The sequence below is a fragment of the Campylobacter sp. RM12642 genome, assembly GCF_020137635.1.
In the GTDB taxonomy this organism is placed as follows: Bacteria; Campylobacterota; Campylobacteria; order Campylobacterales; family Campylobacteraceae; genus Campylobacter_E.
Window position 1 is genome coordinate 1 of record NZ_JACGAT010000001.1, and the last position, 57,671, is coordinate 57,671.

At 28.1% G+C, this 57,671-nt stretch carries 57 protein-coding genes (1 of these 57 running past the window's edge); 9 read left to right on the plus strand and 48 right to left on the minus strand.

The window, feature by feature from the left end; genetic code table 11:
* Positions 1–162 precede the first annotated feature (162 nt).
* The 33 genes from AVBRAN12642_RS00005 to AVBRAN12642_RS00165 all read right to left on the minus strand — a co-directional run bounded on the left by AVBRAN12642_RS00005 (position 163) and on the right by AVBRAN12642_RS00165 (position 31,103).
* Positions 163–1,101, minus strand: a complete 939-nt coding sequence (locus tag AVBRAN12642_RS00005) for a carbon-nitrogen hydrolase (protein WP_214142768.1) — start codon at positions 1,099–1,101, stop codon at positions 163–165.
* 42 nt (positions 1,102–1,143) lie between these two features.
* Positions 1,144–1,665: a serine O-acetyltransferase EpsC gene (gene epsC / locus AVBRAN12642_RS00010; RefSeq protein ID WP_214115729.1), complete on the minus strand. Its 522-nt coding sequence runs from the start codon at positions 1,663–1,665 to the stop codon at positions 1,144–1,146.
* Positions 1,658–2,566, minus strand: coding sequence for a cysteine synthase A (gene cysK / locus AVBRAN12642_RS00015; protein ID WP_336607797.1), 909 nt, complete (start codon positions 2,564–2,566; stop codon positions 1,658–1,660). The genes epsC and cysK overlap by 8 nt, the downstream gene beginning before the upstream one ends.
* A 78-nt stretch (positions 2,567–2,644) precedes the next feature.
* Positions 2,645–3,580 (minus strand): agmatine deiminase family protein, encoded by a 936-nt coding sequence (locus AVBRAN12642_RS00020; protein WP_336607558.1) that lies wholly within the window; start codon positions 3,578–3,580, stop codon positions 2,645–2,647.
* Positions 3,580–4,641, minus strand: coding sequence for a YeiH family protein (locus tag AVBRAN12642_RS00025; RefSeq protein WP_239803498.1), 1,062 nt, complete (start codon positions 4,639–4,641; stop codon positions 3,580–3,582). Before AVBRAN12642_RS00025 ends, AVBRAN12642_RS00020 begins: the two co-directional genes overlap by 1 nt.
* Complete coding sequence (argS, locus tag AVBRAN12642_RS00030) at positions 4,638–6,230, minus strand: arginine--tRNA ligase (RefSeq protein WP_267524420.1); 1,593 nt, start codon at positions 6,228–6,230, stop codon at positions 4,638–4,640. The genes AVBRAN12642_RS00025 and argS overlap by 4 nt, the downstream gene beginning before the upstream one ends.
* Positions 6,230–6,460 (minus strand): twin-arginine translocase TatA/TatE family subunit, encoded by a 231-nt coding sequence (tatA, locus tag AVBRAN12642_RS00035; RefSeq protein WP_214115733.1) that lies wholly within the window; start codon positions 6,458–6,460, stop codon positions 6,230–6,232. Before tatA ends, argS begins: the two co-directional genes overlap by 1 nt.
* 1 nt (position 6,461) lies before the next feature.
* Complete coding sequence (gmk, locus tag AVBRAN12642_RS00040; RefSeq protein WP_336607798.1) at positions 6,462–7,073, minus strand: guanylate kinase; 612 nt, start codon at positions 7,071–7,073, stop codon at positions 6,462–6,464.
* Positions 7,074–7,075: 2 nt separating this feature from the next.
* On the minus strand, positions 7,076–8,896 hold the full coding sequence (locus AVBRAN12642_RS00045) for a hypothetical protein (protein WP_336607559.1): 1,821 nt from the start codon (positions 8,894–8,896) through the stop codon (positions 7,076–7,078).
* Positions 8,897–8,905: 9 nt separating this feature from the next.
* A complete protein-coding gene (fliR, locus tag AVBRAN12642_RS00050; protein WP_336607560.1) occupies positions 8,906–9,664 on the minus strand; it encodes a flagellar biosynthetic protein FliR in 759 nt (252 codons plus the stop codon).
* Positions 9,652–10,359, minus strand: a complete 708-nt coding sequence (locus AVBRAN12642_RS00055; protein ID WP_336607561.1) for an SIR2 family NAD-dependent protein deacylase — start codon at positions 10,357–10,359, stop codon at positions 9,652–9,654. Before AVBRAN12642_RS00055 ends, fliR begins: the two co-directional genes overlap by 13 nt.
* Positions 10,352–10,972: an ABC transporter ATP-binding protein gene (locus tag AVBRAN12642_RS00060; RefSeq protein WP_336607562.1), complete on the minus strand. Its 621-nt coding sequence runs from the start codon at positions 10,970–10,972 to the stop codon at positions 10,352–10,354. The genes AVBRAN12642_RS00055 and AVBRAN12642_RS00060 overlap by 8 nt, the downstream gene beginning before the upstream one ends.
* Positions 10,972–12,036, minus strand: a complete 1,065-nt coding sequence (tsf, locus tag AVBRAN12642_RS00065; RefSeq protein ID WP_214120153.1) for a translation elongation factor Ts — start codon at positions 12,034–12,036, stop codon at positions 10,972–10,974. The genes AVBRAN12642_RS00060 and tsf overlap by 1 nt, the downstream gene beginning before the upstream one ends.
* Positions 12,036–12,806: a 30S ribosomal protein S2 gene (gene rpsB, locus AVBRAN12642_RS00070; protein ID WP_214115740.1), complete on the minus strand. Its 771-nt coding sequence runs from the start codon at positions 12,804–12,806 to the stop codon at positions 12,036–12,038. Before rpsB ends, tsf begins: the two co-directional genes overlap by 1 nt.
* Positions 12,807–12,926: 120 nt before the next feature.
* Positions 12,927–14,180: an ArsS family sensor histidine kinase gene (locus AVBRAN12642_RS00075; RefSeq protein WP_214120154.1), complete on the minus strand. Its 1,254-nt coding sequence runs from the start codon at positions 14,178–14,180 to the stop codon at positions 12,927–12,929.
* Positions 14,177–14,854, minus strand: coding sequence for a response regulator transcription factor (locus AVBRAN12642_RS00080; protein WP_214115742.1), 678 nt, complete (start codon positions 14,852–14,854; stop codon positions 14,177–14,179). Before AVBRAN12642_RS00080 ends, AVBRAN12642_RS00075 begins: the two co-directional genes overlap by 4 nt.
* Positions 14,855–15,087: 233 nt before the next feature.
* Positions 15,088–16,323, minus strand: coding sequence for a type II secretion system F family protein (locus AVBRAN12642_RS00085; protein ID WP_214115743.1), 1,236 nt, complete (start codon positions 16,321–16,323; stop codon positions 15,088–15,090).
* A gap of 3 nt (positions 16,324–16,326) precedes the next feature.
* Complete coding sequence (locus AVBRAN12642_RS00090) at positions 16,327–18,018, minus strand: GspE/PulE family protein (protein WP_442862230.1); 1,692 nt, start codon at positions 18,016–18,018, stop codon at positions 16,327–16,329.
* Between the two features lie 44 nt (positions 18,019–18,062).
* Complete coding sequence (locus AVBRAN12642_RS00095; protein WP_214120155.1) at positions 18,063–18,599, minus strand: hypothetical protein; 537 nt, start codon at positions 18,597–18,599, stop codon at positions 18,063–18,065.
* Positions 18,596–19,465, minus strand: a complete 870-nt coding sequence (locus tag AVBRAN12642_RS00100) for a CDC27 family protein (protein WP_336607799.1) — start codon at positions 19,463–19,465, stop codon at positions 18,596–18,598. The genes AVBRAN12642_RS00095 and AVBRAN12642_RS00100 overlap by 4 nt, the downstream gene beginning before the upstream one ends.
* Positions 19,458–20,285 (minus strand): ATP-binding protein, encoded by an 828-nt coding sequence (locus AVBRAN12642_RS00105; RefSeq protein ID WP_214115747.1) that lies wholly within the window; start codon positions 20,283–20,285, stop codon positions 19,458–19,460. The genes AVBRAN12642_RS00100 and AVBRAN12642_RS00105 overlap by 8 nt, the downstream gene beginning before the upstream one ends.
* Before the next feature lie 9 nt (positions 20,286–20,294).
* Positions 20,295–21,917, minus strand: coding sequence for a pilus (MSHA type) biogenesis protein MshL (gene mshL / locus AVBRAN12642_RS00110; protein ID WP_214115748.1), 1,623 nt, complete (start codon positions 21,915–21,917; stop codon positions 20,295–20,297).
* Entirely contained in the window at positions 21,895–22,263 is a 369-nt protein-coding gene (locus AVBRAN12642_RS00115) for a hypothetical protein (RefSeq protein WP_214115749.1), read from the minus strand. The genes mshL and AVBRAN12642_RS00115 overlap by 23 nt, the downstream gene beginning before the upstream one ends.
* Positions 22,263–22,958: a hypothetical protein gene (locus AVBRAN12642_RS00120; protein ID WP_214115750.1), complete on the minus strand. Its 696-nt coding sequence runs from the start codon at positions 22,956–22,958 to the stop codon at positions 22,263–22,265. Before AVBRAN12642_RS00120 ends, AVBRAN12642_RS00115 begins: the two co-directional genes overlap by 1 nt.
* Entirely contained in the window at positions 22,955–24,643 is a 1,689-nt protein-coding gene (locus tag AVBRAN12642_RS00125) for a hypothetical protein (protein WP_239803489.1), read from the minus strand. Before AVBRAN12642_RS00125 ends, AVBRAN12642_RS00120 begins: the two co-directional genes overlap by 4 nt.
* A gap of 18 nt (positions 24,644–24,661) precedes the next feature.
* Positions 24,662–25,531, minus strand: coding sequence for a GTPase Era (gene era, locus AVBRAN12642_RS00130; RefSeq protein WP_214115752.1), 870 nt, complete (start codon positions 25,529–25,531; stop codon positions 24,662–24,664).
* Entirely contained in the window at positions 25,528–26,847 is a 1,320-nt protein-coding gene (hslU, locus tag AVBRAN12642_RS00135) for an HslU--HslV peptidase ATPase subunit (RefSeq protein ID WP_214150108.1), read from the minus strand. Before hslU ends, era begins: the two co-directional genes overlap by 4 nt.
* Positions 26,848–26,849: 2 nt before the next feature.
* The gene (gene hslV, locus AVBRAN12642_RS00140) at positions 26,850–27,386 is read right to left on the minus strand and encodes an ATP-dependent protease subunit HslV (protein ID WP_214115754.1); all 537 of its coding nucleotides are present in this window, start codon (positions 27,384–27,386) and stop codon (positions 26,850–26,852) included.
* Entirely contained in the window at positions 27,386–27,829 is a 444-nt protein-coding gene (rplI, locus tag AVBRAN12642_RS00145; RefSeq protein WP_336607800.1) for a 50S ribosomal protein L9, read from the minus strand. The genes hslV and rplI overlap by 1 nt, the downstream gene beginning before the upstream one ends.
* A gap of 99 nt (positions 27,830–27,928) precedes the next feature.
* Positions 27,929–28,645, minus strand: coding sequence for a tetratricopeptide repeat protein (locus tag AVBRAN12642_RS00150; protein ID WP_336606776.1), 717 nt, complete (start codon positions 28,643–28,645; stop codon positions 27,929–27,931).
* Positions 28,646–28,647: 2 nt separating this feature from the next.
* Positions 28,648–29,130, minus strand: a complete 483-nt coding sequence (locus AVBRAN12642_RS00155; protein ID WP_214115757.1) for a DUF3972 domain-containing protein — start codon at positions 29,128–29,130, stop codon at positions 28,648–28,650.
* A gap of 9 nt (positions 29,131–29,139) precedes the next feature.
* A complete protein-coding gene (locus AVBRAN12642_RS00160; protein ID WP_336607801.1) occupies positions 29,140–30,387 on the minus strand; it encodes a peptidase U32 family protein in 1,248 nt (415 codons plus the stop codon).
* Entirely contained in the window at positions 30,387–31,103 is a 717-nt protein-coding gene (locus AVBRAN12642_RS00165) for a chemotaxis protein (RefSeq protein ID WP_214115759.1), read from the minus strand. The genes AVBRAN12642_RS00160 and AVBRAN12642_RS00165 overlap by 1 nt, the downstream gene beginning before the upstream one ends.
* An 83-nt stretch (positions 31,104–31,186) precedes the next feature.
* On the opposite strand from AVBRAN12642_RS00165, the gene glnA reads away from it, so the two are divergent.
* Positions 31,187–32,617 (plus strand): type I glutamate--ammonia ligase, encoded by a 1,431-nt coding sequence (glnA, locus tag AVBRAN12642_RS00170; protein ID WP_336606778.1) that lies wholly within the window; start codon positions 31,187–31,189, stop codon positions 32,615–32,617.
* Between the two features lie 30 nt (positions 32,618–32,647).
* Here the strand turns inward: glnA and AVBRAN12642_RS00175 are convergent, their stop codons facing one another.
* From AVBRAN12642_RS00175 to AVBRAN12642_RS00210, 8 genes are all read right to left on the minus strand, one after another.
* A complete protein-coding gene (locus AVBRAN12642_RS00175) occupies positions 32,648–32,995 on the minus strand; it encodes a cupin domain-containing protein (protein WP_336606779.1) in 348 nt (115 codons plus the stop codon).
* Positions 32,996–33,056: 61 nt separating this feature from the next.
* The gene (locus AVBRAN12642_RS00180; RefSeq protein ID WP_336606780.1) at positions 33,057–33,938 is read right to left on the minus strand and encodes a glycosyltransferase family 9 protein; all 882 of its coding nucleotides are present in this window, start codon (positions 33,936–33,938) and stop codon (positions 33,057–33,059) included.
* Positions 33,935–34,810, minus strand: coding sequence for a lipid A biosynthesis lauroyl acyltransferase (locus tag AVBRAN12642_RS00185; RefSeq protein ID WP_336606781.1), 876 nt, complete (start codon positions 34,808–34,810; stop codon positions 33,935–33,937). Before AVBRAN12642_RS00185 ends, AVBRAN12642_RS00180 begins: the two co-directional genes overlap by 4 nt.
* Positions 34,807–35,754 (minus strand): glycosyltransferase family 9 protein, encoded by a 948-nt coding sequence (locus tag AVBRAN12642_RS00190; protein WP_336606782.1) that lies wholly within the window; start codon positions 35,752–35,754, stop codon positions 34,807–34,809. Before AVBRAN12642_RS00190 ends, AVBRAN12642_RS00185 begins: the two co-directional genes overlap by 4 nt.
* Entirely contained in the window at positions 35,735–36,724 is a 990-nt protein-coding gene (locus tag AVBRAN12642_RS00195) for an OmpA family protein (RefSeq protein WP_214115765.1), read from the minus strand. The genes AVBRAN12642_RS00190 and AVBRAN12642_RS00195 overlap by 20 nt, the downstream gene beginning before the upstream one ends.
* The gene (locus AVBRAN12642_RS00200) at positions 36,717–37,796 is read right to left on the minus strand and encodes a MotA/TolQ/ExbB proton channel family protein (RefSeq protein WP_336606783.1); all 1,080 of its coding nucleotides are present in this window, start codon (positions 37,794–37,796) and stop codon (positions 36,717–36,719) included. Before AVBRAN12642_RS00200 ends, AVBRAN12642_RS00195 begins: the two co-directional genes overlap by 8 nt.
* A 2-nt stretch (positions 37,797–37,798) precedes the next feature.
* Positions 37,799–38,848, minus strand: a complete 1,050-nt coding sequence (gene fbaA, locus AVBRAN12642_RS00205) for a class II fructose-bisphosphate aldolase (protein WP_214115767.1) — start codon at positions 38,846–38,848, stop codon at positions 37,799–37,801.
* Between the two features lie 9 nt (positions 38,849–38,857).
* The gene (locus AVBRAN12642_RS00210) at positions 38,858–39,667 is read right to left on the minus strand and encodes a peptidylprolyl isomerase (RefSeq protein WP_214120118.1); all 810 of its coding nucleotides are present in this window, start codon (positions 39,665–39,667) and stop codon (positions 38,858–38,860) included.
* Between the two features lie 74 nt (positions 39,668–39,741).
* Between AVBRAN12642_RS00210 and nth the strand changes: the two genes are divergently transcribed.
* From nth to gltS, 5 genes are all read left to right on the plus strand, one after another.
* Entirely contained in the window at positions 39,742–40,383 is a 642-nt protein-coding gene (gene nth / locus AVBRAN12642_RS00215) for an endonuclease III (protein ID WP_214115769.1), read from the plus strand.
* Complete coding sequence (locus AVBRAN12642_RS00220; RefSeq protein ID WP_336606784.1) at positions 40,346–41,590, plus strand: ComEC/Rec2 family competence protein; 1,245 nt, start codon at positions 40,346–40,348, stop codon at positions 41,588–41,590. The genes nth and AVBRAN12642_RS00220 overlap by 38 nt, the downstream gene beginning before the upstream one ends.
* On the plus strand, positions 41,587–42,387 hold the full coding sequence (locus AVBRAN12642_RS00225; protein WP_214115771.1) for a YihY family inner membrane protein: 801 nt from the start codon (positions 41,587–41,589) through the stop codon (positions 42,385–42,387). The genes AVBRAN12642_RS00220 and AVBRAN12642_RS00225 overlap by 4 nt, the downstream gene beginning before the upstream one ends.
* Positions 42,388–42,599: 212 nt before the next feature.
* On the plus strand, positions 42,600–42,788 hold the full coding sequence (locus tag AVBRAN12642_RS00230) for a hypothetical protein (protein ID WP_214115772.1): 189 nt from the start codon (positions 42,600–42,602) through the stop codon (positions 42,786–42,788).
* A gap of 178 nt (positions 42,789–42,966) precedes the next feature.
* Positions 42,967–44,268 (plus strand): sodium/glutamate symporter, encoded by a 1,302-nt coding sequence (gltS, locus tag AVBRAN12642_RS00235; RefSeq protein ID WP_336606785.1) that lies wholly within the window; start codon positions 42,967–42,969, stop codon positions 44,266–44,268.
* Between the two features lie 12 nt (positions 44,269–44,280).
* Here gltS and AVBRAN12642_RS00240 read toward each other — a convergent pair whose 3' ends face one another.
* From AVBRAN12642_RS00240 to AVBRAN12642_RS00260, 5 genes are all read right to left on the minus strand, one after another.
* On the minus strand, positions 44,281–44,586 hold the full coding sequence (locus tag AVBRAN12642_RS00240) for an ArsR/SmtB family transcription factor (RefSeq protein ID WP_336606786.1): 306 nt from the start codon (positions 44,584–44,586) through the stop codon (positions 44,281–44,283).
* Positions 44,587–44,594: 8 nt separating this feature from the next.
* Entirely contained in the window at positions 44,595–45,470 is an 876-nt protein-coding gene (locus tag AVBRAN12642_RS00245) for a permease (protein ID WP_336606787.1), read from the minus strand.
* 156 nt (positions 45,471–45,626) lie between these two features.
* Complete coding sequence (locus AVBRAN12642_RS00250) at positions 45,627–45,893, minus strand: competence protein TfoX (RefSeq protein ID WP_336607802.1); 267 nt, start codon at positions 45,891–45,893, stop codon at positions 45,627–45,629.
* Positions 45,894–46,368: 475 nt separating this feature from the next.
* The gene (locus AVBRAN12642_RS00255; protein ID WP_214115776.1) at positions 46,369–47,916 is read right to left on the minus strand and encodes a flagellar hook-basal body complex protein; all 1,548 of its coding nucleotides are present in this window, start codon (positions 47,914–47,916) and stop codon (positions 46,369–46,371) included.
* Positions 47,913–48,728: a flagellar hook capping FlgD N-terminal domain-containing protein gene (locus AVBRAN12642_RS00260; RefSeq protein WP_214115777.1), complete on the minus strand. Its 816-nt coding sequence runs from the start codon at positions 48,726–48,728 to the stop codon at positions 47,913–47,915. Before AVBRAN12642_RS00260 ends, AVBRAN12642_RS00255 begins: the two co-directional genes overlap by 4 nt.
* A gap of 93 nt (positions 48,729–48,821) precedes the next feature.
* On the opposite strand from AVBRAN12642_RS00260, the gene ciaB reads away from it, so the two are divergent.
* A complete protein-coding gene (gene ciaB / locus AVBRAN12642_RS00265; RefSeq protein ID WP_336607803.1) occupies positions 48,822–50,564 on the plus strand; it encodes an invasion protein CiaB in 1,743 nt (580 codons plus the stop codon).
* Entirely contained in the window at positions 50,561–52,648 is a 2,088-nt protein-coding gene (gene topA, locus AVBRAN12642_RS00270) for a type I DNA topoisomerase (protein WP_214115779.1), read from the plus strand. The genes ciaB and topA overlap by 4 nt, the downstream gene beginning before the upstream one ends.
* Positions 52,649–52,692: 44 nt before the next feature.
* On the opposite strand, the gene AVBRAN12642_RS00275 is transcribed toward topA, so the two are convergent.
* Positions 52,693–53,274 carry a hypothetical protein gene (locus tag AVBRAN12642_RS00275; protein WP_267524991.1) on the minus strand — a complete coding sequence of 194 codons (582 nt, stop codon included), beginning with the start codon at positions 53,272–53,274 and terminating at the stop codon, positions 52,693–52,695.
* A gap of 1 nt (position 53,275) precedes the next feature.
* Complete coding sequence (locus tag AVBRAN12642_RS00280; protein WP_239803474.1) at positions 53,276–55,669, minus strand: molybdopterin-dependent oxidoreductase; 2,394 nt, start codon at positions 55,667–55,669, stop codon at positions 53,276–53,278.
* A 437-nt stretch (positions 55,670–56,106) separates the two neighbouring features.
* Between AVBRAN12642_RS00280 and AVBRAN12642_RS00285 the strand changes: the two genes are divergently transcribed.
* On the plus strand, positions 56,107–57,671 hold the 5' portion of the coding sequence (locus tag AVBRAN12642_RS00285; RefSeq protein ID WP_336607804.1) for a hypothetical protein. The gene runs 6,625 nt beyond the window's last position; 1,565 of the gene's 8,190 nt are visible here — the first part of the coding sequence; the start codon lies at positions 56,107–56,109; its stop codon lies beyond the right edge, outside the window.

Genomic DNA, 57,671 nt, shown 5'->3' on the forward strand with positions numbered 1-57,671 from the left:
CATTGTCTGCCATACCAACTATTAGTATGTTCTCCGTAGATATAAGAAAGTGAGTATTTTTTATCTAATCTATCATCACTAATTGCATTTTTAAAAGCCATAAAATATCCTAGCAATTAGAAACTAGCTTAATGCTAATTCCTAATTAAATTCCAAAATGATTTATTCTTTTATAGCTCTTTTTGTTAGATTAGAATAATGTTCTATTCTTCTATCTCTTAAAAACGGCCACCAGCGTCTTATTTGTTCGCATTTTTTCATATCTATAGCAACTACTACTTCAAGCTCTTCGCTTTCATTGCTTCTAAATAACTCTTTACCTTGTGCATCATATACAAAACTATTACCCCAAAAATCAATACCATTTTTAGTAGTTTCATTGCTATTTATAAAATGTTTTTTCTCATTTTGAGTAATGCTGCTTTCGCCACTAAGACTTACATCTTCAAAACCAACACGATTTACCCCCACAACAGGCAAACAATTAGCTATTGCGTGTCCTCTTTGAACACCTAGCCACGCATTTAATTGGTCTTGCATAGTTTCACTATCATCACTAACGCCGTTTTCATAAAGCCAACCAATAGCTGTAGGATATATTAAAATCTGCGCTCCATCTAAAGCCATAAGTCTTGCAGCTTCAGGATACCACTGATCCCAACATACTAAAACTCCTAATTTTCCTACGCTTGTATCAATCGCACGAAAACCTAAATCACCTGGAGTAAAATAAAATTTCTCATAAAAATGTGGATCATCAGGTATGTGCATTTTACGATATTTTCCTGCAATACTTCCATCACTCTCATAAACTATAGCAGTATTGTGATATAAACCTTCTAGGCGTTTTTCATATAAAGATGTAACTAATACGATATTATTATCTTTTGCTACTTCGCTCCAAAAAATCAAATCATTTTCATAATCACTAGCTAGGTCAAAATTATTAGTATTTTGCACTTGGCAAAAATAAGCACTTTGGTGTAATTCTTGTAAAATTACTAATTTTGCACCTTTTTTAGCAACATTTTTAATCTTTGCTTTTGTGATTTCTCTCATATTTTCGCTATATTTTTGTGATACTAAACCAATTTTTAACATATTTTTATCCTTATAAGTTTTCAAGATATTATCAAATTCTAGTTATTTTATATTCTTGATTATTTCCTTTCCTATAGTTCCTACCATTGTTGTATTTGGTGATACATTTTTTAAAATAGTAGCATTCGCACCGATTTTTGCATTTTTACCAATTGTGATATTGCCTAAGATAGTAGCGCCTGCTCCAATTATTACTCCATCTTCAATGGTAGGATGTCTTTTACCACTAACTTTACCTGTGCCGCCTAAAGTAACCCCGTGATAAATAGTAACATTATCTCCTATAATAGTCGTTTCTCCAATCACAACTCCCATTCCGTGGTCAATAAATAAGCCTTTGCCAATTATTGCTCCTGGATGTATTTCTATACCTGTTAAAAATCTTGAAAATTGAGATATAAATCTAGCTATAAAAAATAATTTTTTCTTATACATAAAATGCGCTAAACGATGAAACAACACAGAATGTACACCAGGATATAATAAAAAAACTTCTAATTTATTTCTTGCTGCTGGGTCGTTTTTTAAAATATTTTCTAAATCATATTTTAAATTATCAAACATCAAAAATCCCCATAGAAATATATTTTTCTCCGCCATCAGGAGCTATTGCTAAAATCTTTTTATTATTTGGTAAAGTTTTTGCCAATTCTAAAGCTGCAAATATACTAGCACCAGATGAAATTCCTAATAATAATCCTTCTTTACTAGCTAATAATCTTACCATATTAATTGCATCAGCTTCATCTACACAAACAATATCATCAACCACACTAGCATCATAAATAGCAGGAACAAATCCAGCCCCTATTCCTTGAATTTTATGCGCTCCTGCTGTATTTTTACTAAGCATTGGAGATTGCTCTGGCTCTATTGCTATTACTTTAATATCTTTAAAATGCTCTTTTAATCTCTTACCAGCACCACTAATAGTCCCGCCTGTGCCTACTCCTGCTACAAAATAATCAAGAGTTTTAAATTCTTTTATGATTTCTTCTGCTGTTTTCGTATAATGCGCTTTTGTATTCGCTGGATTTTCAAATTGTTGTAAGATTATATATCTATTATCACTCTTTGCTAATTCTAAAGCTTTATTAATAGCACCTTTCATACCATCTTTTCCACTCGTAAGAATTAAATCAGCTCCGAAAGTTTTTATTAAATCTCGCCTTTCTTTACTCATAGTATCAGGCATTACTATGCAAGCTTTATAGCCCATTAATCTAGCAATCAACGCTAAAGAAATACCTGTATTTCCACTAGTTGGCTCTAAAATGATTGAATTAGAATTTAATTTTCCTTGTAATTTAGCTTCTTCTATCATAGCTAAAGCAGCTCTATCTTTTACACTACCGCTTAAATTAAATTTCTCAAGTTTTACATAAACTTGAGCCATCTTATCATTTGTTAAAGCATTGAGTTTAACTACTGGTGTATTGCCTACTAAATCTAAAATATTTTTCATAATTACCCCTTGTTTTTAAAATAAAAATTTTATTATAAATTAAAAAATTAATTAAAAAGAGTAATTATGAAAATAAAATTATTCTTCAAATATATTCATACAAGAACAATGTAATGAACCATTTTGCCTTACGAAGACTAAGGCATTTACTAAAATAATTTTATGATTAGGTAAGGCTTTTTGTAATTTTTGTCTTACTAATTCATCGTTTTTATCATCATAACAAGGCATTATTAAAGCGTCATTTACAAACACAAAATTAGCATAAGTGCAGCCTAATCTTTTGCCATTATAATGTTTTGGGCTAGGAATTGGTAGTGAGATTAGATTGTATTTAGTTTTTTTAAGCTCATCTTCTAAGGCTTTTAAACTAGCGTAATTTTCATCATTTTCATCTTCGCAAGAACTATAAGCGATAGTATTTTCATCAATAAATCTAGCTAAAGTATCCACATGAGAATCCGTATCATCACCTATAATTACACCATTTTCAAGCCATAAAACTTCTTGAACTTTTAAATATTTTTTAAGTGTATTTTCTATTTCTTCTTTGCTTTGTTGATTTCTATTATCGTTTAATAAACATTCAGTAGTTGTCAATAATACCTTGCCATTAGTATCAATGCTACCACCTTCTAAAATAAAATCAATTTTATTTAGGTCTTTTTTAAGATAATTTTTAAACAAATTTTCATTAAAAGCATTGTCTAAATTAGAACTAAATTTATTCCCCCAAGCATTAAAAACAAAATCCAAATTATTATCAATTGGACCAAAATCTCTAATCCAAGTATCATTAGTATTAAAACAATAAAACTCTATATTATTTAACTTTTTAAACTCATCAAGATTTGCACTTTCGTGATGAACTAAAAGCACCTTACAATGATTTGTAATCGCTTTTGCAAATTCTAAATAAGAATTTAAAATCTCATTTAAATAAGGCGACCAATCACTATCTTTATGAGGTAATGCTAATAATATATATTCACATTTTTGCCATTCTGCTCTCATTAACAAAACACCTTTATATAAGCATAAGCTGCAACCACTAACCATACGCATAAAATTGCTGCCATAATAAATGGCTTAAGACCAGCTTTGCTTAACATATCCTTTCTAATATTTACTCCAAGTGCCACCATTGCTAAGCTTAATAAAAATGTATCAAAAATAGCAATATTAGGCTTTATAACATTTAAAGCATATTCTGTATTTAAAATAGGCAAACTTGATATGCCACAAGCTAGTAAAAATCCTAAAGCAAACCAAGGAATTTGATTTAAGAAATTGCCTTTTTTTTCTTCTTTTTTAAATCCAAAACTAAGCATTAATAAAAACGGAACAAGCATTAAAACTCTTACCATTTTTATAACTATACTTGAATTTGCCCCATCAACTCCTATACTTGAACCCGCTCCTACAACATGCGCAACTTCGTGTAAAGTCCCACCTACTAAAAAGCCAAATAATCTACCATCTAAATCAAATAGATTTTGAACCAATGGATAAACAAACATTCCAATACAACCATACACAACTACGGTGCAAACTGCTATACCAACTCTTGCCGAACCACCTTTTAGCACACTCTCACTAGCTAAAACAGCAGCAGCTCCACAAATACTAGAACCACTAGCAATTAATGCTGATTGTAAAAAGTCTATTTTTAATAATTTTCCTATTAATAAGCCAATAAAAAATGTAGAAAAAACTATAAAAAAAGCAAGTCCAACTCCACTTAAACCAATGCTTTCAATATCACTTAAAGAAATTCTAAAACCATAAAGAATAATCCCTAGTCTTAAAATCTGCTTAGTGCATACTCCTAAAGCACCTGTTTTTTTTAATAAGCTTACATTATGATGTGCGAAATTTCCAATAACAGCTCCCAAAATTACGGCAATTATTAAAGCTGATATTCCAAAGTTCTTAAAAAAGCTTAATTCACCAATAGCATAAGAACAAAATGCTAAAACTACTAATACTACATAACTTTCTATTTTTTTACTTTTATAAATTTTATTTACCCCCAAAGCTACTTGCTCTGGGGATTTATTGTGTTTTTTACTCACTCTTTTTCCATTCTACTTACTGCATTTATACCAATTAAGCTAAAACCTGTTTTTATACATAAAGCAACTTGAGCAAATATTTTTAAATATTGCTCTTCGTTTTCATGTCCAATAACTCTAGTTTCATTATAAATTTTATGAAATGAACTTGCGATTTGTTTTAAATAATCGCATAATTTAGAAAGAGTTCTGCTATTAAAAGCATCTTCTAAAACATCATTTAAAGCTAAAGCATCAAATAATAAATTAAGTGCATTTTCATCTTTAAAATTACTTAAACTAACATTAATTACATCATTAAAGTTTTTATTAGCTTTTGCAAATATTTGATGAATTCTTGCGTGTGCGTAGTTTATATAAAAAATAGGATTTGAATTATCTTGCTTTTTAAACTCATCTACATCAAACTCAAGCGGGCTATCACAACGCTTACTTATAAAAATATATCTTAAAGCATCTACGCCAATATCATCTAAAACATCGCTAAATAAAATGACATTACCTTTTCTTTTACTCATTTTATAAGGTTGTCCGTTTTTTAGCAAATTAACCATCTGAGCTAGGATTACTTCAAGATTATTAGCATCATGCCCTAAAGCACTCATAGCAGCTTTTACACGAGCAATGTAGCCGTGATGATCAGCTCCCCATATATTAATAACTTTATCATATCCCCTACTTAATTTATCATCGTGATAAACAATATCAGCTGCTAAGTAAGTCCCCCTACCATCTTCACGCACAATAACTCTATCTAAGTCATCTCCATATTTTGTAGATGCTAAATATAATTTATCATCTTTTAAATATGTTGCTTCGGCTTTTTTTAATTTTTCTAAAGTTTCTTCAAGCTTTGGATAATAAGCAGTTTCGCTTACATAATTATCAATCTTAATTCTAGCATTTGCTAAAGTTTGCTTGATTTCTTTTAAGACTTCATCTTTAGCTAAACTTGCTATTTTGGTTTTATTATTTATAAAATCATCTTTAAATTTATCATAAAAAATCCTAGCAAGTTCTTGCATATACTCGCCACCATAAAAACTTTCAGGATATTCAACATTTTCTTTTAAAACAAAATCTCTTATAGCTAAAATAACGCTTTCGCCTAATAAATCTATTTGATTACCTGCATCATTTACATAATATTCTGTATCAAATGTATAGCCTAAATGTTTTGCAATTTTATTTAAACTATCTCCATAAATAGCACCCCTTGCGTGCCCTATGTGAAGTGGTCCTGTAGGATTTGCACTTACATATTCAAGCAAGATTTTATAATTTTTTTTAGGACTTTTTGCAAAATCTTCTGGGTTATTTAAAGCATTTTTACATAATTTATCTAAAAAATCATTTGATAATTTGAAATTGACATAAGCATTCACTGCTTCAACACTGCTAAAAATCTCACAATTTTTCAATTTTTCTGCAAAATCTGCTGCAATTTTATTTGGGGCTAATTTAAGCTCTTTTGCAAAGCTAAAGCAAGGCATTGCAAAATGAGCTAAATTTCTATCTTTTGGACTTTCTAAACTAAATTCGCATTCTAATACTTTTGATAAATACTCTTTAATACTTTCCTTTAGCATTAGGCTTTTTGCTCGCTTTTTACTTCATTAGCTTCAGTTTTTTTAGTATTATCAGCTAATTCATCAATTTCATTCACAGGCTTTGCAGTAGTATCATCTGCCATTTCTTTTTTAAATGTTTTAATACCTTTTCCTAAGCCTTTTGCAAGTTCTGGTAATTTTTTACCACCAAATAATAAAATGATTACTAATAAAACAATAATCCAGTGCCATCCACTACCTATTCCCATATTATTCTCCTTTTTTCCATTCTGAAATAAATTTTTTAATGTCTTTATTTAACACTTTTAAGTTTGCTGCTTGGTAAAGTAATTTAAGCTCTTTATAAGCTTTTTCCAAATCATCATTTATAATAAAAAAATCATATCTTCCAATAGCTTGAACTTCAGCAGTTGCATTATGAAGTCTTTTAGCAATTACATCAGGATTTTCTGTGCCACGAGAAACAAGGCGTTCTTTTAATACTTTTTCATTCTCAGGACTTATAAAAACTGATAAAAAATCTTTACCTAATTTATCTTTTACTATTCTAAAGCCTTGAACATCTATATCTAAAATAACATTTTTACCATTTTCTAAAGCGTCATAAATTGGTTTTAATGGCGTTCCATAATAATTCCCATGAACATTAGCATACTCTAAAAATTCATCATTTTTAATTCCTAATTCAAATTCTTCGTGGGTCAAATAATAATAATTTACACCCTCTTTTTCTCCTACTCTAGGAGCTCTAGTGGTTGCTGATATTGAAAAATAAAAATCATTATAATCTTGTGCTAAACGCTCTAATAGTGTGCTTTTGCCCGCACCACTTGGGCCTGATATTAATAAAATTCCTGCCATAATTAATCTTTAAAACTTATATTAATTGATATATTTATATCTTTTATACGATTTTTCGTGCCTTTTGTGCTATTGATAATAGCTTGATTTACTGCTTTTGTAACATTTTCGCTAACTTCACTAATGTCATCATCAACATTTGCTTCTATGCTATTAGTAAAATCATTATTTTTTTCTTTTATATCTTCATTATTGTCTAATAATTCTACAACTTCCTCCCCTAACGCTTTTTTAATTTCAATTTCATTTAAATCATCAAAATCACTCACTTTTTCATCTCCTACAATTTCTTGAATATCTTCAATATCATCTTTAATATCATCAAAAGCAGCTAAAGAACCTAATTCATTATCTTGAATATCTTCTAAATGATTATTAATATTCAAATCTTCTTTCACATCTTCAAATTCTTCTTCTAAACCACTATCATTAAAATCATCTTTCATATCTTCAGCTACATCTAAATCACCCGTAACAACATCAAAATCATTTGTTATTTCTGTATTTAAATCATCTTCTAAATCTTTAAAATTATCATCTTCATAACTATTGTTTATATCTTCTTCTAAATCATTTGAACTTGTAAAATCAATATCATCTTGCAATAAATCTTGATAATCTCTACTTAATTCTTCAAAACTTTCAGGTAATGAAAATTCATCAATATTATTCAAATCATCTAAATTTAAATCATTATTTAAATTCTCTTCTAAATCATCTATGTCTTTCGTAGTTTTTAAATCTTCTTCTAAAACAATAGCATTACTTAATTCATCTAAATTCTCAATATCACTTAAAGTATCCAAATCTTGCGATAGTTCATCATTATTTAAATTCTCATCTTCGTTAAAATCAGATAATTTCGTATCTAATTCATCATCTAAAGAATTTAAATCATCAAGAGCACTTAAATTCTCATCTAATTCATCATTAGTATCATCTAAATCTTGTGGTAACTCATCATCTAAAGAAGTTAAATCATTAGAACTATCTAAATCTTGTGATAGTTCATCATTATTTAAATTCTCATCTTCATTAAAATCAGATAATTTCGTATCTAATTCATCATCTAAAGAATTTAAATCATCAAGAGCGCTTAAATTCTCATCTAATTCATTATTAATATCATCTAAACCTTGAGATGCTTCATCATTATTTAAATTATCAAGTTCTTCAATATTATCCAATTCTTCACTAAATTTATTATCAACATCATCTAAATTCTCTAAATCTTGCAGTAATTCATCATCTAAAGAAGTTAAATCATTAGAACTATCTAAATCTTGCAATAATTCATCATTATTTAAATTATCAAGTTCTTCAATACTATCTATGTTAAAATCATCTATAGAATTTAATTCATCAGTATTATCTAAATCAAGCTTAGTTTCTAAACCTAAACTATTACCAAAATCATTCAAGTCTAAACTATCTAAATCAGTGATATTATCTATTTTAAATTCTTCCAAATCAATATCATCACTTAATAAATCAATATTATCTAAATCGCTAGTATTAAAATCTTCTTTTAATTCGTCTTTAAAACTATTTATCAAATCTATAAAATCAGTAGGTAAAAATGGTTTATGAATAACTATTGCATCATTACTTGTTTCATTTTTTGCTAATATAAGAATTAGTTTTTTAGACATTTGTTGACATAATTTAATATCAACTTCACACTCATTATCAGCTATAATAATATCACAAGGTTCAAGCTCTTCTAAATTATTTATTTCTTTATAAGTAATATTTAATTTTTGCAAACTAAGGCTTATTAATCTTGAAATTGCTGGATTTTTATTAATTAATATTGCATTCATTATACCTTCCTAACTTACAAATAGTTCAAGTTGTAAAAACACTTTTAAAACCAATTCTTTAAAATAAAACAAGATTGTAGCTAAAATTGTCATCAAAACAATAAATGCTATCGTTATTTTTATAGGATAGCCTACCACTAAAAGGTTAAATTGTGGCATTGTTTTCATAAGCAAACCAAATACAAAATCACTAAGCATTGATATGGCAATTATTGGAAACGCAAGGCTAAGACCAACTAAATATATGTCTTTAGTCTCATTCATTATCTGTCTAAACCAACCATCATGCAAAGCAAAATCACCTAAAGCAATACCATTTAAACTCTTTGCCCAAAATAACAAGACCAAATGATGTCCATCATAAGCTAAAAACAAAAGTAATGCAATAAGAGAAATAAAGTGACCAATGATAGGAGTATTTGCACCAGTATTTGGATCAAGCACGCTAGCCATAGAAAAACCCATAATAAAACTAATATGTTCTCCGCTCATTTGTAAAATCGTAAAAGTAAGCTGCAAACAAAGACCTGCAACAAGTCCTAACAAAAGCTCAGTTATAAGAGCAATAACTAAATAATTTGGCGTTATATTAGTATGAGCTAATGGATAGAAAAAAAAAGTCATAATAATAACAAAACTAGACTTAATAACCACAGGAATTTGTAAATGCGAATAAAATGGAAAAAACAAGCAAAGTCCACTCATTCTAGCAAGTAATAGCATAAACAAAACTATGTTTTGCTCACTAAATAATCTTACGAGTTCCATTCTTGAATAATTTGCTCTAATTCATCTATACATTCATCACAAGATTTATAAATAATATGAGAAAATAAAGCTTCATTTATATATTTATTTTTTTCTAAATTAATTAGTATGTTTTTAGATTTTGCAAACCTTAATAAATAATTTATATTAATAACTGCACCGCTTGTTCCTATGATAACCACCAAATCATCTTCATTAAGATTATAAAATGTTGAATATAAATCAGTATAAAATGGCGCTTGTTCTCCAAAAAACACCACACTAGGTTTAATTAATTTACTTTGGCATTTTTTACAATTTTCAAATTTAAATTCCAAATCATCATTTAAATTAAGCTTAGTAATATCATTACAATTAGTGCAGTGTAATTCTAATAATTTTCCGTGCAAGTGAATTACATTTTCACACCCTGCACGCTCTAATAAATCATCAACATTTTGAGTAAAATTAATAACTTCAAAATGCCTTGATATTTCAGCAATTTTTTTGTGCATTTTATTAGGTTTAACTTTTCTTAATTCAAGTCTTCTTTTATTATAAAACTCATGAACTAAATTAAAATTTTTAATCCAAGTTTGATAATTACAAACTATATCTAAATCATATTGCTCCCACAAACCATCATTATCTCTAAAAGTGCTTAAGCCAGATGGGGCACTAAGACCAGCTCCACTTAAAAAAACTAACTTACCCATTATTTATCCTTAAAATATCATCACACATTAAAGCTAAATTTTCATCGTGAGTAATTAAAAATAAGGCTGAATTGTTTAATTTAACATAATCAATTAATAACTTCATAGCTATTTTTGCATTTGTTGGGTCAAGATTTCCAGTTGGCTCATCAGCAAAAATAATTTTAGGTTTTTTGCAAAGAACTCTAGCAATACTTACTCTTTGTTGCTCTCCACCACTTAATTCATTTGCTTTTTTATTTAGAATTTCTTTAATACCTAAAAAATTAATTATCTCATCATCTATTTTATTATTTGATAAAACACTTGCTAATTCAATATTTTCATAAGCTGAAAATCCTTTAAAAAGATAATGCTGCTGAAAAATAATTCCAAAATCATTTCTTCTTATTAATAATCTTTCATCTTCGCTAAGTTTATAAATATTCTTATCTTTATAAAAGACTTCCCCGCTATCAGGTGCTAAAAGTGTTGATAGAATATGCAATAATGTAGATTTTCCGCAACCACTTTTGCCTAAGACGGCTAAAGTTTGTTGCGGATTTAAAGTTAAATTTAAATTGTTAAATAAAACGGCATCGTATTTTTTACCAACACCGCTTGCTTTTAACATTAATTACCCATTTGAGCTGCAACTTCTGCTGCGAAATCTTCGTTTTTCTTTTCTAAGCCTTCGCCAACTTCATATTTTACGAAGCTTTCAATTACTAATTCATCTTTTAATTCAGCTGATTTATCAGCAATAACTTGCTCTATAGTTTTTTTATCATCCATTACATAAAATTGTCCCATTAATGTAAGGCGAGAATCTAAAATTGAGTTATCAGCTATAAATCTTGCCATTTGACCAGGAACAATTTTATCCCAAATTTGCTCTGGTTTATTTTGAGCTTTTAATTCAGCTTTTATATCTTCTTCAGCTTTCTTTAAAACTGCATCGGTAATTTGTAATCTACTTGCAAATTGTGGAATTTTATGAAGTGGCTTTTTAAGACGAACTAATTCTTCATTTTCTTTTTCAAGTTCAGCACATAAAGCTCTATATTCAGCTTCTACAAATTCCTTATCTAAATCTTTATAACTTAAAACACTTGGTTTCATAGCTGCAATATGCATACAAAGTTGTTTTAAAAATTCTTCAACTTTTGCTTTATTAGCAGCATTATTAAATTTAGCCTTAACGATAACACCTACACGACCATTTGTGTGTAAATAACCACTTAAAGCTTCATTATCATTTGCTTTTAAAGTAGCAAATCTTCTTACAACTAAATTTTCTCCAATAGTTGCGATTTGATTTTTTAGATAATCTTCAAATTTAGCTCCATCAATATTGCTATTTAATAAACTCTCAACATCGCAAACTCCACTAACTTGAACTTGCTCAACTGTTTTATTTACTAAATCTATAAATTTATCATTTTTAGCAACGAAGTCAGTTTCTGAATTGATTTCTACTAAACTTGCTAAATTATTTGAAAGTTTAACACCAATTAAACCTTCAGCTGCTAATCTATCAGCTTTTTTAGCAGCTTTACTTAAGCCTTTTTCTCTTAAGTATTCAACTGCTTTTTGCATATCTCCATCACACTCTTTAAGTGCGTTTTTACAATCCATCATTCCAGCACCTGTGCTTTCGCGCAGGTCTTTTACCATTGCTGCTGTAATTTCTGCCATTACATTTCCCCTTCCATCATAGCTTCTTCTAATACTTCTTGTTTTTCATCTTCGCTAACTTCTGCTCTTTCAACTACTTCACCATCTTGTTCTCTTAAAGCTTTACCTTCTAATATAGCTTCGCACATTTCTTGGCAGAATAATTGAACTGAACGAATAGCATCATCATTACCTGGGATAGGAAAATCTACAACATCAGGATCGCAGTTTGTATCAATTGGAGCTACTACTGGGATTTTTAATCTATTTGCTTCTGCAACTGCAATTTTTTCTTTTACTGTATCAATTACAAAAATCATATCAGGGCGAGTTTTAAGGTCTCTAATACCGCCTAAATAATCTAATAATTTTTCTTTTTTACGATTTAGCATTAATGCTTCTTTTTTAGTTAATAAATTAATGCTTCCATCTTCTTGCATACTTTCAATAACTTCAAGTTTTCTAATTGATTGGCGAATAGTTTCAAAGTTTGTCATCATACCGCCTAACCATCTGTGATTTACATATGGCATTCCACATTTAATTGCATATTCTTTAATAGCATCTGTTGCTTGCTTTTTAGTTCCAACAAATAAAATTGTTTTACCTTCTGCTGCTGCATCACGAACGATATTGTATGTATATCTAAAATATCTAATTGTTTTTTGTAAATCAATTACATAAATACCTTTTCTCTCACCAAAAATGAACTTTTTCATTTTAGGATTCCAGCGTCTTGTTTGATGCCCAAAATGCACACCACATTCTAATAAATCTCTCATTGTAACCATAGGTTTCTCCTTAAAAAATTGTTTTTACCTCCACACCCAAATACAACTAGCGTTGCAACAAATAAGGATTGGTGTGTGTGAAATAAGCTGATATTTTAGCTTTTTTAAAGTTAATAAAGGTTATTTTTCTTGAGTTTTTTCTTCTTTGATTATATTATCAAGATTAGTAATGGCAAAAATATTATAACCATTATCATAGTTATAATTTAATTTCAATTTATGAGCTTCTAAAATCGTATTTACAACATAAAGCCCCAAGCCAAAAGAATTTGAACTCTTATTACCACCTTGAGTAAAAGGCTCTAAATAATACTCAATATTTTTATCTAATTTTTTACCTTTGTTATAAAACTTTATACTTTCATGGCAAATTATAACTCTTACAGCATTATCATCTGAATATTTAATAGCGTTATCTAATAAATTTTTAATTGCAGTTGTAAATAGTTTAAAATCAACATAAACTACAAAAGTATTATCACTTATAATATTAATTTTTTCATTTTCTAAAAGCAACATTTCTTTTGCTTCATTAAAAATGTGATTAATTGAAATTTTCTTTGGATTTTTTGCAACTCCACTTGTGATTTGCTCTACTGCGGCTAATTCATCTATTAAAATAACCATTCTATCAAATACATTTATAAGTCTTTGCTTAAATTTCGTATCTTCTAGCATTTCAGCTGTAATTCTACCTTTTGTAATTGGAGTTTTAAGCTCGTGCATTATATTTCTTAAAAAAAATTGTCTTGAAGTATTTAAATCTTTAATTTTTTTAATAGCTTGATAAAAAGCATCTGAAACTTGAGAAATCTCATCATTACCCTTGCTTATATTTTCTATATTATCTAAATCATTGCTAGCAAATTTTGTAATTTGTCTTTTAAGTCTTCTAATAGGTCTTAATTTACCTATAACAAATATATAACTAATTAATAAAACCAAAATAACTATACATAATATTATTTGAATACTCATATATCTATAAGAATTAAAATTCGTATCTTCATATAAGAAATCTTTATCATTTGCTATTATATATAAATAATTCTTGCCATTACTTGTAAGAATTTTACTTGCTCCTAAGTTATTACTATCTTCAGCCAATGTTATAGCATCAAATAAAATTAATTTTTTACTATCTTGGTCTATTAATTTAAGTTTAAATTGATTTTGTTTGTAATTAAATTCATCTTCAGTAATTGCATTATTTAATTCTTGGAGTTTTAAATTCGCTAAGTAAGAATATCTAGCGTTTAGTTCGTTTGAATAATTATCCTTATCATAATTAATCAACCAAATAAACGCCATTCCTATAGTTGAAGTAGCTAATATAAAAATAAAAGTAATTACATAAAAAATACTAGATTTCATTGTGTTAGCTTATAACCAATTCCCCTAATTGCGTGAATATGAGTTGGAGTTTTGCTATCATCACTAATTTTTTGTCTTATTCTAGAAATAATTACATCTATACTTTTATTAGAACTTTCTTCATTAATTGAAGAACAATTGTAAATTAATTCTTCGCGGCTAACTACACCACCTTCTTTTTTAATTAAATAACTTAAAATATCAAATTCTGCATTTGTTAAAACTAATTCTTTGCCCCTAAAATAAATAGCGTGTTTAAATTCATCATATTCTAAAGTCTTGTTGCTATGCTCATTTGCACTTATTTGAATTTGTTCAAATCTTCTTAAATGTGATGTAATTCTAGCTTTTAATTCTTTTGGATCATACGGTTTTGGTAAATAATCATCAGCGCCTAATTCTAAAGCTTCTACCTTATCATTTATATCGTGTCTTGCAGATGATACTATAATTGGACTTGTATATTTTTTTCTAATTTCTTTACATACTTCAAGTCCGTCCATTCCAGGTAATGTTAAATCTAATATAATCAAATCATATGTAGTAAGATTTAATTTTGACAATCCAATATATGGCTCATCAGCAATATCAACTTTCATATCATATTGCTCTAAATATTCTTTTAAAATTTCTGCTAATTCTAAATCATCTTCAATCATTAATATTCTAGTCATTTTAACTCCTTTAAATAATTACTAATACAGATAAAACCTTATCAAAATCTATAATTCATATTATAAACCAAATAGCTTACAAAGATTATTTTAATTCATTAAAATTAAAACTATTTATCAAATTAAAAAATATTGTAGCTTAGTGATTGTATAGAACTTAGTTAAATTATTGTAAATTCAAACTAATAAAGAAATGTATTATCTTTAGTCAAATTCTTGACTAAAGATTTTATTTAGCTTTTTACAGCGCTTCCTAAATCCCACATAGGCATAAAAATACCAAGTGCTAAGAAAAGAACCATACCAGCAATAAATAACATAAGAATTGGCTCAATATAGCTTGATAGGTTATCTATAATATTATTAAATCTTTCCTTATAATACCCAGTAACTTTTTCAAGCATTGCATCTAATTGACCACTGGCTTCGCCTGCTTTAATCATTTGAATAAGCATATTCTCATAAAGTTCTGTTTCTTTAAAAGATTCAGTTAAGCTAAGCCCTCTTGAAATTGAAACTTTAGTAGCATTTAATTTATTTTTCATAGTTGTATTAGATATTGTTCTAAGTGAAGTATCAAGTGCATCTGCAATAGGAATACCTGCTCTTACTAGCTCTGTAAAAATAAGATTAAATCTACTCATAGTAGCAAATAAAATAATCTTTCCTATTAGATAAGTTTTTAAAGCATATCTATCAACTAAAGCTTTATAATTATCATTAATTCCATAAAATCTTTTACTAGCAAATATCCCACCAATAAGCACAACTAAAACATATATCCCATAATTTCTTAAAGTATGCTCAATAAATAACAAAGCCTTAGTAGCAGGTGGTAAATTAGCCCCTAATTGTTCAAATATCTCCTTAAACTGCGGAACAACAACAAGCATTAAGATAGTAAATGCTATAGCAATAGCTGTAACAACTATTATAGGATACCTTAAAGCCTTTTTAAACTTTTGTTGATTGTCATATAATTCTTGTAAAATTTCTGCAAGTTTTTTTAAACTTTCACCCAATTTACCAGTGCTTTCACCTAGCTTAACCATAGCTAGTGTAATATCACCTAATTCAGCTTGAAATGGTTCGAGTGATAAACTTATACTAAGACCAGCATTCAAGTCCTCATAAACTTTAGAAAAAATCTCTTTTACCCTTTTATTTGCACTTGAATTTGCAACTTCTCTCACACTATCATGGATAGAAATACCAGCACCAGCCATAACACCTAATTGGTTAATTGAAGCAATCAAATCAGGTAATTTTATAGTAGGTTTAAAAAAAGATAAATTTTTTAATTTATCAACAGCACTTCCTAGCGAAACGGTTTGAACTTCGCCAGCCTTTACTATACGACCTAAATTTTTATTTTTAGCTTGTTCAACAGCACTTGCCTTGCTTTGTGCTGTTAGAGTTAAGACCTTTTTTTGTCCTTTACTAATATACTCAACTTGAAATTTCTTCATTTATTACTCTTTCGCAACTCTTAATACTTCATCAACACTAGTAACACCCTTAGCAGCTCTTACTATACCATCATGAAACATATCAACAAAACCTTCTTCATAAGCTACTTTTCTAATCTCTTCTTTAGATGCACCCGCTGCAACCATAGAAGAAATTCTATCGCTGATTGGTAGAATTTCACTTATCATTTCACGACCAGTATAGCCTGTTTGAGAACATTTAGGGCAACCTACAGGCTTATAAAATTGTGGATTTTCTACTTCTTTTACATACTTTTCAATTCTTGAATAAAAATTATCAGGTATTTTTGTAACTTGCTTACAATTAGGACAAAGCTTTCTTACAAGTCTTTGTGCTTCAATTGCTGTTAATGCACCACTAACCATATAAGGCTCAACCCCCATATCTACTATCCTAGTAACGGCTGAAACTGCGTCATTCGTGTGAAGAGTTGAAAATACTAAGTGTCCTGTAAGTGCTGCTTGAATAGCAATTGTTAATGTTTCAGCATCCCTAATCTCACCTATCATTATAATATCAGGGTCTTGTCTTAGAATAGACCTAAGAGCAGCTGCAAATGTTAGTCCTGCTTTTTCATTAACATGCACTTGCTGAATCAAATTCAACTGATACTCTACAGGGTCTTCAACCGTGATAATTTTAGTCTCAACGCTTTTCATATCATTAAGCGCAGCATAAAGAGTAGTTGTTTTACCACTTCCTGTTGGACCAGTTACAAGAATAATCCCATAAGGTGCATGCATTGCTGCTTGAAATCTTTCAAGATTTGTAGGGTGCATTCCAAGATTGCCTAGACTAATTAAAATCTTTGATTTATCAAGTATCCTTAAAACTATACTTTCGCCATTTATAATAGGTAATGTTGAAATACGAAAATCATATTCTTTATCTAAAACCCTAGCAGAAAATCTACCATCTTGTGGTTTTCTTTTTTCTGCAATATCCATATTTGATAAAAGTTTCATTCTAGAAACCATTGGTGGATATATATCTTTATCAAAAATAAATATTTCAGTTAGCATACCATCAATCCTACCACGAACAATGCAGTTTGTCTCGGTTGGTTCAATGTGAATATCGCTTGAGCGATTTACAATACAAGTTCTAAGGATAACTTCAATTAATTTTAAAATTCCAGAACTATCTTGCTCTCCACCAGTCATTGTAGGATCAGAGCTTAACTCTTTTCTAATATCATTGATAATATCTTTTATGCTTTCATTTAATTGAATTTTACTTAAATATCTATCAATTTGAGATGGATGTGCGACATAGTTTTTAACAAGTTTTCTACTAAATAAATGTTGAACTTTATCTTGAGTTTCTAAATTAAATGGTTCTTTATATGCTACATATAAATTAATTTCATCTTCTTTAAAAGGTAAAAATCCATAGTTTGATAAAACTGAATACTGAATTTTTTCAGAAATTTTATAATTAATATCAACTGAATCTAAATCTATATATTCAAATCTTAATTTTTGTGCAATTTTTTCTAAAAATTCTTTATTACCTATTTCAAAATGTAATGCAATATCATCTAAAGTAATACCATTAGTCTTATAAAGGTCAATCAATAAAGATTCTAATGTGCTTTCATCTAAAACGCTTTTTAAATAATTTAACTTATCTTGTGGATTTTCAAAAGACATAATAGTGTCTTTTAATTCCATTTTTCTTCTATATACTAAAACTCCTAAACGATCTACAAATTCCATTACCAGTACTCTTTCACTTCTAATATTTGATTGTTTGAATTTAAAATAGTTAAAACCATCTTAGTAAATGGTTTATCAAATCTCAAACTCATTTCATAGATTTTATCATTATATCTAAAAATATATTTATCATTTTCCTTTATATAATTACCTAATATATAATCATCGTAAATATCAGATAAAATATAATCGCACTTAGGTAGCTTAATAGAGCTTATATTAAGGTTATCAACTAGTGCTGAATGTAATAATTTTTTCTTATATAAAATAGTTGAATAATAAACAGCATTAGCTCTTGCTTCTTTTGAATTTCTAAGTGCAATAATAACAGCTGATAGTTTGTTTATATAATCTGTTCTTAAACATGCAATACCATACAAATTCATCAATCCATCATCTTGATTTTTTACAGCTAAATCATATACTAAATTATTGCATACTTTTGAATATTCTTGATTTTCAATAGCTTTATTAATATCTGCTAAACTAATAGCAAAACAATTTAAAGCTATTAATAAAAAAATAATTTTTCTCATAATTTACCTTCTTTAATTAAGTCTAAAGTTTGTTTAACACGAGTTGAGCTATTAGAATTTAAATAATTAGTTAAAGAATTAATAGCTTGCTCTTTTAAACCTAATTTATAACTTGCTTTTGCAAACATAACCCAAGATTTATCATTTTTAACATCTAATTTATTTGCAGTCAATGCCCATTCTCTAGCGTTTTTAAAATCGCCTTTAGAATAATACACATCAGCTATATCTAAAGCAAAATATATACTATTAGTTTCAGAAAATTTTAATTTCAAATATTCTAAATCATCTAATTCTTTTTTGCTTTCTACCTTAGGTGTAGCTGTAGAATTTAAATCAGTAATAACTATTGTGTTAGTTTCTATATTTTTAGGTATATTTTTAATAATGTTATTATTTTTAATATTACTTGATTTTGTTTCACTTGTATTTGATTTAAAAGATGAGTTTTTAACATCTATATTCATAATGCTTAATGATATAGTTTCATTATTTGTAGTATCTGCTAAAGTAGTAGTATCAACTTCTTCTTTAGGCATATCTACTAATTTTTTATCATTATCTAGCTTATTACTAATTACTTCTACTGGTTTATTGATAATATTTTTATTATCTAATATTTTTTCTTTTTCTAATTTAACCTTAGTATCATTTATAATCTTTTTAACTTCATTATTACTTTTTTTTACATTAGTTTCTAATTCGCTAGCACCTTTTGAGTATGCAAAATATATTAAAGCAGATATAAAAATAACAAATATAATAAAAGCTAATATGTATAAAAAGATATACTTTTTCTTTTTTTTCTTACTTGAATAAATTTTCCATTTATTTTCTAATTCTATAACTTCATGTAAATTAAGCATTTAATAAACCTTTATCAAGAGCAGCCATTTCTAATACTTTTTCATTGATTTTTGGATTACTAAACTCACTAAATCTTTCTTGTTCGTAAAATTCATATATTTCAAATGCTTTATACAATAACATATTAACAGTTCTTAAGTTTCCTTTAGTAACGCTATATATAAACTTATAATTTTTATTACTAAAAAATCCTTTATCCAAACCATTCTTTAAAGTTTCTAATTTCTTATTAATATAAGTTTTAATTTCATCTTCACTAGATTCACTAAGTTCAATACTTTCCCAAATTCTAGTAGTAAAATGCTCTTGAGCTAAAATATCCTCATCAGCAATCGTCTTATGAACTGTAAATAAGAATTTAAACATTCTAGTATCTGATAATAGTCTAATTTTTTCTATTAATATATTAGGATACATTTGAGCTTCATCAAGCATTACCATATATCCATCGTATTTTAATTCTTCAGGAGTTTGAGTAACTTTATCTTTAAAAATTCTTAAAAAATCTTCGTATTTTTCAATCTCTACATATTCATTAAAAATTTTTCTATGCAACTCTGTGTAAAATCCTGATTCTGAATAAAATGGCTGTTCTAATAATATAATCTTTTTATTTTTTTCTTTTAAATCTTTTTCTATTTTATTTAATAAAAAAGTCTTACCACAACCTGGCTTACCATAAAACAATACTAATTTTAAAGGCTTTTCTAATGAAGTTATAATCTTATGATAAGCAATCTTAGATTTATCAAGATTGATAAATCTAAGGCTTTCTAAATTGTCTATAAATAATTCTTTAGCTAATGTATATTTATTCAATAGCAACCCTTATTCAACATTATTTATTGAATCAAATTCTTCTGCTTTTTCTTTAAATAAGTTTTTAGTAGCAGTAGGTTTTAAATCTTCTTTATAATCTAGTGCTAAAGAGTATCCTAAATCTTCTAAAGATTTTCTTACTTCTTCTTTATCTTTAGTAAAATCAACAACATGCGGAGTGATAACAAACACTAATTCTGTTTTTTCTTTTGATTTTTGTTTAGAGCCAAATAATTTTCCCAATAAAGGAATGTCTTGTAATACCGGAATTCCATTTTTACTAAATAATTCAGAATCAGTAATAAGACCACCTAAAACAATAGTCTCTCCATCTCTTACTTGAACAACTGTTGATAATTTCTTTTGTTTTGTATCTGGAGCAACAACCCTATAGCCATCTTTAACTTTTTTATCTTCAATATTTATTAGCTCACTAATGCTTGGATTAATTCTTAGCATAATTTTATTATCATCTGATATTTCAGGTAAGATATTTAATAAAATACCTACGAAAATTGATTTTTCTTCATCAGCATCACCCGTGCTACCACTATCTGTAGTTGTGCTACTTCCTTTTAATTTATAATTATATGTATCACCAACCGTGATTAATGCTTGTTGGTTATTTAAAGTTGCGATTTTAGGACTTGAAACAACTTTAACATCTCCACTTTCTTTAAGAAAATTTATCATACCTGTTAGGTTAATACCCATATTAATAGCTATATTTTCATCTCCGTGCCATCTACCTTTATCGGTTTTACCCCAAAATACATTAGAAGTATTTTTTTTATCAGCTAAAATAATAGTGCCATTAGCAGTGTTTCCAATAAGATTTGTAAGAGATGCTCCAGTAGTATCAAATCCTAAATTAAATTGTGTCCAATCTATACCTGTTTTATGAGATTTATTAAGGCTTACTTCAATAATTGAAACATCAATTACTACTTGTTTTTTAAGTGATTCTTGAACTTGATTTAAATAAGTTTCAATCCTATCTAAAATTTCATTACTTGAAGTAACTGTGATTAAACCCGCATTAGCATTGATTGTAGGAGGTGTAATAGGAATATTTTGACCTGAATTTTGAACTATTTCTGAAATCTCTTTGCCTATGTTTTTCCAAAAATCAAATTCTTCTTTAGTTTCAATCATATTATCACTATCTGAACTTGAACCTGAACTTGAACTTGAGCTACTGCTATCGCTGCTGCTTGCTTGAGATTCAACATTTGCCTTAGTAATAGCACTACCCTTACGAACTGAAGTAATATAGTCTAATTTAAATGTTTTAGTATTTAAACCTTGAATTTTTAAGATATTATTTGAAAAATCATAATCTAAACCTTGTTCAGCAATAAGCAAATCAAAAATGCCATTAATATGCATATTTTTAATACTTATTCCATCTTGTCTAGTACTCAATATTCCTTTTGAATATGAATCTTTATAAACTACACTAAAATCACATACTTTTGATAATTGATTAATTATTTCGTAAGCTGAAGTATCTTCTTTATTTACTTTAATATCAAAAGCTCTTTTTGAGCAATCTGCTGCACTTAATGAGCTAGATAGCATTAGCGCTGCACTTAAAGATATAATAGTTTTATTTAACACTGATTTGAACATTCTGATTATCCTTTAAATTAAGTTCTACATAATTAATTGAATTTGAAAGACCAACTCTTTCATTATTAATACTAACTACCCTATAACCTGCAGTAATTATTTCGTTTAAACCATACCATTTTTGATTGATTTTCACTCTTTTATCTACAATAGCATATAAAGTAAAAGTTATAACCTCGTCTGATTTGATTTTGTCCTTATAAAAAGGATCATTTGTTTTTGTAATTTCAAGATAGTCTATTGTATTTCTAACTTGAACTAATTCATTAAATTTATTGTCAAGTTCTGTTCTTGTCATAGCAAAAATTGCTTGAATACAAACTAATATACATAATACTTTTTTCATTAATATTTAATCCCCCATATTGAGATTTTAACATCAGCTTGAATGTCATTTGTATAAACTTTGTTATTTTCGCCACCATTATTATCATTATTAGGATTATCTGTAGGCTCAATTTTATATAGTTTAAGCATATTTACATCTACAACATCAATTGATTTTTCTAAGCTATTTACAAAATGTAAAATATTTTGGAATTTACCAGTTAAAGAAAATTGAACATTAAAAACTTCTTCTACTTTTTGACTTACCAAATCATTTACACTACTTCTTACATCACCTAAAACTACTTGATATTTTTTAGATAATTCATTAATTTTAGCCATAAACTCAGACCAATTTTTTTGATTATATAATAATTTTGACGCTTCTTTTAATTTATCATCAAAATACATATTCTCATCACTGATTTCTTTTCTTGCTTTTTCTTCGCTAATGATATCTTGTGTTAATTTTTGTATTCTTGAGTTTTGCTTTTCTCTTTCAATAAAATCATCAAGTCTTCTTAACTCTTCTTTAGCTTTATTTAATAATTCTGTTTGTTCTGCCACATACTGCTCTGAACTCTCATATGTATAATCATAGATTAAATAACCAAATAAAAATACACACATAAATATACTCATATAGAATATATTAGTATTAGGCTGCTTTTCGTAATAATTATCTATTTTATCAAAAATACTACCTTGTTTCATCTTAAAACCTTTATTACAATATTACTTTCATGCTCTTTATCTTTATCATCAAGATTTAATATCTTAATCAATACATCTCTTGATTCAATACTATAAGTATCATCAGCACCTATTTCTTTTAAGAATGAAGTTATACCTGTTGCAGTTCCTTTTAAATTAACATTTATAATATCATTATCAAAAGACATACTTGTTACTTTAATATTACTTTGATTTAAGATACTAGCCATTTTTGTAGCTGCACTAGCTTTTGATAGATAATTAACTTTTTTATCATAAATATTATCTAAAAGTGTATATCTAAATTCTAAAGTTCTTCTAGCTTCATTTACTTCAGCTGATAAACTAGATAATCTACTTTCAAGGTTTTTAATTTCATTATCAATTCTTGTATATTCTGTTTGTTTAGCAGGAATTTTTTCACTAGTATCTCTTTCTTCTACTTCAATAAATTTACCATTTATATAATTATATATAGGATAAATACTAGCCAATACAATAACAGCCAAAATTGATAAAATTAACTTCCCAGAATATCTCTTCGCAAAAGGTGGTGGTCTTAAGAATGTAGATATGTTAAATACATCATTTGGCATTTTTAATTGTTCATTAGCTCTTAACAAGCTTAATAAAACAAATGGATTAATCCTTAATTCTCCGCCTTCTTTTTCAGGAGTAGTTGTAAATTCAGAAGGTGTATTAACCTCAACGGTAAAATTTCTAATATTTTTAAATAAATCATATTTAATTTTATGGATATTAACAAATTCTGCTACTTCAAGACTATTAATTCCAATTTCAACTTTATTATTAAGCATAGTTTCAAGTATAATATCATCATCAAGACACCTAAAGCAAGAAAACAATACTTCAACTTTTTTTAAGAAATTTTGACTTAACCCAATATCAGTTCCTACAAATACTTTTGTAATAGTAACATTATCTAATTGAGCACCTCTTAATATTAAAGATAAATTATTAATTAAGAATTTAAAAGACTCGCTTAAAACCTTATTAAGTGAAACTCTTTTTGCATCATCTACATGGTCAAAACCATATTTTGATAATTCATTTAAAAACATATGTTCAGGAATTCTCTCTCCTAAATCATGAGAAAAACTACCATGCAACATATCTATGCTAAGTTTATTAATAATCTTATAGTTTATTAATTCTCCATCTTTATACACGGTAAGTGTTGTATATGTTTTATGAAAATATATAAATACTTGAACTCCATCACTTTCTATAAGTTTGCTTGTATAATAATTTTGATACATCAATGGTTCAATATCTATATAATCAATATACTGAAGCTTATTAGCTACATCTTTAAATTCTGTTTCAATTTTTTCATTTTCTACTACAAATACATTATATACTGTATTAATTCCCATACTAGCATTAGAAATACTATAAGATATCTTATAATCCTTGTCTATATCTAATTCTAACACTTCATAAGTTTTGTTTGTAATTATACTGATTTCATCCTCATCTGTATCGTTTGGAACCTCAACAGAAGCATACTTTACATTTTCACCTGGCATATAGGTAATATTGTAAGCAGAATTGCTTTTTTCCTTAACGGTAATTTCACTAAGGACATTATCAGCAAGTTTATAGAGTTTTTTTGTACTTGAATCAAAAGCGACCAATTCTCTTTTTTTCGCTGTTTTCGCCATTTAAATACCTTTTATTTTTTATTGTTTTAAGCCTACTTTTTTTAAAAAGTTCTCATTATCGTACCATTTTTTTTGAACTTTTGCAACCAACTTTAAGTTAATTTTTAATAAAAAAACTTCAGCAATTCTTTTCCTAGCGACTATTCCAATACGCTTAATTGTATTAGCATTTCGACCAATTAGCATTGCTTTATGATTTTCTGAATCTGTAATAATATCGGCATAAATAGTTAAAAAATTATCTTTTTCTATAATTTTATTAATTAACACTTCACAACAATATGGCAATTCATCACTAAGATTTTGATAAATGCTTTCTATTATTAATTCTTTAATAACATCTTTAGTTGTTTTATCAGTGCTAAATTCTGGGTCAAAAAAATATGGGTGTTCTGGCAAATACTTTACCATCTCATCTAATAATTTATTTTTATAAAATTTATTTTTTGATGAATAAGGAATGATATTAGGAACAATATCTAATTTATTAAATTCTTCTAATTTATCCAATAATTTTTTAGGTTCAACCAAATCAACTTTGTTTATAACTACAATATGCTCAACCTTTGGCTTTAAATCTAAAAATTTTTTATATTCATCTAAACTATCAAAAATACTCATAACGAATACAATCAAATCACACTCATCTAAGCTCTTTTTAGCAGCTTCTATTAATAGTTGATTAAAATTCTTATTGCTTTCGTGTAGGCCTGGAGTATCTATTAATATTATTTGATTTTCATCGTGCATTATTACCACATTCATTTTTCTTCTTGTGGCATTTTCTTTATGTGATACTAGGCAAATATTTTCGCCTAGTAAAGAATTAATCATTGTGCTTTTACCGGCATTTGTTCTGCCGATTACACTTACAAAACCACTTTTCATAAAATATATCTTGCTATATCTTGATTTTCTATAATAGAGCCTAATTTATCATCAACTAATTTTGTATCTATTACACAATCTTTATCTTTGTATTTATCACACTCATAAGAAATATCTTCTACTAATTTTTCAATAACAGTATGTAAGCGTCTAGCACCTATATCTTCCATACTTTCATTTGCTTGTGCTGCTATTTTTGCAATTTTTTTAATAGCATCATCTTCAAACACTAAATTAACTCCTTCAGTTTCTAAAAGGGCTTTATATTGTTTTAAAAGTGAGTTTTTAGGTCTTGTTAAAATTTCATACAATTCATCAGCACCCAAGCTATCAAGCTCAACTCTTAATGGAAATCTACCTTGTAATTCAGGGATTAAATCACTTGGCTTACTTAAATGAAATGCACCTGCTGCAATAAATAATATATGATCAGTTTTTACATTACCTAATTTAGTATTTACTACACTACCTTCTACGATAGGTAATAAATCTCTTTGAACACCTTCTTTGCTAGGGTCTTGTCTGCTTGAATTACCCGAGCTTACCGCAACTTTATCTATCTCGTCAATAAAGATTATTCCTTCATTTTGAACTCTTTTTAAGGCTTCATCTTTAATGCTTTCATTATCTAAAACACTATCTGTTAATTCAGTTTCTAAAACTTTTCTAGCGTCTTTAATTTTTAACTCTTTTTTCACTTTTTTATCAGCAATACCAATTACTTTTACCATCTCTTGCATACTTGCAAGTTCTGGTGGTAGATTTGGATTTGTCTCAAGTGAGCGTTGGGTTACATAAATTTCTATAACCTTATCTTCAAATTCTTTATTTCTTAGACGCTCTTTCATCTTTTCTAAGCTAGTTTCATACTCTGCTTGTTTTTCTTCACTAACACCTTTTGGTAATGGCGGTAATAATTTTTCTAAAATTTTATTTTCTATTAGTTCGGCTAATCTTGATTTGTTTTTTTCTAAATGCTCGTTTTTTACTAAAGTTAAAGCTGCATTAGCTAAATCTCTTACCATACTTTCTACATCACGACCAACAAAACCAACTTCAGTATATTTACTAGCTTCTACTTTAATAAAAGGCAAGCCCATTAATTTAGCAATTCTTCTTGCAATTTCTGTTTTACCAACACCTGTGCTTCCTATCATTAAAATATTTTTAGGAACAACATCATCTTGCATACTTTCTTCAAGCTTTAATCTTCTATATCTATTTCTTAAAGCAATAGCAATTACCTTTTTAGCTTTTTCTTGACCTATTACATATTCATCTAAAAATTCAACAATTTCTTTAGGTAACATCTGCATTCTTAATCCCTTAATTCATAAGTAGTTATATTTGTGTTTGTATAAATACAAATCTCTCCTGCAATTTTAAGACTTTCTTTAACTAAAGTTAATTCATCTAAATTCGCATGATTATGCAATGCTCTTGCAGCACTAAGTGCGTATGCTCCACCACTTCCAATAGCACAAATGCACTCATCTTGTGGCACAACTACATCGCCTGTTCCGCTTAATAAAAAGATTTGTTTTCTATTTAAAACTATCATCATAGCTTCAAGTTTTCTTAAGTATTTATCTTTTCTCCACTCTTTTGAAAACTCAATAACAGCTCTTTCTAAATCTCCTTTTTTACTCTCAAGCATTTTTTCAAACATATCAAATAAAGTAAAAGCATCAGCAGTGCTTCCTGCAAAACCTGCTAATACTTTTCCTTCATAAAGCTTTCTAAGTTTTACTGCATTACCCTTTAAAACCGTATTTCCAAAAGTAACTTGCCCGTCACCACCAATTACTGAAGCATCTTTTCCTTTATAAGCTAAAATCGTAGTAGCGTGAAACATTAAACACCTTTTACCACTACTACAAATTCAGCAACAATGCCATGACCTAATTTTGCACTCACTTTATACTCACCTTCTGCTTTAATAGCATAATCTTGAATGCTTTTTTTATCAAGTTCAAGGTTGAATTGCTCTTTAATAGCGTGTGAAATTTCATCTTTTGTAACTCCACCAAATAATGCTCCATTAGCGCCTAATTGTTTTTTAATAATAACTTTTTTATCAGCTAAACTATCTTTTAATTTATTCATTAATTCAAGCTCGTATCTGTCTTGCTCTTCTTTTTTCTTTAAATCACTTGCGTGTTTTCTAAGCACTTCTGTGCTAGCAACTTTTGCAAAACCTTTACCAATTAAGAAATTTTGACCATAACCATCTTTTACTTCTTTAACTTCTCCGGCTTTACCTAAGCCTTTTACATCTTTAATTAATAAAACTTTCATAATTTCTCCTTTTTGTAATATTATTGATTGTAATAAAAAAAAGTATATTTTACGCAAATTATTATGTGGAATTTAAATCTATAATGAATGATTTAAATTCTAATACTTTATTTGATTAAGTATGTCGTAATTATAGCAACCCATCTGCTCGCCTAAATCACAAGCTTTTTTACTTAATTTAAGCGCTTTATTATAATCTTCTTTTACACCTTCGCCATTAAAATAAGCAAGAGCTAAATTATTGCAAGCCATAGGATATTCTCCATCACAAGCTTTTTCATATAATTTAATTGCTTTATTGTAATCTTGTTTTACGCCTTTTCCTTCGCTATACGAAACGCCAGCATTATAACAAGCATTAAAAACTTCTCCATCGCAAGCTTTTTCATACAACTTGATTGATTTACTATAATCTTGCTTTACACCTTGTCCAATATAATAAGAATTACCTAAATTATAACACGCTTCAAAAACATCTGCATTACAAGCTTTTTCATATAAGTTATTTGCTTTTTTGTCATCTTGTTTTATACTTTTTCCATTTTTATATATCCAGCCTAAACCAAAACAAGCACCAAACTCATTTGCATCACAAGCTTTTTTAAATAATTTAATTACTTTTGAATAATCTTGCTTTACATATTTTTCTTGACTATAAATATAACCTAAAAAACTGCAAGACTTAAAATTATCTTTAGCACATTCTTTTTCCCAAATTTTAGCAGCTTTTTCGTATTCTTTATTTTTATAATACTCTAAACCTTGATTAGCAAAACAAAACACGCTAATAAATACAAATAATAAGAATTTTCTCATTTTTATTCTTTAATATCTTTTTGATAATTTTCTACAGCTTTATTCCACATTAGTTTATATTTGCGTTTAAGATATTCAATTTCTTCTCTAGCTAATTCTAATTCTTTATTTAGAGTATCTATTACTTTTCTATCTTCATCATAAAGCTCTTGCATAGAATAAAGTGCTTCTTTTAAAAAGGCATTTTCACCCCTTAAAACTTCTAAAGTTTCATCCTTTGCATCTAAGACTTTCTCGTGAAGATTAAGAATAGTTCCTATTGTCTTTTCTATAAAATTACCTGCAGGGGTATTTGCAATATCTTGAACTTCTATGTTTTTATCTTTTACAGGAACGATTGCAAAAGTCCCTGCATTTGCTTCTATTAAAAGCTTTTCATTTTCATATTTGTGTTTTAATGAACCACTTTTAATCATAGCCATTACAACTTCTTCATTCAAATGAACTAATTTGCAAAATTCACTAAGTTCAAGATATGTTTGCATAAAAAACTCCTATGCTCTTAAAAAGCTAAATTCTGGCAATAAAGATGGGCTTAAAATCTCATTTATATTGCCACTATGTAATTCACCAAATTCCTTGTTATTCTCATTTATAAGCTTTTTAAATTTGCAAAAATATTTATCATCACGCTTATAAATTTCGCCTATTTCATTATTTACTAATTCAATACTTGCATTTAATGGAGCAAATATTTCGTATTCATAATCTTTTTTAATAATTCCCTTACTAGCTATGCTTTTACCATTTTCACTAAACCCATGCACTTGCATTGTGCCTTGCATTATTGAAGTTTCGTGATTTTGAGTATCATCTTTTTCATAAGGTCTAGCCATTAAATACCCATCAGTAAATCCACGAGATTTTAAAGTATTTAACTCATCATCATATTTTTTTGCATCAAATTGATTATTTAAAGTATCAATTACAGCTTGTTTGTAAGTTCTAGTTGCACAAGCTACATAATATTCACTCTTAGTTCTTCCTTCTATTTTAAAGGCATTTATGGCATTTTTTTCCATAATTTTGTCTATATAATTAGCAAGTTTTAAATCTTTAGAATTAAAAATATGTGTTCCTAAATCATCTTCTACTATTCTAAATAAAGCATTATTTTCTGGATTTTTCGCATATAATTCATAAGGAAATCTACAATCATTAGCACATGCACCAAGATTTGAGCGTCTTCCACTCTGAACTGCTGATATTAAACACCTTCCACTATAAGCAAAACACATTGAGCCATGCACAAATGCTTCTATTTCAATATCTGCATTTTTTGCTATATCACAAGCATCTTTTAAGCCTAATTCTCTAGCAATTACAACTCTTTTTGCACCTAATTCTTTATAAACTAAAGCATCTTCATAATTTAAAATATTTGCTTGAGTGCTAACATGGATAGGAATATTAGGAGCTATTTGTTTTGCTAATCTCATAGCACCTATACTAGCGATTATTAACGCATCAGGTTTTAGCTCGGCAAGTAAGGCTAAATGTCTTTTAAGACCTTCTAGTTGTGCACTCACATGAAAACCATTAACCGTTGCATAAACTTGCACACCTTTGCTATGAGCATATTTTATACCTTCTGCAAAGCTAGTTTCATCAAATTCTTTAGCAGCACGAGAGCGCAAAGAAAACGATGAAAGTCCTGCATAAACAGCATCAGCACCATAATTTACAGCAATTTTTAATTTTTTTAAATTACCTGCTGGAGCAATTATTTGTGGAGTTAGCATTATTTTTTACCTAATGATGCAATTAATGCTTCAATATCATCATTTGTAACCAAATCAGCTGTGCTATCTCCTTCAATATGAACAGCACTACTAACTCTTTTTTCATCATCAATTCTACCTTCAAACAAGCTATTCATATACTTAGATAACGCTCTCATTACATTAATTACACGCTCAATTTTTTGTCTATGAATATCTTGATATTGCATAGCATCCATTGCCATCATAGCTTCATCTTGTCCCATTGCTAAATTATCTAATGCTTCATCAATTTTTGCTAATTGTTCTTTGCATTCAGCTAAACATTCACTAAATTTATTAACATTAGGAAATTTCTCATTTAAAGTTGTAAATAACTCAACTTGATTTTGAACTGATTTTTTAAAGGTTTTTATAATCTTTTCAGCAGTTGCAAAATAATCCATCATTGTTTCAATTTTTTCAAGTAATTCAGTAGCTTTAACTTCACTATCACGAGTTACATCATCTAATTGATTTACAACCTTATGATCTTCTGTTGGTGGTGGTGGTGGCCAAGATTTCCTTGAATCTGGTCTATATGATTTATATTCTTCTTCTAAACTCAATTCTTCATCTTCTAAATCTTCAATTGCTTCACTAGGCTCTACAACTTCTTCTTTTATATCATTAACAATTTCATCTTCAAAATCATCAAGCCCACCAGCCATTAAAGCATCTAATTCTTCTTGCGTCATTATTTTTCTTCCTTAAAATAATACTTAATTAAAAAATATTAGCTAAAATCATAGCTAATCAAATCTAACTTAAGGTTAAAAAAATGGCTAAATTTGTAAATAATGTTACCGAATTCTTTGATTTTTGCGTAAGCAATGAAATAAAGTTTGTAGATTTTAGATTTACTTCTCTTGATGGCACTTGGAATCATCATACATACACTATGAAAAGTGTAACAAAAGATACACTTACTAATGGAATTCCTTTTGATGCAAGCTCGTATAAAGGATGGCAACCAATTGAAAAAAGTGATATGATATTAATCCCTGATGTTACAACAACTTTTATTGACCCATTTACAAGCGACAATACCGTTATTGTAATCTGTGATATTTTTGATGTTTATAAAAATGATTTTTATGAAAAATGCCCAAGAACAATAGCAAAAAGAACTCTTAAAATGCTAGAAAGTAGTGATATTGCTGATACTGCGTATTTTGGTGCTGAAAATGAATTTTTCATCTTTGATGATATTAAAATCGTAGATACAATGAATTATGCTATGTATCAAATAGACACAGAAGAAGGTGAATGGAATGATGGTAAGCATTATGAAGACGCTTATAACACCGGTCATCGCCCAAGAAGAAAAGGTGGTTATACTCCAGTTCCTCCTGTTGATAGTATGCAAGATTTAAGAGCTGAAATGGTTCAAGTTTTAGAGCGTGTTGGTATTGAATGCTTTGTTCATCACCACGAAAACGCACAAGGTCAAGGAGAAATCGGGGTTAAGTTTAATACTTTAGTAGAAGCTGCTGATAATGTTCAAATATATAAATATGTAGTAAAAATGGTAGCTCATCTAAATGGTAAAACTGCTACATTTATGCCAAAACCACTTCATCTTGATAATGGTAGCGGAATGCACGTTCATATGAGCTTATTTAAAAATGGCAAAAACTTATTCTATGATAAAAGTGGCTATGCAGGACTTAGCAAGACTGCAATTCATTATATAGGTGGGGTTTTAAGACACGCAAGAAGTGTAACAGCATTTACAAATCCAACTACTAATTCTTATAAAAGATTAATCCCAGGGTTTGAAGCTCCATCAATTCTAACTTACTCTTGTCAAAATCGTTCAGCTAGTTGTAGAGTGCCTTATGGAATTAACGAAAAAAGTGCTAGAGTTGAAATGCGTTTTCCTGATAGTTCTAGCAATGTGTATTTGGCATTTTCATCAATGCTTTTAGCAGGTCTTGATGGAATTAAAAATGAGCTTACTGCAGCTGGACCTATGGATGAGAATTTATTTAAATTAAGCCTTGATGAAATTAGAGAAAAAGGAATAGAGCAATTACCACATACTCTAAGGGGTGCTTTAGAGAGCCTAATCCGTGATAATGCTTATTTAAAACCTGCTTTTACTGATGTTTGCATACAAGATTATCAACATATGAAGTTTAAAAATCAAGTTTGGCCAGTAGAACAACGCCCAACTGCATATGAATTTAAAACTACATATTCTTGCTAATTATTTAGAGGTTGAAAAACCTCTAAAGTATTAATCAATTTGAACGCTTTTTACCCTACTAAAATTATCATTTTTTGCAAGACTTAGTCTAATTATACTATCTTCATTAGCAATTAAACTATGATTAATATTAGCAGCTACTTTTATACTCATCAAATCTTTTAGATTTATACTTTTATTATCAATTACAAACTCAATATCCCCTTTTAAAACCTGAACCACAATCACTCCTGGAGCTTTATGCTCTTGCATAATTTTACCTTTTGGTAAAATAATTTGGATTTCTTTGTTTGCTTCATCATCATAAATTGGAGTTATTTTTAACTCACTTGAATTACCTTGCCATTCTTTTACTTCATAAATTACATTAAATTTCATAAAATCTCCTTTGAATAATTTTAGGAGTATTTTACTCTTTAAAGAAATAAAAAGACTTGATTTATCTCATTTGTTCTAATACAAATTCAGGTGTCATTTGTTTCATACAATTGTGGTGCTTTAAAGGGCATACTTTTTTAGCACAAGGAGAACAAGGCAAAAACAATGAAAATAACTTACCATTATTACAAAAAGGATATGTTTGTTTTGTATTCGTAGGTCCGAAAAATGCTAGAACTTTTATATTAAAACTAGCACCTAAATGCATAATTCCACTATCATTTGCCAATAAATAATCAAGGCTAGAAACTGCTAAAGCCAATCTTTTAATATTAGTTTTACCACACAAATTAATGGCTTTTATATCGTATTTTTTAAGCTCATCTTCAATAAAATTACAAATTCCAGCTTCATTATGAGTCCCAAAAAGTATTATTTTATGCTCTTTAAAAGTGCTAGCAATTTTTGCAAAATAACTAGGCTCATAGCATTTAGCAGCACCATAATTAGCACCAGCTGCTATTCCTATTAGTTTTCTTGTTTTAAGCTTTTTAAAAGGTAAAGCTGTGTTTAATTGTTCATCCAATCCAAGTGGCTTTATTAGATTAAAATATTTTAAAACTTGATGAGTATTATCACTTTTGTTTGCTTTAAAATAAAATTTTTTCTTAGCATTTAATATAAATAACAAAAACTTAGATGACAAACTTGCTTTAAATGAAATTCCTAAATCAAATTCTTCTTTTAAAGCTTTAATTTGTTTTAATCTTTGTTTTTTTATCTCTACTACAATTTCACCTAAATCCTTATAAAGCTCACAAGCTACAAAACTTCCATAAAAAGTAATTTTTGCATTAGGATATTTTTTAATTAAAGCATTAATAGCACCAGCAGCCATAATAGCATCGCCTAACCAATTAGGTAAATATATAAAAATTTTCAATACTCATCCCCATAAAATGTCTTAAATCTTTTGTGAAACCAAAAATACTCACTAGGATTTTTCTCCCACATTTTTTTAGTGCATTCTAATTGATAAAAGCTAAGTTCTTCTATTGTTTTTTCACTAGCCTTTAATGGCTTAAAAAACTCTATACAATAACCATCGCTAATTTCATAAATATAAACAGGCAATAAATAAGCATCACACCTTTTAGCTATAAGACTTGCTGCATTGCTTTGAGTAACTTTTCTACCATATAAAATAAACTCGCTACTTTCTTTAATATGTGCGTCTTGATCGCTTACAATTCCTACTAATTCATTATTGTTTAAAGCCTTAATCATAGGTCTTAAAGCATTTGTTTTTTCTATTAGTTTTACTCCGAAATTTTCTCTATATTTAGTAAGTATGGCATTAATTTTTGCACTCTCTAAAGCTCTTCCAATTATATTAATTTTACAATTATACTTAATAGCAACAGCAGATGGCAAAATCTCCCAATATCCATAATGTGCTGTTGTAAAAACTATTTTTGCATTAGCACTTAATAAATCTTGTAAATATTCTTCGTTTTTGAATAATTTTATTTGTTTTAATAATTTTTCTTGGCTTATATTTTGATTTTTTACCATTGATAATATATAAAAGGCAAATTTTTTATAAACTTGTTTGGTAATTTCTATACTTTTTGGAGCTTGTGTGAGTTTGCAAAAATGCTCTAAGTTTTTTAAGATTATATTTTTATGTTTTTTATTAATTCTAAATGCTAGGCTACCGATTAAATTAGCAAAGAATTTTAAAATCTTATTGGGAATTAATTTTAGTAAAAAATTAAAAAAATAAAAAATAAAAATATATAAATAATCTCTCATTTGCTAAAAACCTTATTAATAATATCTAAAACTTTTTCTTTATTTACATCGCTAAATTTATAAAAATAATGTTGTAAATTAGATGGACTTATTAATCTTTTTGCAGGTTTTTTATCACATTCGTTTAAAAAAGTTATATTAGGACGATTTAAAACCACAGCAATATGAGTAGTCCCGCTATCATTTCCTATGATTAATTTTGCTAATTTGCTTAAAAACACTAATTCATTTAATGAAATTTTAGGCAAGACTTTAGCATTTTTACATTCTTTTGCAATCTCATTTGCTCTATCAAGTTCTATTTGAGAACCCCAACTAAGCAATATTCTATAATCACAATTTTTACAAATATCAATCAATTTTTCTAAAGGGAGCATTTTATTTATTTTACTTGAGCCATTATGTAATAATATAAATTCATCTTCTATTAAAGGCTTTATTTTATTCATAATATTTTGAGTTTTTATCTCATCATAAATTAATATATCGCTAGTTACTAACTCATCATTTTTAAATTCTTTTAAAGCAAAGCGAGTTAATTCAAGGCTTCTTTTATACACATTTTCTAAATAATCACAATTGCAATGGTTTTTATAAAAATAATAAGCTAACTTTTCTCTTAAACCATTTTTAGAATATCCATAAGAATTTGCGCTCAAATAATTTGCTAAAAAACCTGATTTTATTCTTCCTTGATAATCAATACTAATATCATATGATTTTTTTAAATGTTTTATCTCTTTTAATGCTTTTATTGGGTGTTTTTTGAGTGGTAACGAATAAATATTATCAAACCAAATAAGTCCATCAAGTAAAAAATAAAACCTAGAATCTACAAAAAAATCAATCCTAGCTTTAGGATATGCAGCTCTTATATAATTAATATGCCATAGCATATGAAAAATATCGCCCATTGCACTAAGTCTAATTATTGCTATTTTCACTTAAATCCTTTGAAATTACACTTTCAAATTCCTTGATTGCTTGTTCATTTGAAAATTGTAATTTTATTTCTATTCTTCTGCTTGCTTGTTTATCTTCAACGCCATCTTTAAATTTTAAATCATTATAGCTTTTGCCAACTGCTACAAGTAATTTTTCTAATCTTTTATCATTATAAAACGAATTAATAAATTTCATAATCTCCAAAGCTCTTTTTTGAGATAACTCAAGATTATAAGTAAATCCACCAACGCTATCAGTATGTCCTTCAATCACTATACTATCAATATTAGCTAGAATTTCAGGTGAGCTAAGCAAGGCATCAAAATACTTAATTAGAGTTTTTTTAAGCTCTTCTTTTGCACTATCTTTAATCAAATACTCCGCACTATCAAACAAAATACTAGCATTTAAGCTAATACTGCCTGAATTAAGATTGATTAAAATATCATTTGATAATTTATTTTGTAAAGCTTGAATTAATTTTGTTTTATTATTTTTAAGCTTTTCGTATTCAACCTTAAACCCACTCAATTGCTTTGCTAATTCGTCTATTTTATCATCTTTATTTTTTATTTTTATTTCAGTATCTTCAAGATTTTTAAGTAGCATTAAAATCTGTGCGTCTTTTTTGTCAATATTGCTTAATAATTCTTCCTTGTTTTTTGCATTTTCATCTAAATTAAGAAGCAATTTTTTAATATAATCATTTGCATCTTTATTTTTATTTAGCTCATCGTTTAATGAAATATTGAGTTTTTCAAGCTCTTCATTTAACGAGCTCAAAAGCTCATCTTTGCTAATTATTAAAGCTTTTGATTCATCTAAATGTTTTTGTTCATTTTTTAGCTCATTTTGTGTAAAAATATATTTTAAAACAATAGCACTAAGAACTAAAATAAATACAAACAATAATCCAGCCATCAAATCAGCATAAACTATCCAAAAATTATTATTATCTTTATTACGCATTATTTATTTTATTTAATACCTGATTTGCTTCTTTACTAAGGTTTTCAATATCAGCTTTTAATTCATCAACTATTCTAAATTCGTGTTTTTCATCTTCATAAATATTTTTAAAATCTAATAATTTAGCTTCTAAATCTTCTTTTAATTTAGCAAATTCTTTCAAGCTATTTTCAATTCTTGATGAAAATTCATCTATCTTTTCTTGCATTTGCTTAGTATTTTTATTGCTTAATTCTAAAGATTTTTGAGCTAAATTTGTATGAACTATCGCAATTTTTTCATAAGATTTAAATAATTCTTTAAAACCTGTAAATTTATCTTGATGGAGTTTTGATATTTCATTAAAAAACTCATTATCATAAAGCTTTGATAATAATAAATTTGTATTAGAAAATAACTCACTATTTTTTCTAAGAGAAATTCTTTCTAATTCTTCTTTACTCCAAAAATATTTTTTACTATTAATTCTATAATTTTCTTTAAAATTATTAATTTTAGCAATACCAAGTCTTGAATAAAACATCCACCAAATAGTAAGAAAAATCCCATAAATTGAAACATAAAAAGCAGTTGAAATTCCACTAAGCAATAAGCTAATTTCTCCTTCAAGCGCAGCTGAACTACCTACTTTAAAATCAGGCATAGATATTGCAATACTTATAAATGTTCCTAAAATTCCAATCATTGGAAAAACAGCACTAGCAATATATCCAAATGAAAGTGGCTTTAGCTTATGTAAATAATTATCAAAAAATTCATCAAAACTCACATTAGCCTTACTAATTTCATCAATTCTTAAAGAATTATCTTTAATAAAATCTTTTAAATCATTTTCAAAAATTGACGAATTCTTTTTAATTTTTGCATATACACAATATTCATTTTGCGGTGCAAAAAACATAGCAAATACTAAAAGCACAGCACACATTATAATAGTATGTAATGGCATAATAAGTTTTATAATATTTAAATAAGCTAAAATCGCTAACACGAAGACTAATAAAGGTAAAAAGATTAAAAATAAAAAAGAAGAAAATACACTTTTCTTCTTTTTAACAATTATTGTTTGCAAGATTAATTCCTATTCATACAATTTAACTCGCTAAACGCTTGTAAAAGGCGTTTTTGCATAGATTTTTCTCCAGCAACTAACCACATTCTTGGGTCATAATATTTCTTATTAGGCTTATCATCGCCTTCAGGATTTCCGATTTGTCCTTGTAAATATCCGTGATTTTTTACTTCATATTCACGAACACCATCCCAAAATGCCCATTGAGTATCAGTATCTATATTCATTTTAATTACGCCGTAATTGATTGCTTCAGTGATTTTTTCTGCTTCACTACCACTTCCGCCGTGGAATACAAAATTAAGTGGTTTTGCACCCTTTTGTAAATATTCTTGACAATTATGCAAAATTACTGGCTCAAGTCTTACATTTCCTGGTTTATAAACCCCATGAACATTACCAAAACTTGCTGCGATTGTATAATTTGTCCCAATTTTGCTTAATTCTTTATGAGCTAGTGCTACATCGCTTGGTTGAGTGTATAATTTAGCATTGTCAATATTTGTATTATCAACTCCATCTTCTTCTCCACCAGTGCAACCTAATTCAATTTCTATACCGATTTCTAATGCGTTAAATTTCTTAAAATATTCGCAAGAAATTTCAATATTTTCGTTTAAACTTTCTTCGCTTAAATCAAGCATATGAGAACTAAATAAAGGTTTTTTATGAATTGCATAAAATTCTTCATTTGCCTTAATTAAATCATCTATCCAAGGTAAAAGTTTTTTTGCTGCGTGATCGGTATGTAAAATAGCAACTACTCCATAAGCAGCTGCTACTTCATGCACATACTTTGCACCTGCAATTGCCCCAATTACTGCTGAATTAGGACAATCTTTTCCTGCAAAAAAACTTGCTCCGCCATTACTAAATTGAATAATAATAGGCGAATTTGCTTCACGAGCAGCTTTTAATGCGGCGTTTATAGAATTTGTTCCTACAACATTTACTGCTGGAATTGCAAATTTATTTTCTTTTGCGTAAGCATAAACGCGCTCTAAATCTTTACCATAAATAACACCTGGTTTTACCAATTCTAAAACACCCATTATAAATCCTTATTTAACTTGTAAGCCTGAATTTTTAATCAAATTCTCAACTTCGTTTTTAATTAATTCTTTATGTTTTTCATTTTTTAAACCATTTTCAATAAATGGAGTTGCTTCTTGTAAGCTTCCTTGTCTGCTAGCTCTAAAATCTTCTCCTAAGATTACATGAAAACCAAATTGAGATTTTACAGGTTCTGACACTTCATCTTTTTTAAGTTTTTTAGCTGCATTGAAAAACTCAGGAACTAATTCATTTGCACTCATATAAGGTAAATCGCCACCCATTGCTCCTGAACCTTTATCAAGTGATTTTGATTTAGCAAGTTCGCTAAATTTAGCTACTAATTTATCTCCTTTAAGACCCTTTAATTGTTTTAATATTTCTTTAGCATCAGCTTCACTAGCAACTAAAATATGTTTAGTTTTTACAGCTTCAGGAACTTTAAAATCATTTAAATGTTCATCATAATATTTTTTAATTTCAGCATCACTTACCTTGATACCTTCAAATTTTTTCAATAAATATTGTTGAGCAAGTAATAATTCTTTTGCACTATTTAAAGCTGATTGAAATTTCGCATCTTTATCTAATTTCATTTTTTCAGCTTCTTTAGCAAAAAGTCTTTTTGATAATACATCTCTTATTAAACCATCTTTAACTTCTTTTGGAAGCGCACTTACATCGCTTATTTGAAATTGAGCTAAATAAGGTGCTAAATCATCGCTTGTAATTTCTCCACCTTTATAAGTTGCAACCACAGCTGCATTTAAGCTTACACCACATAAAAGTCCTGCTAGAACTAATGAAATTTTTTTCATAATATCTTCCTTTTTCAATTGATTTGATATATCATTTTACAAATATTGTGTAAAAAAATAGTAAGATAGTAATTATGAGAAGAAGAGAAAAAGAAATTAAAAATAGATTTTTAAATAATTATAAAAACGCAAAAAGTGAATTAATTTTTAATAATGATTATGAACTTTTAGTTTGTGTTATGCTATCAGCTCAATGCCTTGATAGTAGGGTTAATCTAATAACACCAAGTTTATTTGCAAACTATCCTGATATAAATTCTTTAGCAAATGCAAATTTAATGAATATAAAAGAATTAATTAAAAGTTGTAATTTTTATCAAAACAAAGCTATAAATCTTATCAAAATGGCAAAAAGTGTTGTGGAATTTCATTCAGGAATTATACCTATGAGATTTGATGATTTGATAAATCTTGCAGGGGTTGGAGAAAAGACTGCTAATGTGGTTTTATGCGAGAGTTTGGGTGCAAATGTAATGGCTGTAGATACTCATATTTTTAGAGTTAGCAAAAGGTTAAAAATATCAAATGCAAAAACTCCTAATGATTGTGCTAAAGAGCTTACAAAACTATTTAAAACTGACCTTGATAAATTGCATAAAGGAATGGTTTTGTTTGGAAGATATATTTGCAAGGCTAAAAAACCTGATTGTAATAATTGTTTTTTAAACGATTTATGTGATGAATATAAAGAGCAAAAGAACTCTAATAATCAATAAAAAACATTATTTTATAATATTTATTGTTTTAATTGCTATATTTTGTTTGCAAGTGCATTTGAAATTCTTAGATTTTTGCGAGTTTTTAGAACAAGATAGTTATGAGTTAAAAATAAACAATAATTATTTAAAAACTAAAAATAATAAAAGTTATTATGTTCTAGCACTTGCATATAAAGATGTTTTAATATACACAACTACTAAAAAAGAAATTAAATCCAATCAAATCAGCTTAAAATTCGCAGCTAAAAATAAGCTTAATTTTTATGAATACTTACAAGCTAGATTTTATTTACCAAGCTATGCTTTAGAAGAATTAGATGAGATTAAAGAAAACGCTTTTGTAAGTTATTTTATAAATCAGCACGAGAATTTAACTATGAAGCAATTTTTTGGAGCTTTATTTTTTGCAAAAAGCATTAGCAAGGATTTAAGAGATAGCGTAAATTACTATGGAATTGCACATTTACTAGCAATATCAGGCTATCATTTAGGGCTTATTTATTCCATATTTTTCTTTATATTTTCAATTATTTATAAATATTTTCAAAAAAGATTTTTTCCATATAGGTCAATTCATTTTGATTTAGGAATAATTATTTTCATAATCCTAGCCTTATATTTTTATGAAATTGGTCTAGTTGCAAGCTATTTTCGCTCATTTATAATGGCTATTTTGGGATTTTATTTTATAATTAGAGCAATTAAAATTCTTAGTTTTTCACATTTATTTTTAGCATTTTTTATTTGCATTGCTATTAATCCTAGCTTTTTATTTAATGTAGGATTTTTCTTCTCTTGTCTAGGGGTTTTTTATATATTTTTATTTATTTATCATTTTAATGCTAATTCACTTACAAAACTAATCTGCCTTGAACTTAGCACCTTTTTTGCAATGGTTGCACCTGTTTTATACTTTTTTCCATTGCTTAGCTTTCAACAATTATTAGGGATTATTTTAACTCCTATTTTTGTGATTTTTTATCCTTTAGTTTTGTTTTTACATATTATTAATTTAGGAGATTTATTGGATAAATACTTATTAATATTTTTAGATTTTAAAATGTTTGCAATTAATTTTAAATTGGAATTTAAATATTTTTTCATTTATTTAATACTTAGTTTTTTATCAATTTTTCATAGGTATTTAGCAATTTTTGTTATAAGTTTGAACTTAATATTTTTTATTTATCTAGGATTTTTATGAAAAAGATTTTACACATTTTAAAAACAATCATTAATGTAAGTGATAAAGGTATTTTACAACACGCTAGCTCGCTTTCTTTTTATAGTGTTTTAAATATTATTCCGATTTTATCTTTAAGTTTTTTTGTATTCGCTCATATGCCAAGTTTTAAAGAACAAAGCAGCCAATTAAATAATTTTATATTTAGCTTAATTTTGCCAAACCAAGAAGCAAATTCTGTAAATTACATAGAGCAATTTTTACAAAATAGCACAAAACTTGATGTAGCAGGAATTATCGCTATGGTTTTTGCTTTATTTATGTTTTTTAATGCTTATGAAAATACCATCTCGCACATTAGCAATACTCCCAAAAAGGGCTTTTTTTCATCACTTAGCACATATTGGTCGCTAATTACTCTAGCGCCTTTAGGATTATTAACTAGCTTTTATTTAAGTTATAAAATTCAAAAATATATAGATGCAATAGGACTTAAGTTTAATTTCTTAGGGATTTTACCTTTTTTAATCATTTGGGCTTTGTTTTTTGTATGTTTTCATATATCAATTAATAAACATTTAAATCCTAAAATCATAGCTCTAGTAAGCTTTTTAGTAGCTTTAGTTTGGAGCATTTTTAAAAGTCTTTTTGTATTTTATATATCACTAAATAAAGTGTATGCTAGCATTTATGGTAGTTTTTCTGCTGTTTTATTTTTCTTTATATGGCTTTATTTTTCTTGGATAATTTATCTTAATGGAGTAAGAATTAGTTCTTTACTAAACACAGATAATGCAAAAACAAAATCAACAAAATAGGAACTAAATTCCTATTTTAAAATCCATAATTGTTTAATTTAAATTATATAAATATATTTAATAATTTTATAAATATTTTGCTAATTTAAAATCGCTAATTTGACTATATATTAGGAATTTCAGAATATTTTTTCAAAATTTATTTTTTTTAAGTAAAGTTTAAGATTGTAGGAGTAGAATGCCGGCGCATTTTAATTAAAAAGGAAGAAAAAATGAAAAAGTTATTAGTTTTAACAGCTATCTTAGGTGCATTTAGTGCAGGTTTATTCGCAGAAGAAAATACAGACGCTACAAAAGTTCAACCAGTAGAACAAACTCAATCAGTAGAAAATGCTGATGCAAACGCACAAGCAGTTGCAGTTGAGCCAGAAGCAGAAAAAAAAGACGCTGAAAGCAAATAATTTCTAAGCTACCTTTTAGGTAGCTCTTCTTTATATATCAATCAAAACTTTATTAAATAAAATCTCAAAATTATTACAAAATTACTCACTTTTTTAAAAAAACAAAATTAATTGCTTATATTTGTAACAAATTAAATATTTTAAGACAAAATAAAGCGATTTAATAAAAGGAGTTTTAATGGAAAAAATCAATCTCGGTATTGCAACTTTGCTTAGCAATGATAATGGCACTAGTGTGCTTGAACTTAATTTTTATAGCACATTTATTTGTATTATGTTGGTTCTTATTTTAGGAAGAGTTGTAACAAATTGCTCTAGCTTTCTAAGAAATTATGATATCCCAGAGCCTGTAACTGGTGGTATCATAGTAGCATTTATTTTATTCTTATCTAGTTATTATGCAAATTTTACTGTAAAATTCGCAGAAGATATAAAAACCCCACTTTTATTAGCATTTTATGCAACGGTTGGGCTTAGTGCTGATTTTAACAGTATTAAAAAGGGTGGAAAATTGCTAGTAACTTTTGCTATTGCTGTTTTTGCTCTATTAGTAGTTCAAAACGCAATTGGTGTTGGAGTAATGAGTGCTATGGGTGAAAATCCATTAATTGGTTTATTAGGCGGTTCAATTACACTTAGTGGTGGACACGGAACTGGTGCTGCTTGGGGAGCTACATTTCAAGAATCACCTTATAACTTCGCACAAGCAACCGATATAGCAATGGCGTGTGCTACTTATGGACTTATTGCAGGTGGTTTAATTGGAGGTCCTATGGCTAATTACTTAGTAAAGAAATTTAATCTAAAAAGCGATGAAATAGAAAGTAGTGAACAATCAAGTGATGAAGCATTTACGAGTCCGCAAAAAGTAAGATTAATTACAAGCTATAGTTTTATTACAAGCTTAAGTTTAATTGCTCTTGCTTTAGTGATTGGTAATGCGATTGATTATGCGTGTCAAGCAGCAAATGTAGCTACAAATAAAGAAAATGGCTTTTTAAAATTCTTAGATAGTATGCCAACATTTGTATGGTGCTTATTTTCAGGTATTATTATTAGAAATGGCTTTAGCTCACTAAATATTCATAAAGTATTTGATAGAGAAGTAGGTGTGATAGGAAATGTGGCTTTATCATTATTCCTTGCTATGTCAATTATGACTTTAAATATCGTTGAACTTATAAAATTAGCTGTTCCAATCAGCGTTTTATTAATAATTCAAACAATAGCAATTATTATTTATGTAAGATATGTAACCTTTGTTATTTGTGGCAAAAACTACGCAGCAGCTTGCCTTGTAGCAGGACATTGTGGCTTTGGTATGGGTGCAACTCCAACCGCGATTGCAAATCTTCAAGCAGTAACAAATCACTTCGGACCTTGCAAAATAGCATTTATTATCGTTCCTATTATGGGTGGATTTTTAGTAGATATTGTAAATGCTCTTATTGTTAATGGCTTTGTTGGATTTTTATTTTAATTCCTAGATTTTCTAGGAATTACATTCTTTTGGGGTTTTTAAATCAGGTAAAGTAAAATTAGCCTTTTTTAAAAGCTCTAAAATCTCTTTAGTATTTTCATAATTTATCTCATAATAAATAAACGCCCCATCTCTACTAGCTATTAATAAATCAGCATCTTTTAATATCTTTAAATGCCTTGAAATCCTAGATTGAAGCATCATAAAACTCTCACATATCTCACATACGCAACATTTTTTATGAATATCTAAAAAAGCTAAGATTTTAAGCCTAGTTTCATCATTTATAGCTGCTGTATAATTTAATAAATTTTTCATTTTAATCCTTAATAAAATAAATAAAGTAAAATTCCAAAAATATTTGCCATTGATAAAATACTAATGATAAATATTATCATCATACGAATTTTAAACATTGACCTAAGTAAAATTAATTCAGGCAAAGAACAACCCCCACCAGCTATTAAAAAGCTAAAAAATATACCGATAGGAAACCCAACATTTATTAAAGTTACTCCCAATGGAATAATCAAGCAAGTTTGTATATAAAGCAACAAACCAACAAAACTAGCCAAAAATATACCATAAATTCCAAAACTAGATAAATAATCTTTAATAAATTCAACAGGCATAAAATTATGCAAAAAAGCACCTATTAACATACCAAATAATACATAATAAAAAATATCCTTATATGATTTTAAAGACTTGTATAAACATTCATACAAATTAAGCTTGGTATTTTGATTAAATTGAAATTCTTTAGTTACAATATCTTTTAATAGCAATCTTGCAGGTATTAAACCTATTAAATAGCTTATAATAAATACAAATATAACTATATAAATAATGTAATAAAAAGTTATGCTAAAACCAAATGCACTAAGTAGCATAGTAATTAGCATAGGATTAATTAATGGCGAAGTTAGTAAAAAAGCGCTAGCTACTCCGTGATTAATATTGTTTTTAATTAAAGAATTAAAAACAGGTATAGTTGAACAAGAACAAAAAGTAGTAATTGAGCCTAAAAATATTGCTATAAAATATGAAAAAATATTATTTTTTAAATATTTATTAAAGCTATATCTTGAATTAATATAAAACATAATCATATTGATAAAAATAAATAAAAAGCTTATTTCAGCAGTTAAAAACAAAAACTCATAAAAAGTTTCTAATAATTTCTCACTTGTAAATTCCATAAAAATCCTTTTTCAAAATAAAATAATTTTGAAAATTTATTATAGTATTCTAAATATCAAGTTATCTTGATATATTATAAATATATTAAATACTTTTCACAAGATTTCAATCAAAATAGCTATGAGAATTTAAAATTAAGAATTTTTATAAATATTTTAATTACTAATACAATCTTTACTATTTTTAAGCTTCTTTTTAGGATTTGGCAATTCATCAACCATTGCTATTACAATCATACTCAAAAGCTCTTTATCTTCTTTATCAAACAAAACCATCTCATTTTTTGCACCCTTAAAAGGCAATAAAAAAGTAGGTTCATTTAAGTATTTCAACACTGATTTTGTAGGTTTTAATAATAATTGATTATCAAAAATACCACCTATAACCTTATCTTTATAATACAGCATATATTCACTAAACATATATTTATATCTTATATTCAATCCATCAAACAAGTCTAAAACATACTCTAAATAATCCTTAATTTTAGCTATAAATTAATCTTTCTTAAAAATAGCAATAAGTAAAATTAAAAATTATGTTTAGTCTAATTACTATATGATTATGTATAAGTTAAATTGATATAAAGTTAAATTATAAGTAAAATAAATTGTATAAATAATAAAACTTTTTAAAGTAACAAAATCAAAACATATTAAAAATTACTATAAAATATTGTTCTTATAAATCAAAAATAATTCCAAAATACTAATTAAGTAAAACTAATAATTTATCTCTTAAAAATAAAGCATTTATATCTAATATTTAGTAGAAAATATTTTAAAAATAGTATTAAACACACAATTTTTAAATATTTTTATACTAAATAATTTATTTAAAATATATTTTTAATTATATTTAACACGAAAAATTGTGCTAAATATAATTTATTTTGTATTATTTTTTCATCTCTATTGCGCGTTTTAGCATTTGATCGGCTGTTGTGATGCTCTTAGCGTTTGCTTCATAAGCCTTTTGAAAAATAATCACTTGAGTAAGCTCCGTGCCTAAATCCACATTGCTTTGCTCTAAATAATTTGATTTGATTTTATATGAGTTTATTACATTACCATTTGCGTCGGTAAAAAATATAGGATTTCCACTATCAGGAGTAGTGCTGAACTCATTTTCTCCATTTTTATGTAAGCCTTGCTCATTTACGAAATTAAACACTGCAAACTTAGCTACAGCTTGAGATTTACCATTGGTAAAATTAGCTAATATATTGCCCCTTTCATCAATAGCGTAATCTTTTAAAACTCCTGCTGGATAGCCGTTTGCTTCTACATAACGCTCTATTTTTGCATTATCAATACAAGTTAATCCATCATATCCACCCTTGCCATCAACTCTTGGGCTTCCTAGATTTAGATTTATTCCATCTATTTGATTTAATTCATTTGTATTTAATGAACCATCAGTATTAAAAATAATATTCCCACTAGCTTCACTAATAGTATTTCCTTGAGTATCTTTTAAAATAGCAGTAGCTTTGAAATTAAGCTTATCAATAGCTTGTATTTGCAAATCAATTTTTCTAATATTTCCATTCGCATCATAAGTTGCTATATCAAATTTATTATTAGCACCTACATTAATAGTCTTTACTTGCCTTGCACTAAAGCTATTTACATTCCCGCTAATTGTCTTTTCTAAATTCCCAAACTCATCAGCAAATGCTTCTATAGTATCGCTTCCATCTCCCCTATCAACTTCTAATAAAATTCTAGCATTAGGCTCAAGATTACTTGCTTTAAAAGTGCTTTTATTATTATCAATTTCTAATTCAATATTATCAAGATTTATATACTTATCTTCTTCGTGAAAAGCATTGCTAAGATTTGCTTTAATATTTACATTTGTAGTTGCTACTGCATTCATAAAAAGTGTTCTTGGCAATGTTATAGGAGTTTGTGCGTTTGGTGCGTTTAGTTTAATATCTAAATCATTATTAGATATTGTAAAACCAGCATTTGAACTAACTTTTCCAAACATTTCTTTAATATTTTCACTCATAGCACTCGCATTAAATCCAGCATTCATAGTCCCTAGCACAAATCTTCCAAAACTATCAACCAAATTAAAATCGCTATCAATATTAAAAGCCCCATTTCTAGTATAATAAGTATTACCATCGTAATCTTTTATGCCATAAAATCCCTTGCCTTCAAGTGCTACATCAAAGGTATTTTGACTAGAAACTAAAGCTCCTTGTTTTTGAGAAAAAGTTGAGCTTAAACCACTTGCAGCAAGTCCGACTTGATTTGCCCCAAAATTATTTAAGCCACCAACATCATTGCCTGTTTGATAAAATATGTCTTTAAATTCAGGCATAGCAGCCTTGTAGCCAACGGTGTTTATGTTTGAAATGTTATTAGCTAATAAATCCATTCCAAAACTATGAGTTTTTACCCCACTAACCCCGTTATAAAATGAACGCATCATAGTTTTTCATCCTGAAATTGCGCTATATCATCAAAGCTGATTTTAATACCAGAAGCGTTCAAATAAGCCTTGCCATCTTCAAAAGTAACCCCATCAACCTTAAAATAACCGCTAGGAATTTGAACTATATTTCCGTGTTCATCTTCATATTGAGCTACGAATTTAAAATCGCCTTTCTCTCTAATAGTTCCATCTTCATATCTAGTATCCCAAATAAAATTATTATTACCTTTTTGAATAATGTCTTTATTGACTTTAATTGCGTCAATTTGCTCTTTATTTGAGTTAAATACACCTATTACTACATCATTTGGAGCACCATTTGGAAAGTATAAGTTAAACGGCAAATCAACAGCCTTACCATCGTGAGTAAAGGTATCTTTTTTAAGCACAGCCATTTTACCAACTGCATTAATCATACCAATTCCTACACTATTACTAAGCAATTCCATTCTCTTAGCTAATTCATCCATAGTTTTATTAGTTTTTTCTTGGGTTTCAAGAGCTGCTAGTTGGCTTGTTTGAGTTAGCATTTTATCACTATCCATTGGACTTGTTGGGTCTTGATGCTTTAATTCTTCAAGCAATAATCTCATAAAAGCTTCTTGAGAAATCTTAGAATTTGGATTAGTCCCATCAGCTTCTTTTAAGGCTTTTGCATCTGCTTCTTGCTTTTTTACATCACTTGTATGAATGGTATTATCAAGACTAAAGCCCTCTGATTTTTGCTTATCAGAAAGCGTATTAGCATTTTGTGCAGCGATACTTGTATTAACACTCATAGCAGTATTATTCATAGGTGAAATTGCCATTTTCTATCCTTGTTTAAAAATATTTTTACTTATATAGCAAAGTGTGTTCCATATTTAAATATTTTTTGGCAAAATGCGAAAAAAGGAGCAAAAATGTTAGGAAAAATCATAAAAGAGCACGAAGAAGAATTATTCTCATTATACAAATTAAACTCATCAAGCAATCACGATTTAGCAAGGCTTATAAATAATGATTTAAAAGAACTTGGCTTAGAAATAAATGATATGAATTTCAATTCATATTTATTAAGAATTATTGAGCTAAATACTACAAATTATGAAAATACTTGCAAAAAAAATAATATAAACTTAGCAAAAGCAAAAGATTTAGCATATAAAAGAGTAAAAGAATTTTACGAGCAAAGACATATAAAAATCATTGAAAAATTAAGCCCTTGTTTAGATAAATTTTATGTAGATTTATTAAATCTAGTGCATAAAATCGGTCTTGTTTTTAATAGTATTCAGCCTAAATGGGATAAGGCAATTGAAAAAAATAATGAATTTTTTAAAAGTTTAGAAAATCCTTATGAGTTTATAAAAAATAATAAGCTTTATTATCTTGATGAAAATGATGAAATAGCTACTAGGATTTATGCAATAGCAATTAATTTGGATACTAAACCAGAGCTTTTACCATATTCTTTATATTTTAAAGAAGAATTTAAAAAGATTGATGAATACTTTAATGAGTTTTTTAAATTAAATCATAAAAATGAAGCATATATAAAATATCTTAAAGCCTTGCAAAATGCTTTAATGAGTAAAGAGCTTAGCCTAAAGCCTTGGCAAAATGCTGAAATAGCTTGGATGGGGGCAAAAGACTTCATTCAAGTTGGGCATTTTTTAGAATATTACGAAGACGCATTTACTCATTCAGTAGCACTTGAGTGGGATATTAGAATTGATGATAATTATGATTTTAATAGTGAAAGTTTTGTTAATAAGATGAAAAATAGCTTAAATAAAGCTTATAAAAACGCTAATATAACTAATCAAAACGCATTAAATCTAAGCCTAGCTAATTTAGACAAAATTGAACTTCATATTAGCAAACCTATACTTTATTATGGAGCAGAATTAAATGGCTTATTTTCAGCTCAAGTTGTGCCAAATGATGAATTTGTATCAGCAAATTATGGCAAAAAAATATTTGCATTTTTAGATTTTGTCTATAAAAAAACAAAATCAAAACCAAGAACAATGCTAAATCAAAAAGTATTTGATAAAGCCTTTAACGACTACAATAAAAGCGTATTAAATGATGAGTTTTTATGGAAAAAGATTTATGAGATTAGCACCATTGGACACGAAGCAGGACATATTTTCTTTATAGGTAGCGATACAGAAAGCTTAATGAATACTAATGGGGTATTTAAAAATATTGAAGAATTTAAAGCAAGTGCTGGTGGGATATATGATTTTTGCAATCATTTTGATGAAAAATACAAAAAGGCCTTATTAGCAAATATAACAAGTAGAGCAGTATCTTTAATGGCTTATAAAAGCACTAAAGAAATAGAGCCTTATTATTGTGAAGGTTTGATATTTTTAGCAATATTATTTAAAAGCAAGGTTTTAAGCTTTTCAAATGATACTTTATTAAGCGTTGATTTAGAAAAATTTGAAGATTTTCAAAAGGAATTTTTAAATGTATATAACGAACTTGCAAAAACTTATCTTAAAAAAGAAAATGCAAATAATTTTTTAAAAGATTATGCAGTGTTAAAGGATTTAGAATACATTAGCACAAATAAAGATTTAGTAAAACTTGGCGATGAATATAGAAAATTATATGATGAATTTGCCAATGTTTTAATCAAGGAGAACGAATGAGTAATACCCTAATAATAGTAGAATCACCAAGCAAAGCTAAAACAATTTCAAGATTTGTAGGTAGTGAATATAGCGTAATTGCGTCTAAAGGTCATATTAGGGATTTGCCTAAAAATAAATTAGGAATTGATATAGAAGATGGGCATTTTAAACCTAATTATGAAATCAGTAAAACTCACTCAAGCATAGTAAAAGAATTAAAAAGCCTTAGCAAAGGTGCTAAAGTCTTACTAGCAACCGATGAAGATAGAGAAGGAGAAGCAATTGCATATCATCTAGCAAATATCTTAGGTGGAGATGTTTTAGGCTATGATAGAATAGTTTTTCACGAAATTACAAAAGACGCTATTTTAAACGCTATTAAACACCCAAGAAAAATAGATTTAAATAGCGTAAATGCTCAACAAGCTAGGCGTATGCTAGATAGAATTGTGGGCTTTAAATTAAGTGGCTTATTATCAAGCAAGGTAGCAAGCAAGCTTAGTGCTGGTAGGGTTCAAAGTGCGGCTTTAAGATTAATTATCTTAAAAGAGCGAGAAATAAGAAATTTCGTAAGCATTGAGTATTATGAGCTTGATACTAAGTTTAAAACAGATTTAGAAGTAGAATTAATAGAATTTGATAACAAGAAATTATCAAAAACAAGCATTACTGAAAAAGCCTTAGCCGAAGAAATCCTAAAACACATTAAAAGCTCGGATTTTATCGTAGATGAAATCAGTATAAAAGAGCGTAAAGATAGTCCAAAACCACCTTTTATGACTTCTACTTTACAACAAGCTGCTAGTTCTAAATTAGGTTTTTCTCCTAAAAAAACTATGATGTTAGCACAGACTTTATATGAAGGCGTTCAAACTCACGCAGGATTTATGGGTGCAATTACTTATATGAGAACTGATAGCTTAAACTTAAGCGAAGAAGCAATAAAATCAGCAAGAGAGCAAATCGCAAAAGACTATGGCAAAGAATATTTACCGACTAAAGCAAGAGTTTATGAGACTAAAAGCAAAGGCGCTCAAGAAGCTCACGAAGCTATTCGTGTAACTAATGTTAGCTTTACTCCTGAAATTGCTAAAGAGTATTTAAAGGCTGATGAATATAAATTATATAAATTAATTTATGATAGATTTTTAATGACCCAAATGGCTGATGCGAAGATAGAAAACAATACAATTTATATCACAAGTAATAAGGCGAAGTTTAAACTAAGTGGAAGAAGAGTGCTATTTGATGGGCATTTAAGATTGAATGATGATGCTAGTGGAGATAAGATTTTACCTGCTTTAAATAAAGGCGATAAAATGACTTTACAAAGCTCAAAAATAAAGACCTTACACACAGAACCACCTGCAAGATACAACGAAGCAAGTCTTATTAAGCAACTTGAAGAATTAGGCATAGGTCGTCCTAGCACTTACGCACCTACAACAAGCCTTTTAATTGATAGAGATTATGTGAAGTTAGAGAAAAAACAACTAATCCCTACAGAAAAAGGCGAAAAAATCATAGAATTTTTAGAAGAACATTTTATGCAAATAGTAGATGCGAAATTTACTAGCAATATGGAAGAGCGTTTAGATGAGATTGCAACTCATGGGCGTGACTTAGATGAGGTTTTAAATGAATTTTATGAGCCATTTATCACTAAAATCAACGATGGAAAAACAAGTATTCAAAGTCAAAAACAAGTAGAAAAACTAGGAGAAAATTGCCCTGATTGTGGTAAAGAATTGCTAATTCGTGAAGGCAAATTCGGTAAATTCGTAGCTTGTAGTGGTTATCCAAAATGCAAATATTCAAGGAATTTAAACGATACAAAAACCGAAAACAAAGAAGAAAAACCTAAAAAAGAATTAGTAAAACTAGATGTCCCTTGCCCTAAATGTGGTAGCGATTTGGTGCAAAGATTTTCTAAAAGGGGTGCATTTTATGGATGCAGTTCTTATCCTAAATGTAATTTCATTAGCTCATACCCACTAGCTAAAGAAAAATGCGCTAATTGTGGCGGAATAATGATTATAAAAGAACTTAAAAAAGGCACATTTATAGAGTGCTTAGATTGTAAAACAAAAATAGAAAAATAATAAAAGAATTTGTAATTAATCCTAATTACAAATTCTATTTTAATTTACTTAAAAGCTCCATTGCTAGAATGTGCTTGCATATAGCGTAATATTCTATCCTTTTGCTCGTCAGTAATTTTTGCATTCATTTGCATTGCTCCTAAATAAGCGTCCCACTCATCTATTGCGTGTTCGCTTGGAGCGTGTGCTGCGTGACAACTCGTGCAAGAATCATAATAAAACACCTCAACACCTTCAAAAGCAGCGTCTTTATCAGTAGTTAAAGAGCTTGATTTTACCCAAAAGCTCATTTCAGGCTTAGCGTTTTTACTCTCTAAATAGACAAATTCCGCATTTTTATTAAATGCTAATTTATCTCCTACAACTTCTCCACTAATGCTAACCTTAGCTAAATCGCCCTTAGTTTCAATTAGCTTAACCATAGTTCCTTCATAAATCGTTCCGATTTGCTTTTGATTTTCATCTAGCATTGTCGCTTTTTCATCTAAGATAAATCTAATATCTTTAGCAAATTCTTGCTTTTTTATCTCAACTTTTGCAGGAGTTGGTAAAAATATTTGCTGATAATCAGGCTTGTATGCAAAAGCACTTAAAGTAATTAATGATAATCCTATAATTTTTCTCATTTTACGCTCCTATAATTGTTGGTGGTGTTGTGTTTTTATATGGTTTAACAGCTTCGTTTTTATCAAGTTTTCTAATCGCTACTAAGCAAGTATTTACGCTTGTTGCTTGTGCCATTTGAGAAGTTGGGCGAGATGAAGTAAGCACATTTACATGACCTTGATTACATCTTGCATTATCTTTATCATCTTCAGGGTCATACCAAGCACCCTCTTGAATAGCTACAACGCCACTTCTAATATCATCACTTACAAATGCACCAGCTAATAATCTACCACGATTATTATATACTTCTACCACTTCGCCATGCTTAATACCAAGCTTTTTAGCATCTTCAGTATTAATTACTACAGGCTCACGACCTTGAATTTTGTAAAGCTCTCTTACCCAAGTATTATCAAGTTGAGAATGAATTCTATATCTTGGGTGTGGGCTTAATAAATGGAATGGATATTTTTTGCTTAATTCTTGATTTCCTAAATATTCAGCCGGTTCAAACCAAGTTATATGACCTTTAAAATCAGGTAAATTATAATCAGCAAATTTTTGTGAATAGATTTGGAATTTTCCACTTTCTGTTGCTAATTTATTATTCACTGGGTCTTTTCTAAAATCAGCGTGGCGAACGAATTCATAAGCTTCTTTTGGAATTTCAAAATGAAGTGAGCCTTTCTCCCAAAACTCATCAAATTCCATTTCATTTATACAATCACTCTTCTCATAAAAACTTCTTATCCATTCTAAATGGTCTTTCTTGCCACCACTAAACTTAGCCAATTCTCTTTCGCCAAATCTCTTTGCTAGTTCATAGAAAACATCGTAATCATTGCGGCTTTCATACACAGGCTCGATTACTTTTTTCATAGCATACACCCAATCTTGCGAATATGAACCACCAAAACTTATATCATCACGCTCAAGTGTTGTTGTAGCTGGGATTACTATATCAGCCATTTTTGCCATCGGCGTCCACCAAGGCTCATGAACTACTATTGTTTCAAGTTGTCTTAAAGCATGAATTAATTCATTAGTATTTGGATGATGACCTAAAACACTAGCACCTGCTACATAAAACATTTTAATCTCTGGATATGTAAAGGTTTTGCCTTTAAAATTAATAGTTTTATTTGGATTTAGGATAGCTTCGCTTACACGACTTGCAGGGATATTTATATTTACGCTATTTTTTCCTTGTGGCAATCCAACAGGAAGTAACGCTCCACTAAACGCTCCACCAGCCGAGCAATAATGCATAGAAAAGCCAAATCCACCACCAGGAAGTCCTACTTGACCAATCATACAAGCTAAAGTTATGATAGCCCAGTCAGCTTGTTCGCCGTGATGTGCTCTTTGATTTGCCCAGTTACCTGCTAAAAATGTTCTTTTACTAACGAATAAATCGCATAATTCTTTAATCTTAGTCGCATCAATTCCACAAATCTTAGCCGCCCATTCAGGAGTTTTTTCTACTCCATCAGTTTTACCTAGTAAATATGGTAAAAACTTATCAAATCCATCTGTATATTTAGCTATAAATTCTTTATCGTATTTTCCACTTGTATATAAATAATGGCACATTCCAAGTATCATTGCAACATCGGTATTTGGGACGATTTTTATCCATTCAGCCTTTGTAATTTCTGCTGCTTTTGTGTATTGTGGGTCAATGTTAATAAACTTTATATTACTAGCTGCGTATTTTTTAAGCCAACCATCATTCTCACGATTAGCTACCTTAAAATCTATTTGATTATCCTTGTAAATATCACAACCCCACATTACATAAACTTCGCAGTTTTTAATCATTTGCTCGTAATTTGTCTGCAAACTATAAACTTCTAAATCCCCTGCTATAGCAGTATTTACTTTACCCGCTGCTCCGTTACTATACTCTCCATCAGTGCCTATTGCTCCGCCTAAAACGGTGTTAAAAAATCTACCTGCAACTGCGTTACAATTATGAAGTAAGCCAACATGACCCCATCCACCATAACTTGCGTTAAAGATATTTTCAGGTTTTGTAGCTTTAAGCTTTTTATATAATAAATCAAGCACTACATCCCAACTAACACGAACGAAAGGCTCACGACCCCTTAAATCAGGGCGATTTTTACCTTCTAAAAAACTTTTTCTAACACTTGGATATTTTACCCTTGTATCTGAATATGTTCTATCTATGATAGCTTTAGTGATTACACTTGGGTTTTTATCACTTTCGTGTGGGATAAGATTGATTATTTTTCCTTCGCTATTTACTTCGGCTGTAAATGCACCAAAATGTGTAGCGTGTGGGATTTGCTTGATATCATAAAAATTTGTATCAGCACTCAAAGGACAAGTAATCGCACTAGCTGTAATTGCTGAACCTTTAAGGAATGTTCTTCTTGAAATTGCCATAATTTCTCCTTTTTAAAATGTAAAGCAAACATTTTATATACTAAGTATTATCATAAAGTTATAAGGTATTTTTAGTCTTCTTTGAATAATTAGAATTTGAAAATGAAATTCTTAAGAAAAATTATAAAATATATATTTTTATATTTACTAATAAAAATTAATTTATATTTAAGATTTTAAATATTTAATAATAAATATTAAATTTTTATAAATTAATATTTTATCTACTACAACAATATATAAAGCATTATAAATACAACTAAATTACTATTAGAAAACTTGTAATATTTAAGTATTTTATTGCGAAAAATTTAGCAAAAATTGTTGCAAAATTATCATTTTTTAAGCTTTGTTTTTTCAATTTATAAATATAATACCTTGATTTATATCAATTTTTTAGCATTAATAAAAATCAAGCAACTTTTTAAGGATTTCATATGAATAAGACCATAAGAATGTCATTACTAGCATTTACGATAATTAGTTCAGTTCAAGCAGCGAGTATTGAAAATGGTGGGACTCTAAAAATTATAAGTGAAAATGATACTTATACTACTAATACAGGAACACAAATTAATAATATAGATTTTGGTAACATCAACAACGAAAATGTAAGTTTAACAGTTGAAGGTGGAGGAGATTTTTATTTAAATAATAATTTAAACACGACTTTAAAAAATCTTACTATTGACAGCAAATTAACAAATAACGATAGAACATCACTATGGATGAAAGGTAGCAATACAATTTTACAAATAAACAATAAATTAAATGTAATAGGAGATATTTATGATGCTGGTCAATTTGATCCAAATATATTAGTTAAAGAAAAAAAAGATGGTATTGCACTTGACGATACAGTTAAACTTATTACAAATAAATTTATAGCAAAAGATACATATTTATCAATTGATAAAAGTTCTACATTTATAGTTAATGAGGATGCTTATTTAGATGGTGCATCGTTACATAATAGAGTAGCAAATATAACCTTAGGAAGTGTAACTGGTAAAAGTATTGACACATCTAAAATCCAAGGTGGTGATGGTAATTTAACAATTAAAAATAATGCTGATAAACTAACAATTAATAACAATAATAATCATAAATTAAAAGTTGAAGGAAGTATAACTAATTCTAATATTACCAACAATACAAACAATGGTAAAAATTTAGAAGTAAGTAAAAATATTGAAAATTCTACTATCACTAATCAAAAAGGAAGTCTAGATGTTACGCAGGATATTTTAAGTTCAACTATCAATGGAAATGCGGGAACCATTAAGGCTAATAATATACAAAATAACTCAACTATAAATACAAAAAATGGTGGGACTATTGATGTTAAAAATGATGTAGTAGGCTCAACTATCAATGGCAATGGTGGGACTTTAAAGGTAGCAAACAATATAGATAGCTCAACTATCAATAGTGATGGTGCTACAATCCAAGTTAAAAATGTTACAAATAACTCAATTATCAATAGTAATACAGATAATAAATTAACTATATCAGGCGATGTTATAAGCTCAACTATTAATAGTAATAATGGCGGAAATTTAAACATTAATAATGTTAAAGATAACTCAATTATAAACAATAATGGTGGGACTATTAATGTTACAAATAATGTAGTAGGTTCTACAATTGATGGAACTAGCGGGACTTTAAAGGTAACAAACAATATAGATAGCTCAACTATCAATAGTGATGGTGCTACAATCCAAGTTAAAAATGTTACAAATAACTCAATTATTAATAGTAATACAGATGGTAATTTAACTATATCAGGCGATGTTATAGGCTCAACTATTAATAGTAATGCTAATGGAAAATTAAGCGTTAATAATGTTAAAGATAACTCAACTATAAATAGCAAAGGTGGGACTTTAACTACAAAAGAAGTTAATAATTCAACTATTATAAGCGATAGTGGGGCTTTAAATATTAATGGCAATACAAGTGGCAATACCATTACTCACAATGGTGGGAGTGTAATATT

Coding starts and splice junctions, on each gene's coding strand:
- AVBRAN12642_RS00005 (WP_214142768.1), bottom strand. CDS start 1,101: ATGTTAAAAATTGGTTTAGTATCACAAAAATATAGCGAAAATATGAGA.
- epsC (WP_214115729.1), bottom strand. CDS start 1,665: ATGTTTGATAATTTAAAATATGATTTAGAAAATATTTTAAAAAACGAC.
- cysK (WP_336607797.1), bottom strand. CDS start 2,566: ATGAAAAATATTTTAGATTTAGTAGGCAATACACCAGTAGTTAAACTC.
- AVBRAN12642_RS00020 (WP_336607558.1), bottom strand. CDS start 3,580: ATGAGAGCAGAATGGCAAAAATGTGAATATATATTATTAGCATTACCT.
- argS (WP_267524420.1), bottom strand. CDS start 6,230: ATGCTAAAGGAAAGTATTAAAGAGTATTTATCAAAAGTATTAGAATGC.
- tatA (WP_214115733.1), bottom strand. CDS start 6,460: ATGGGAATAGGTAGTGGATGGCACTGGATTATTGTTTTATTAGTAATC.
- gmk (WP_336607798.1), bottom strand. CDS start 7,073: ATGGCAGGAATTTTATTAATATCAGGCCCAAGTGGTGCGGGCAAAAGC.
- AVBRAN12642_RS00045 (WP_336607559.1), bottom strand. CDS start 8,896: ATGAATGCAATATTAATTAATAAAAATCCAGCAATTTCAAGATTAATA.
- fliR (WP_336607560.1), bottom strand. CDS start 9,664: ATGGAACTCGTAAGATTATTTAGTGAGCAAAACATAGTTTTGTTTATG.
- AVBRAN12642_RS00055 (WP_336607561.1), bottom strand. CDS start 10,359: ATGGGTAAGTTAGTTTTTTTAAGTGGAGCTGGTCTTAGTGCCCCATCT.
- AVBRAN12642_RS00060 (WP_336607562.1), bottom strand. CDS start 10,972: ATGTTAAAAGCAAGCGGTGTTGGTAAAAAATACGATGCCGTTTTATTT.
- tsf (WP_214120153.1), bottom strand. CDS start 12,036: ATGGCAGAAATTACAGCAGCAATGGTAAAAGACCTGCGCGAAAGCACA.
- rpsB (WP_214115740.1), bottom strand. CDS start 12,806: ATGGTTACAATGAGAGATTTATTAGAATGTGGTGTGCATTTTGGGCAT.
- AVBRAN12642_RS00075 (WP_214120154.1), bottom strand. CDS start 14,180: ATGAAATCTAGTATTTTTTATGTAATTACTTTTATTTTTATATTAGCT.
- AVBRAN12642_RS00080 (WP_214115742.1), bottom strand. CDS start 14,854: ATGACTAGAATATTAATGATTGAAGATGATTTAGAATTAGCAGAAATT.
- AVBRAN12642_RS00085 (WP_214115743.1), bottom strand. CDS start 16,323: ATGAAGAAATTTCAAGTTGAGTATATTAGTAAAGGACAAAAAAAGGTC.
- AVBRAN12642_RS00090 (WP_442862230.1), bottom strand. CDS start 18,018: ATGGAATTAAAAGACACTATTATGTCTTTTGAAAATCCACAAGATAAG.
- AVBRAN12642_RS00095 (WP_214120155.1), bottom strand. CDS start 18,599: ATGAGAAAAATTATTTTTTTATTAATAGCTTTAAATTGTTTTGCTATT.
- AVBRAN12642_RS00100 (WP_336607799.1), bottom strand. CDS start 19,465: ATGCTTAATTTACATGAAGTTATAGAATTAGAAAATAAATGGAAAATT.
- mshL (WP_214115748.1), bottom strand. CDS start 21,917: ATGTTCAAATCAGTGTTAAATAAAACTATTATATCTTTAAGTGCAGCG.
- AVBRAN12642_RS00115 (WP_214115749.1), bottom strand. CDS start 22,263: ATGAAAAAAGTATTATGTATATTAGTTTGTATTCAAGCAATTTTTGCT.
- AVBRAN12642_RS00120 (WP_214115750.1), bottom strand. CDS start 22,958: ATGAAACAAGGTAGTATTTTTGATAAAATAGATAATTATTACGAAAAG.
- AVBRAN12642_RS00125 (WP_239803489.1), bottom strand. CDS start 24,643: ATGGCGAAAACAGCGAAAAAAAGAGAATTGGTCGCTTTTGATTCAAGT.
- era (WP_214115752.1), bottom strand. CDS start 25,531: ATGAAAAGTGGTTTTGTAAGTGTAATCGGCAGAACAAATGCCGGTAAA.
- hslU (WP_214150108.1), bottom strand. CDS start 26,847: ATGCAGATGTTACCTAAAGAAATTGTTGAATTTTTAGATGAATATGTA.
- hslV (WP_214115754.1), bottom strand. CDS start 27,386: ATGTTTCACGCTACTACGATTTTAGCTTATAAAGGAAAAGATGCTTCA.
- rplI (WP_336607800.1), bottom strand. CDS start 27,829: ATGAAAGTTTTATTAATTAAAGATGTAAAAGGCTTAGGTAAAGCCGGA.
- AVBRAN12642_RS00150 (WP_336606776.1), bottom strand. CDS start 28,645: ATGAGAAAATTCTTATTATTTGTATTTATTAGCGTGTTTTGTTTTGCT.
- AVBRAN12642_RS00155 (WP_214115757.1), bottom strand. CDS start 29,130: ATGCAAACATATCTTGAACTTAGTGAATTTTGCAAATTAGTTCATTTG.
- AVBRAN12642_RS00160 (WP_336607801.1), bottom strand. CDS start 30,387: ATGCTAACTCCACAAATAATTGCTCCAGCAGGTAATTTAAAAAAATTA.
- AVBRAN12642_RS00165 (WP_214115759.1), bottom strand. CDS start 31,103: ATGACGCAAGAAGAATTAGATGCTTTAATGGCTGGTGGGCTTGATGAT.
- glnA (WP_336606778.1), top strand. CDS start 31,187: ATGGCTAAATTTGTAAATAATGTTACCGAATTCTTTGATTTTTGCGTA.
- AVBRAN12642_RS00175 (WP_336606779.1), bottom strand. CDS start 32,995: ATGAAATTTAATGTAATTTATGAAGTAAAAGAATGGCAAGGTAATTCA.
- AVBRAN12642_RS00185 (WP_336606781.1), bottom strand. CDS start 34,810: ATGAGAGATTATTTATATATTTTTATTTTTTATTTTTTTAATTTTTTA.
- AVBRAN12642_RS00195 (WP_214115765.1), bottom strand. CDS start 36,724: ATGCGTAATAAAGATAATAATAATTTTTGGATAGTTTATGCTGATTTG.
- fbaA (WP_214115767.1), bottom strand. CDS start 38,848: ATGGGTGTTTTAGAATTGGTAAAACCAGGTGTTATTTATGGTAAAGAT.
- AVBRAN12642_RS00210 (WP_214120118.1), bottom strand. CDS start 39,667: ATGAAAAAAATTTCATTAGTTCTAGCAGGACTTTTATGTGGTGTAAGC.
- nth (WP_214115769.1), top strand. CDS start 39,742: ATGAGAAGAAGAGAAAAAGAAATTAAAAATAGATTTTTAAATAATTAT.
- AVBRAN12642_RS00220 (WP_336606784.1), top strand. CDS start 40,346: ATGAATATAAAGAGCAAAAGAACTCTAATAATCAATAAAAAACATTAT.
- AVBRAN12642_RS00225 (WP_214115771.1), top strand. CDS start 41,587: ATGAAAAAGATTTTACACATTTTAAAAACAATCATTAATGTAAGTGAT.
- AVBRAN12642_RS00230 (WP_214115772.1), top strand. CDS start 42,600: ATGAAAAAGTTATTAGTTTTAACAGCTATCTTAGGTGCATTTAGTGCA.
- gltS (WP_336606785.1), top strand. CDS start 42,967: ATGGAAAAAATCAATCTCGGTATTGCAACTTTGCTTAGCAATGATAAT.
- AVBRAN12642_RS00240 (WP_336606786.1), bottom strand. CDS start 44,586: ATGAAAAATTTATTAAATTATACAGCAGCTATAAATGATGAAACTAGG.
- AVBRAN12642_RS00245 (WP_336606787.1), bottom strand. CDS start 45,470: ATGGAATTTACAAGTGAGAAATTATTAGAAACTTTTTATGAGTTTTTG.
- AVBRAN12642_RS00250 (WP_336607802.1), bottom strand. CDS start 45,893: ATGTTTAGTGAATATATGCTGTATTATAAAGATAAGGTTATAGGTGGT.
- AVBRAN12642_RS00255 (WP_214115776.1), bottom strand. CDS start 47,916: ATGATGCGTTCATTTTATAACGGGGTTAGTGGGGTAAAAACTCATAGT.
- AVBRAN12642_RS00260 (WP_214115777.1), bottom strand. CDS start 48,728: ATGGCAATTTCACCTATGAATAATACTGCTATGAGTGTTAATACAAGT.
- ciaB (WP_336607803.1), top strand. CDS start 48,822: ATGTTAGGAAAAATCATAAAAGAGCACGAAGAAGAATTATTCTCATTA.
- topA (WP_214115779.1), top strand. CDS start 50,561: ATGAGTAATACCCTAATAATAGTAGAATCACCAAGCAAAGCTAAAACA.
- AVBRAN12642_RS00275 (WP_267524991.1), bottom strand. CDS start 53,274: ATGAGAAAAATTATAGGATTATCATTAATTACTTTAAGTGCTTTTGCA.
- AVBRAN12642_RS00280 (WP_239803474.1), bottom strand. CDS start 55,669: ATGGCAATTTCAAGAAGAACATTCCTTAAAGGTTCAGCAATTACAGCT.